The organism is Bradyrhizobium valentinum (assembly GCF_001440405.1).
Classification (GTDB): domain Bacteria; phylum Pseudomonadota; class Alphaproteobacteria; order Rhizobiales; family Xanthobacteraceae; genus Bradyrhizobium; species Bradyrhizobium valentinum.
Genome location: NZ_LLXX01000223.1, coordinates 1 through 44229, shown reverse-complemented (window position 1 = coordinate 44229; position 44229 = coordinate 1). Strand labels below are relative to the sequence as shown.

Genomic DNA, 44229 nt, shown 5'->3' with positions numbered 1-44229 from the left:
TGTCCTTTGTTGATGCCTGGGTGGCCGAATCTCCGGCCATCAACTTTCCAATCCCTGCGGTTGCCAGCGCGCCGCCCAGCGCACCCGCCACCGTCGCCAGCGCCACCACGGCGGCCATCGCCCCGATCCGTCGTTTGCCGGACGATCCTTCCGCCGGCGCAGCCTTCGCATCGGCGCCGGCGCGGTCGCCGGGCGACATGATCATCACATTGCCGGGAAAGCGCGGCGCTTCCGGCTTTACGGCATCGATCTTGGGAGCGTCGGTCTTGGGAGCGTCGATCTTGGGCGCTTCAACCTTTGACGCCTCGACCTTTGGCGCTTCCATCTTGACGGCCTCCACCTTGGGCGCGTCAGGCTTCGGCGAGGTCTCCTCCTGCTCGGGCGCCAGTCTCGCCGCCTCGACCTCAGCCGCGGCCGGCTCGCTCGGTGCCGGCACATCGGGGGCTGCGAGCCCGGAGCCAAGGGCTCCGGTTTCACCGCTGGTGGGCTGGGGTTGCTGATCGCTCACGTTGCATTCTCCAGAATTGATTGACCATTTGGTAACTTTTATTGCTTGCCAAATCGTTACCGGCCGCAGCCTTACCGAAATTTTAGGAACTCATCCGGCCGGATTTTGCCGCCAAAGGCGGGCCACCCGGTCTCCAGCTCCTATGCTGCCTTGCGGCATCCTTGTCGGTTCCGTTTGCGCCGGTCCGTTTCCCGATTAACATGGATCGACCGACCAGCCAGAAAGGCAGGTGGCCGCCATGACCATCGAGAAATGCATCAACGAGTTTGATGTAGATGACGTCATTTTTGAGGAAGGCTCGACCGGGCGGGAACTGTTCGTGGTGCTCGACGGCCAGGTCGAGATCGCCAAGATGAACGGCGCCAGCAAGACGGTGATCGTCACGCTCGGCAAGGGTGAATTCTTCGGTGAGATGGCGGTCATCGACGGCTCGTCCCGCTCGGCGACGGCCATCGCTGCGGCGCCCAAAACCCGCGTGATGCGGATCAATCACGCCCGCTTCGTCTACCTGGTCAGCCAGCAGCCGGCCTTTGCGCTGATGATCATGGATGCGCTCAGCAAGCGCTTGCGGGCCTCCAACACGGTCGCCTTCAAAGCCGCGGCCGGTTCATGAGCGAGCGCAGACCGAGCCCGTTCAAGACGCTGCGCGACAGCGAGGTCTGTACGCTGATCGAGGCGGCTGAGAACGTCTATCAGATACGCTTCAAGAACCGCGGGGCGAACGCCTATCTGGTGCGTGGCAGCTCGCGCACCATCCTGATCGATGTCGGGCTGTCGTCAAACTATCCGCACCTGCTGGCGTCCCTCGACCATATCGGCGTGAAGCCCGACGACATCGACATGGTGGTGCTGAGCCACGAGCATCTCGACCACATCGGCGCTGCCTATCACTTCCACGGCCGCGCCTTCATCGCCGCACATCGCCTGGCCGCCAACAAGATCATGCTGCGCGACGACTTCTCGATGCTGCGCAAGATGTTCAACGAGCCGAACGTGCCGATCAATATCGATCTCTGGCTGGAAGAAGGCAATCTGATCGACCTCGGCAATTTCCGCCTCAACGTGATGTACACGCCCGGCCACACCTCGGCCTGCATCACTTTGTTCGACCAGGACAAGGGATTGTTGTTCGCCTCCGACACGCTGATGCCCGGCGGGGTGATGGGCGGGGTGTTCGGCTCGGGCAGCATCGCCGATTACATCCAGTCGCTGGAGCGGCTGAAGGGCCTGGACTCGAAAATCCTGCTGTCGGGCCACGGCCGGCTATCCGACACACCGCAAGAGGACGTGCGGATCGCGATCCAGCGCTCGCACGGATTGCTGTCGGACACGGCGCAATTGTTCGACGCGCTCGACGCGCGAGCGAACTTCGAGCCGATCATGCAGTCGGTGCGCGACCTCAACAAGCTCGACGACTGACCCCCGTCATTGCGAGGAACAAAGCGACGAAGCAATCCATCTATCCGGTATGCAGCACGATGGATTGCTTCGCTTCGCTCGCAATGACGTGGAAAGAGAAAGCCCATTGATAGAAGCTGCGGGCGGATTCACGCCCATTTGACAAATGACATGGCGGCCTGTTCAACGGTTCCCAACAACACTGCAAAAAACATCGGGAGAGACAACACCATGAAGTTCTACGATTCGGTTGGACCGAACCCGCGCATTGTCCGCATGTTCATGGCGGAAAAGGGCATCGAGATGCCGAAGCAGGCGGTCGATCTGCGCAAGGGCGAGAACCGCGAGGCCGAGCATCTGAAGCGCAATCCGCATGGGCAGATGCCGACCCTCGAACTCGACAACGGCAACTACCTCTCCGAGATCACCGCGATCTGCGAATATCTCGAAGAGAAGCATCCGAACCCTCCGATGATCGGAGCGACGCCGGAAGAGCGCGCCGAATGCCGGATGTGGACGCGCCGTGTCGATCTCAACATCTGCGAGCATATGGGGAACGGTTTCCGCTTTGGCGAAGGGCTGAAGTTTTTCGAGAAGCGAATTCCGTGCGCGCCCGAGGCCTCGCCCGGCCTCAAAATGATCGCCGCCAATCGGCTGCAATGGCTCAACGGCCAGATGGCTGACGGCCGCGACTATCTGTGCGGCAAGCGCTTCACGCTGGCGGACATCCTGCTCTATGGCTGGCTCGATTTCGGCGGCCAGGTCGGCCAGCCGCTCGATCCCGCCAACACCAACATCGTTGCGTGGGTGGCTCGGGTAGCCGAGCGACCGTCGGCGAAGGCGTGAACCCCTACAGTCTGGTTGTAGAACCGGCGACAAGAGATGAGTGCGCCTGCGGGGGCTACGGGATGGTAGATGTCCTGTAGCGCAACTGGATCGCGCGGAGGTGACGTCACGAGTCGCACAATATCGACAAGTACAGCTCGCCGGTCGATCAAGAAAAAGGCCGGCGGGCGTTACGCCGCCGACCTTGTCTTGCAACTGCCGGCTCGTGGGTCCGGTTCCGTTGCTTTGCATTGCGGTTGCTAGAACTATTTTTGATCAGTAGCACCCAGTATCGGCTGACGCCATTGCGCGCAGGTATTGTAGAGCTGTACCGAGGTAGGCTCACACCATGGAAACGGATGAGCCGACCCATCCTTTGGTTTAGGGTGGTGGCGAGCTAGATCACCACTGGCGTATCCGGCAGTTCATTCGACCCGTCGCCGCGCCTCGGAAAATGAGCGGCCAATTCGCGCGACACAGCCTCGACGCCCTTGATCACACCACGCTCGAAATTTCCTGCCCTGAAATCGATCTCCATCTCCTTGCAGATTTTTTCCCAGCCCTCTGCGCCGACCTTGGCGTTGATGCCGCGGTCGGCGACGATCTCGACGTCGCGGTCGGCGAGCAGGAGATAGATCAGCACGCCGTTATTGTGCTCGGTATCCCAGACACGGAGCTGGGAAAAGACATCCAGCGCCCGCTCCCGCGCCGGCTGGTTATGAAACAGCGGGGCGCCGTCGAGCGCGCCTTCGACCACGAAGCGAAGCTGTCCCGAGTGCGCGGTCTCGCCCGCCTTGATGGCGCGCTCGATCCGCACCAACGCGTCCGGCGGGAATGCGACGCGGCGCCGCCAGTGGTGCTGCAGAAGATGTCTGGTAATGCGTCGGATGCTCATGTCTACCAGCTCCCCGAGGCGCCGCCGCCGCCAAAGTTGCCGCCGCCACCGCTGAACCCGCCACTATCGCTACCCCTGGAGCCGCTGCCACCCGACCAGGACCCGCCGCTGCCGCCCATGACCCATCCGCCATTGTCCCGGTCGTATCGGCGGCGCCCCACGCTTGGGCCGGTCGAGCCCAGATTCTGGAAGAGGAAGGTGACGACGAAAGCGATAAAGCCAACCAGCATTGCGGCCGCGAGCGATCCTGCGACAAACCAGGCGACAACGCCAACGATGCCGCCGGTCGCCAGCGCGCCGATCAATCGGCCAAGAAAACTGCGCAGCGCCGCCGCGAGGATGATCAGCCCAAAGATGACAAACGGATTGCCCGGGTTGAGGTAATTGAGGAGTTCAGACGTCTCCCAATGCGGCGGCGCCGGCTCCGGCAGCTTCTCGCCCTCGGCGACCCGGACCATTCGGTTGACGCCCGCCGAGACGCCACCGGCGAAATCGCCGGCTTTGAATTTGGGCGTGATGTCTTCGTCGATGATGCGCTTGGTGGTGACGTCGGTGAGCGCGCCCTCGAGGCCGTAACCAACCTCGATCCGCAAGCGGCGATCGTTCTTGGCGATGACGAGCAGCGCGCCGTCGTCGACCTTCTTGCGTCCGATCTTCCAGGCTTCCGCGACCCGGAGCGAAAATTGATCGATCACCTCGCCGTCCGTCGTCGGCACGATCAGCACCGCGATCTGGCTGCCCTTGCGCGTCTCCAGATCCTTCAGCGTCTGCATCAGCGAGGCGATGTCGCTGGCCGCGAGCGTGCCGGTCTGATCGACCACCCGCCCGCTCAAGGCCGGCACCGCGACGAGCGCCAGCGCCGAACAAGCCCAGCACAGCAGCAGCGCAAGAATGGAGGCTCTTGCAGCGTTCATCGCAGGTCGTCTGTTCACCCCGCTACTTCGCGGGCGCCGGCGTCGGGTTGAAATCCACCTTCGGCGCGGTCGAGATCGCCTTCTCGTTCTCGACCGTGAAGGCCGGCTTCTCCTTGTAGCCGAACGCCATCGCCGTCAGATTGTTCGGGAAGGTGCGGATGCCGACGTTATAGTCCTGCACCGCGTTGATGTAGCGGTTTCGCGCCACGGTGATGCGGTTCTCGGTGCCTTCAAGCTGCGCCATCAGGTCGCGAAACAGCGCGTCCGATTTGAGCTGCGGATAGTTTTCAGTCACGACCAACAGCCGCGACAGCGCGCTCGTGAGTTCGCTCTGCGCAGCCTGGAATTTCTGGAACGCGGCGGGATCGTTCAACACTTCCGGTGTCGCCTGGACGCTGCCGACCTTGGCGCGCGCGTTGGTAACCCCGAGCAGCACGTCCTTTTCCTGCTGCGCAAAGCCCTTCACGGAATTGACGAGGTTGGGCACCAGATCGGCGCGGCGCTGGTATTGGTTGACGACTTCCGACCAGCCCGACTTGACTTGCTCGTCGGTGGTCTGAATCGCGTTGTAGCCGCAATTGGTCAGGCTTAGTGTCGCCAGCGCCGCCAGAACGGTCCATAATCTGCGCATCGAACTCTCCCAAAGAGAGCTAAACGCCAGCCTGTCAGATTGGTTGCGTCAGGTATGCAAGGCGTAAGCCGTCTCAGGCCCATTTCGCAGCCGACGGCCCTTGCCTATCGTTCGCCGAAATAACAACATGGCCGGATAATAATAGAGGGAGGGCGCATGACCGCGTTCGAGACCATCGTCGTGGAGCGGCCGGAGCCGCGCATTGCGCGGATCGTGATGAACCGGCCCGAGGCGCGCAACGCGCAGAACCTGCAGATGACCTATGATCTCAATGCCGCCTTCGACCAGGCGGTGCAGGACGATGCGGTCAAGGTCATCATCCTTGCCGGCAACGGCCCGCATTTTTCGTCAGGACATGACCTGCGCCCCGGGGCCAAGAATACCGCCGGCGTAGATTTTCCGCCGGTTGGAAATTGGGGCGGGTTCGCCGAACCCAACGCCCACGGCCGCTTTGCGCGCGAGCAGGAAATCTATCTGCAGATCACACGGCGCTGGCGCAATCTGGCAAAACCTACGATCGCGGAAGTGCACGGCAAGTGCATCGCCGGCGGTCTGATGCTGGCCTGGGCCTGCGATCTCATCGTCGCAAGCCATGATGCGGAGTTCTGTGATCCCGTCGTCACCATGGGCGTCTGCGGCGTCGAATGGTTCGTGCATCCTTGGGAATTGGGCCCGCGCAAGGCCAAGGAATTGCTGTTCACATCAGACGTCTGGAGCGCGGAGGAAGCGCACCGGCTTGGCATGGTCAATCACGTGGTGCCGCGCGAGGAACTATCCTCGTACGTGATGAAGCTCGCTGAAAGGATCGCAGCGAAACCTTCGTTCGCGCTGAAACTGACAAAGGAAGCCGTCAATCGCTCGGTCGACGTGATGGGACAACCCGCGGCGATCGAGCAGGCGTTCGCGCTGCATCAGCTCTGCCACGCGCATAACCTGCAGGAATTCGGAATGATCGTGGATCCCGCAGGCCTGCACCCTTCCGTCCGGAAACCGGCACAAGCAAAATAGAACGAGCAAAGTAGATCAGATGGACCTTACCCTAAGTGACGAGCAGCGGTTGCTGCGCGAAAGTGCCGACCGCTTCGTCAGCGAGACCTATACCGCCGATCACCGCCGCAAGGTCGCCAACGATCCGCTCGGCTTCAGCGCCGATATCTGGAAGCAGTTCGCCGATCTCGGCTGGCTGGCGCTGCCGATCGCCGAGGCTCATGGCGGGCTGGGCGGCGGCGCGGTCGAGGTCGGAATCCTGATGGAAGCATTCGGGCGCGGCCTCGTCTCCGAGCCGTATCTTTCCACAGTCGTGATCGGCGTGTCACTGATATCGGAATGCGGCACGGAAGCGCAGAAGCGGGCACTGCTGCCTGATATCGCCGACGGCTCGCTGTACCTGGCATTCGCGCATTCCGAACGTCAGGCGCGCTTTGATCTCGCCGACATCAGGACCACGGCGAAGAAGACTTCTGACGGTTGGCAGCTCGACGGACACAAGACTGCCGTGCTTGACGGCAACGCCGCCAACCAGATCATCGTTTCGGCCCGTGTCGATGACGGCTCCGGCAAACCGGGCAAGCTCTGCCTGTTCCTGATGCCCAAAGGCGCGCGCGGCCTCGCCTTGCGCGACTTTCCGCGGCTTGGCGGCGGCCGGGCCTGCAATCTCGAGCTGAGCGGCGTGCAGCTTCTTGCCGACGCCCTGCTCGGCAACGGCAACGACGCGCTGCCGGCGATCGAAGCCGTGATCGATCGCGCGATGGCCGCGCTCAGCGCGGAGGCCGTCGGTATCATGCAGACCCTGCTCGACCAGACACTGGAATACACCAAGATTCGAAAGCAGTTCGGGCGGCCGCTATCCGCCAATCAGGTGATCCGCCATCGCCTCGCCGACATGGCGATGCAATGCGACGAGGCGCGCTCGATGGCGCTACGCGCTGCCTTGATGGCCGACGCCGAACCCATCGCGCGCAGTCGCGCCGCCTCGGGCGCAAAAGCCAAGATCGGCAAATGCGCGCGCTTCGTCGCCGAACAGTCGGTCCAGCTTCACGGCGCGATGGGTGTTACCGAAGAGCTCGACATCGGTTCCTATTTCAAGCGGCTGCTCGCCTTCGATACGCTGTTCGGCGGCAGCGCCCATCATTATCGCCGCCACGCCGCCCTCGGCGGTCGCGCCGTTCAGGCCTGATAGGAGCGCATCATGGATCTTGCTTTCAACGCCGAGGAACGCGCCTTCGAGAAGGAGGTCCGCGAATTCATCGCGGCAAATCTCACGCCGGAAATGAAGCGCGCCACCGCGCTGACGCCGTCGGTATTCTCCGATCCTGACATTGGGATGGCCTGGCAGCGCGCGTTGCACAGGAAGGGTTGGGGCGCGCCGGGCTGGCCGGTGGAATATGGCGGGCCGGACTGGACCCCGGCGCAGCGCTGGATCTTTGAGACCGAATGCGCCCGCGCCGGTGTGCCGAACGTGAACGTGATGGGCGTCAAGATGGTCGGTCCCGTCATCATCGGCTTCGGCTCGCCGGAGCAAAAGAATTTTTACCTGCCGCGGATCCTCTCCGGCGAGGACTACTGGTGCCAGGGCTATTCCGAACCGGGCTCCGGCTCCGACCTTGCCTCGCTGAAAACCCGCGCGGTGCGCGACGGCGACGACTACATCATCAACGGCACCAAGATCTGGACCACGCACGCCCATCACGCCAACCGGATGTTCGCGCTGGTGCGCACCAACGAGACCGAGCGGCAGCAGGACGGCATTTCGTTCATCCTGATCGACATGAAGAGCCCGGGCATCACGACGCGCCCGATCCTCACCATCGGCGGCGACCACGAGGTCAACCAGGTGTTCTTCGACGATGTGCGAGTGCCCGTCGCCAACCGCGTCGGCGAGGAAGGCAAGGGCTGGACCTACGGCAAATACCTGCTCGAATTCGAGCGCGGTTCCGGCATCGCCTCGGCCAAATTGCGCGACGCGCTGAAGACGGTCTCTAGCCTTGCCGAATCCGACTTAACCGGCCGCGCGATCGACGATCCCGATATCGCAATGCGGATGTCCGAAATCGAAGTGGACATCGATGCGTTAGAGATGACCGAGCTGCGCGTGCTCTCCGCGCTGCAGACCGGACAAAATCCCGGGGCGGTGTCGTCGCTCTTGAAATTGCGCGTCAGCGAAATCCGCCAGGCGGTGACGCGGCTCGGTGTCGACGTGATCGGCAATGACGGCCTTTATGTCGAGCCAATGCGGCCGTTGTACCGGCTCAACGAGGCGCCGGGAATCCCGGAAGAGATGCTCCCCGTCGTGCCGGAATATCTCAACGGCCGGGCCTACACGATCTTCGGCGGCTCGTCGGAGATCCAGCGCGATATCGTCGCGAAGATGGTGTTGGGGCTGTAGGGCCATACTCGGATGACGCGCAGTAGCTTCTTCTTACTACCCCCTGTAGGGGAGATAGCGACTGTTGAGGGCTGAGAACGAGCCTAATGCAGTCCCGTTGGTCCGGGTCGCCCCGGCGCACACTCTTTCAAAGAGCCACCTTTCAACAAGCGGCAGTCCCAGTAAGTTTCGACCATCAGGCCCGCGATAACCAACGCGAGGACTGCCAAGAGAAGGACGGCGAGGCGGCTATTCCTCATGAGGGCGCTTACTCCTCCGCCGCCTTCGCATCCCTTATCGCCTGCCAGACCTTGGCCGGCGTCAGTGGCGTGTTGAGCTGCTTGATGCCGAGTTCGCTCAAGGCGTCCATCACACCGTTGGTGACGCAAGGTGGGCCGCCGATGGCACCGGATTCGCCGCAGCCCTTGGCGCCCAACGGATTGGTGCGGCAGGGCGCGGAATCATCCAGCGTCACGCCGATCGGCGGGATGTCGTCGGCGCGCGGCACGCAGTAATCCTGATAGCTCGCAGTCAATAGCTGCCCTTCCTCGCTGTAAGCTACGCCCTCATAGAGCGCCTGCCCGATGCCTTGGGCAACGCCGCCATGCACCTGGCCGGTGACCAGCATTGGATTGACGGCGATGCCGACGTCATCGACCGTGGTGTAGCGCACCACCTTGCTGACGCCGGTTTCAGGATCGATTTCGACTTCACAGATATGCGTGCCGTTCGGCCAGCTCGGGCCGTCGACCTCGCCTTCAGAGTCAACGGAAAGCCGCGCGCCATCTTCCTTCTTCGCGATTTCGAACAGGCTGATGCGCTTGTCGGTGCCGACCACCGTCAGCCAGCCGTCGCGATACTCGATATCCTCGATGGACGTCTCCAGCACGTTCGAGGCCTTCGCGCGCGCCTTCTGGATCATGTCGTTGGTCGAGACCGCGACCGCCGTGCCGCCGACGAACAGCGAGCGTGAGCCGACGCTGCCGAAACCGGTGGCGAGATCGGTGTCGCCCTGCACGACGTCGATCTTGTCCATGGGAATGCCGAGCGTATCCGCCACCATCTGGGTGTAGGTGGTCTGCAGCCCCTGCCCCATCGCCATGGTGCCGGAATGCAGGATGATGCGGCCCTCCGCGGTCGCGTGCAGGCTAACCTTTTCGGTATGCGCGCGCCCGCCGGTCCATTCGATGTAGCTGGTGAGGCCGCGGCCATACAGCAGGCCCTTCTTCTTCGCCGCCTTCTTGCGCGCGGCAAAGCCGTCCCAATCCGAAAGCTCCGAAGCGCGCGACAGCATGTGCGCGAAGGCGCCGGAATCGTACACCTGGCCGACCGCGTTGGTGTAGGGCAGTTGCGCGGGCTTGATGTAATTCACCTTGCGGATCGTGCGCGGATCCATTCCGATCTGCCGCGCGGCGGCATCCATCAGCCGCTCGACGATGAACACAGCCTCAGGCCGCCCCGCCCCGCGATAGGCGCCGACCGGCGCTGTGTTGGTCATCACCGACTTCACCTCGAAGTGCACCAGCGGCAGGTCGTAGACGCCGGTCTGCACGAACGGGCCGAGCACCAGCGGAATGATGTTCGCGGTCCCCGACGAGTACGCTCCGGTGCCGCCGATCGAGCGCACGCGATAGGCGAGCACGCGACCTTTGGTGTCGAGCGCGAATTCGCCGGTAGAGGTGAGATCGCGGCCATGGGTGCCGCCGACGAACTCGTCGGTGCGGTCGCCGCGCCAGCGGATCTTGTTGTTCAGCTTGGTCGCGGCGTAGGCAACGATGCCGTCTTCGGGATAGAGACTTGTCTTCTGGCCAAAGCCGCCGCCAATATCGCCGACCAGCACGCGCACGCTGTCCTTCGGCCGCTTCAGAATGGATTCCGCGAGCAGATCACGGGTCGAGCCGGGGGTTTGCGACTGCACGTGCAGGATCAGCCGGCCGGTCTTCTTCTCGATCTCGGCAATCGCCGAACGTGGCTCCATCGCCGAGGGCACAAGCCGCTGGCTGACCAGATCGAGCGAGACCGTGTGCGCAGCCTTGGCAAAGGCTTCCTCGACCTTGACGGCGTCGCCATAGCTCATGGCGGCCACGATGTTGTCGGGCGCCTCGGGCCACACTACCGGTGCGCCGGGCTTCACCGCTTCGACGGGATCGACCACCGAGGGCAACACCTCGTAGTCGATTTCGATCGCCTCGGCCGCCGTTTGCGCCAGCACCCGCGACGTTGCCACCACGGCGGCCACGGCCTCGCCGGCATACCGGACGATTTCATGGGCGAGCAGGCGCCGCGGCGGCACCGTCATCGGTGAGCCATCCGGCCGCTTGAAGATCGCGAGCGTGGGAATGGAGCCGACATCGTCCTTGATCAGGTCTGCGCCGGTGTAGACCGCCTGGACGCCGGGCATCCCGGCCGCCGCTGCGGTGTCGATCGAGACGATCTTGGCGTGGGCATGCGGCGAGCGCAGCACGTAAAGCCACAGCGCGCCCTCCTCGGCCTTGTCGTCGATGAACTGTCCCTTGCCGGTGAGCAGTCTCTGGTCTTCCAAACGCTTGACCGGCTGGCCCGCACCAAAACGCATATTGCCGGGAAGAATGTTCATCAGTTTGTCCTTCGAGCTTCTTGTCGGATTGGGCGGGGTTTTAGCGGTTTTTCCGCCCGAGACAACTCATTCAATTCCCTGCGATAAATGCGTGCAATAAACGCGCCAGCGCACCGGGTGCGGCCGCTGCAAAACGGGTACGATCTGCCGTCAAAAGGAGGATCAGCTACGGCCGATGTCCACGATGTCGATATCGATATCGCGCGTCTGCGACCCGCGTTTCAGGCTGATGCGGATGCTCTTGCCGGCGCCGATCTGCTCGATCTGGTCGGTCAGGTCGGAAAGCCGGTGCACCGGTTTGCCGTCGGCCTGGACAATGACATCGCCGAGCGCGCCCGAGTTGAAATCGACGCCGCGGATGCCGGCGCGCTCGGCCGGGCTTCCGGGCGCGGTGCGCACGATGATCACACCTTCAATGCCGAGCCTTGTCGAAACGGCCTCGCTGGCGGCGACAATGCCGATGCCGGGCGTCGGCACGCGACCGCTTTTGATGAGTTCGGGGACCACGCGATTGACGATGTCGACGGGGATCGCAAAGCCGATGCCGGCGCTGGAGCCGGAAGGCGAGATGATCGCCGTATTGACGCCGATCAACCGTCCCGCCGAATCCAACAGCGGCCCGCCCGAATTGCCGGGATTGATCGCGGTGTCGGTCTGGATCACGTTGGCGATTTCGCGGCCGCTGCTGGTCGGCAGCCGGCGCTTGAGCGCGCTGATGATGCCGCTGGTCAGCGATTGATCGAGCCCGAAGGGATTGCCGATCGCAAACGCCGATTGACCGACCTTGAGTTCGCTTGAACTGCCCAGCGCCACCGGCGACGGCAACTGACGGGTATTCCTGATCCGCAACACCGCGAGGTCATAATTGGGCGCGACGCCGACGACTTCGGCCTGCGCCACCGCGCCAGAGGCGAAGCGAACCGCGACCTCGCGGCCATTTTGCACGACGTGATTGTTCGTGACGACATGGCCGTTATTGTCCCAGACAAAACCGGTCCCCGAGGCTGCCGCGCCGGCTTCCGCGCCTTCGTCCTCAGCGAATGGACTGGCGGCGGCGGATCGCGCGGCGACCTGCACGACCGACGGTGACACGCGCTCGAACAGTTCGATGTTGGCCCGTTCGCCCTCGGACAGCGGTCCGCGCTGGTCGACGGTCCGCGCAACCGTGTTGGTCCAGGGGCTGTAGCGGATATTGGAGACGGTCAGCGCCACCAAGACGCCTGCGACAATGGCTGCAAGAAGCACAAAGCGACGGTTCATCGATCACTCATCTGGCAATGCCGCTCGCGTGCGAACGGCAATGGGAAGCAACGGGCTGTTCATCCATTAGAAATATCAGCACATCAAACGCCCACAACGGCCGAAAGTTTCCGGTTTTCAGAGACTTGCTGGCGCGCTGAAATCGGCCTTCCCGCAATGATTTAGGTAGCGCGATTTATCCCGCAAGCCGCGTCCATTGAAACCAAACCTTCCCGTTCCCATTGTCATGGAGGCGCAATTCATGCTCGCCGCAGGTCCCTTTGGATCAGGCGAATGCCCCGATCCAGCTTCCCGTGAGGGTGTGCGCCCGGAGTTCAATTATGAACAAGACGCGTTTCAACGTCGGATACGCGATCGCCGCGATCCTTGCCGTCTTCGTGATCCAGTATTTCATCTCGACGGCGAGCCAGATCGCCATCATTCCATACAGCGAATATCAGCAATTGCTGAAGCAGGGGAAGGTCGCGACCGTCGGCATCTCCGACCGCACGGTGCAGGGCACCTTGAAGGAGCCGCTGTCCGGCGGACAAAAGCAGTTCGTCACCACGCGCGTCGACCAGGAAACCGCGCAAGAACTCGAGAAATATAACGTAAAATTCACCGGCCAGATCGAGAGCACTTTTCTCCGCGACCTCTTGTCATGGGTCATGCCGGTGCTGCTGTTCTTCGGCCTGTGGTGGTACATCGGCAAACGCGCCGCGGAAGGTGGCGGCCTTGGCGGTGGCCTGATGGCGATCGGCAAGAGCAAAGCCAAGATCTATGTCGAGGCCGATACCGGCGTGAACTTTTCCGACGTTGCCGGCGTGGACGAAGCCAAGGACGAACTGCGCGAGGTCGTCGACTTCCTGAAAAGTCCGACTGATTACGGCCGGCTCGGCGGACGCATGCCCAAGGGCGTGTTGCTGGTCGGTCCGCCGGGTACCGGCAAGACCCTGCTGGCCAAGGCCGTCGCCGGTGAAGCCAAGGTGCCATTCTTCTCGATATCCGGTTCGGAGTTCGTCGAAATGTTCGTCGGTGTCGGCGCTGCGCGGGTACGCGACCTGTTTCAGCAGGCGCACCAGAAAGCTCCGGCGATCATCTTTATCGACGAACTCGACGCGCTGGGCCGCGCCCGCGGCATCGGGCCCTTTGCAGGCGGGCACGACGAAAAGGAGCAGACGCTCAACCAGTTGTTGGTCGAACTCGACGGCTTCGATTCGCGCTCGGGCCTCGTCATTCTCGCCGCGACCAACCGGCCGGAAATCCTCGATCCGGCGCTGCTGCGCGCGGGCCGCTTCGATCGCCAGGTGCTGGTCGACCGCCCCGACAAGAAAGGCCGAGTGGAAATTATCAAGGTGCATATGAAAAAAGTGCAGCTTGATCCAGGCGTCGATGTCGAGGCGGTGGCCGCGCTCACGCCGGGATTCACCGGTGCGGATCTCGCCAATCTTGTCAACGAAGCCGCGTTGCTCGCAACACGCCGCGGCGCCAGCGCGGTCGCGATGACCGACTTCAACAATGCCGTCGAGCGCATGGTAGCGGGATTGGAAAAGCGAAACCGGCTTCTCAATCCGAAGGAGCGCGAAATCGTCGCCTATCATGAAATGGGACATGCCTTGATCGCGCTGTCGCTGCCCGGCGTCGACACCGTGCACAAGGTATCGATCATTCCCAGGGGCGTCGGCGCGCTCGGCTACACCATCCAGCGTCCGATCGAAGACCGTTTCCTGATGACCAAAGAGGAGCTGGAAAACAAGATGGCGGTACTGCTTGGCGGACGCGCGGCGGAATGGATAGTGTTCAATCATCTGTCCACCGGCGCCGCCGACGACCTGCGCCGCGTCACCGACATCGCGCGCAGCATGGTGACGCGCTACGGCATGTCGGAAAAACTCGGCAGCGTCGCCTATGAGCGCGACCCCGGCAATTTCCTCGCGGGCGCCGACCGGCCCTACCCGGTGCGCGAGCGCGAATATGCCGACGAGACCGCCGCTGCCGTCGACGAAGAGGTCCGCGCCATCGTCGACGGTGTATTCGAACGCGCGCAGGGCATCTTGAAAGCCCGCCGCGCAATATTGGATCGGGCGGCGAAAAAGCTGCTACAGAAAGAGACCCTGGAGCAGAGCGATCTCGAGGCGTTGATACGCGAGACGCCGAAAGAGGCGCTGCGGGCCGTTTAAGGCTTATGCGATATCGCGCAGCGCCGCCTCGACGACTTTGCGCTGCTCGACCGTCAGCGCCGCCTGCGGCGGGACCGGGTCGCCGACCGCGTAACCCTGAATGGCGAGCCCGGCCTTGATGCAGGCGGCGAGGTTGAAGCGCGCAAAGGCTTCATTGATTTGCCACAGCTTGCGTTGCAGTACCATCGCGTCATCCCAGCGCGCCGCCCTGCAGAGATTGTAGAGCTCGACGCTTTGCCGCGGGATGATGCAGGCAGGGCCCGCCATCCACCCCAATCCACCGATCAGCATCACCGCCGTCGGAATATGGGCGGAGGCGGAGAAGACTTTGATGCTGTCGCCGCAACGGTTCATGATCGACAACAGCCGGCCGGTATTGGCGGAGGCATCCTTGATGTAGCCGATGCGCGGATGGGTCGCGAGCCGCGCGATTACGTCGAGCGTCAGATCGGATCGCTGGAATTGCGGATTGGTGTAGATCACGACGGGAATGTCGACGGCGTCGGCAATGGCGCGGAAATAGGATTCGACCTGTGCATCGGCGACCGGGAAATACGCCTCCATGATCGCGAGAATGCCGTCGGCGCCGCGCTTTTGATACGCTCTTGCCTGCGCCACCGCGTCCGCCGTCGACGTCGAGGCAACACCGGCAACCACCGGCACGCGTCCGTCAGCGGCCTCGATTGTGGCCTGCACCACGGTCGCGCGCTGCGCCTGGTTGAGATAGGCGAACTCGCCGGTTGATCCCAGCGGCGTCAACCCATGCACGCCCGCCTTGACGAGGTCGTCGCACAACCGGCCCAGCACCTCGGTGCGAATTTCGCCGGAAGCATCGACCGGTGACACCAGATAGGGAAAGACGCCGTGGAAATCGGCCATGGAGGGAAAATGCCTCAAGCGGAAAGTCGTTACTGCCATGGCTATCCGGAATGCCGGTGCAAGGCAACGCTTCGCAAACATCACGCCGGGTTTGCCTTTACTTGCGTGCCTTGATGCAGGTATCGATCGCGGCAGCGCACCGCTCCCGATACGACAATCATCACCGCGAGCATTGGCCGAAATGGCGCGCCAAGGATGCTGCCTCAATCAGCTTCACACGCGCTTCTATGCCAGCCGCTACTACGTGATGGTCATGCCGCCGCGTCACCAATCGTGAAACAGGCGTGAGCGGCCCGCAGAATGACCAAAAGATGTCCACAGATGTCCACAGGTTCTAACGATTTAACTCACGATTATTTCACGACTTTCTTTCCAATCTCGCCGCATCGATCAGCATCGATCTAGCGAGAGCAGTTCTGATGGTTGTGCAGAAGGTCGCCGACGCATCCTCGTTCCGAACTTCAGAACTCGATACGCGCGACTCTGCTTACGCCGCAACAACGCCGGGCTTTCGTCACTTCCTCGGCACGCCGGCTCCTTCGCAGCGCTTCCGCGCCTTCGGCGTCGATCCGCTCGGTTCGCCGTCGCACCATGCAAAGCTCCGCGGGCTGATGCATCGCCTGTCGCGGCGAATGGATGCTGCAATCAAATGGCCGCCACACCAGGTTCGATCGGCGGAACACTGGGAAAATCCCTTTATCCCCTCGGGCTACACCTATCTGCTGCAGTTCATTGCGCACGACCTCGTGCATTCGGCGATCCCGCTTTCGGTCGCGGGCGGGCTCGGCGGAGGAACCGCGAACGCACGCCGCACGCCGCTTCGGCTGGAGACGCTGTACGGCAGCGGTCCTGTCGGATCGCCGCACATCTACGCGCTCGATGCGCCGAATGACGACCGCCGTACCAAGCTGCGGCTCGGGCGAATGCGCTGGAAAGAGAACGAGCCGGCGGCCGGCTGCCCATTCCGCGACATCGCGCGGACCCCGGCCGAGAACGTGACAGGTATCGACCGCAGCATTGCAGGTGTCCGTGTTGCCCTCACCGAGGCGCTGGTCGCCGATCCGCGCAATGACGACCATGCCGTGATGTCACAGCTCACCGCGCTGTTCGCGCTGCTGCACAATGGGCTCATCGATATCATTCGCCGCCATGAAGGCAACGCGGGACCAAACGGTCAGTTCGGCGCCGCCTACAAGCGCTTCCTGTGCGCCCGCGAGTCGCTGATCGCGATCTATCACAATATCCTGCGCAAGGACCTGATGCGGCGGGTGATCCATCCGGCGATCTACGCCGTCTATGACGGACCGAGCCCCGATTTCATCGATCGCCCCCATTCCGCGACAGGCTTTCCGGCCGGCGACTGGGAAATTCCGTTCGAGTTCTCGCACGGCGCATTCCGCTTCGGTCACGCCATGGTACGACCCGAATACCAGATCAATGACCTGTCTCTCCACGACCTCAACAACACGCTCGAAAAAAGCTCGGTAAACGACCCCGCAAATATGCCGCTCGACGAGACGTGGATGGTGCAATGGTCGCGTTTTTTCGAGATCAACGGGTCGACGCCGAATTTCAGCCGCCGCATTGGACCACATCTCAGCGACGGGCTGGGCAATGACCAGATCTTTCCGGCGTTCGACGAAACGGGACGGGTCGGCCTGCTCTATCGCGACCTGCTCGGCGCCGGCCTCGCCGGCATGTGGTCGGTTGACGCGCTGATTGCCGAGATCGGCAGCAGACGACCGCGTTTCGTCGCCATGTCGCGCCTGCTTGCCGACCGCGACTATCGTGCCGATCAACTTCGCAAATGGCTGGCGGCCGCGCCCGCGTATGGCGCGTTGACGGCCGAGGACATCGAAACCCTTTCGAACGAGCCGCCGCTGCCCTTCTTCATCCTGTTCGAAGCGATGCGGCAACCGCAGGCGGAGGGCCTGCACCTCGGCCCGCTCGGCTCAATCATCGTCTCGGAAGTCGTTTTTGGCGCGCTCGCCGGCGACCCGCGTTGCGCGGACGGCGGCTCCCTTGCCGGGCAACTGGCGGCAATTTCCCGCGAATTTTATCCGGCAAACGTACTTCAGAATATTCCCGATATCTCAAGCATGGCGCAGCTCGTGGAATTCACCACCGAAATTGCCGAGTTGCAGCATGCCGTGCCTGCATTTTTGTGAGGCGGAATCCTCCGCTTCACGCAACCCGGAGAGTGAAGCTATGGCAATCGAAAGAATGCAAGTAACCAACCATGAGCGCTGGGGCAACCTGGTAAAGACCTGGTCCACCGGCAAGAACTATCTCGACGACGACAACGAATACCCGATCCCAACCACCGTCGACGAATTCAAGGAGCAACTCGCCAAGGCGCAGGTGTTCATGACGGTTCCGGAGCGCTTCAAGAAGGTAAAGTTCGTCGAACAGGAGATGGACACGATCGTGGTGCGCCTGCCGCCCGCCGTGATGATCGCGGATTCCGAAGAAAGCCTCAAAAAGCCGGGCGCGACCTATCCGCTTCCGCCGTTCTACAAGCGCCTGTTCAACGGCCTGGATCCGGTAATTCCGGAGAGCGACAAGTTCCGCGTCCATGCCGAACGTGTCGGCGACTACACCATCAGCTACTGTGCCTGATGATCTAGCTCCGCGTTAGGTGAGTGATGCCATCGACAGGAAGCCCTCCGCCACGCAAGCTCTGGCGCAGGGCTTCCCACCGCTCCCTCACGCTGATTGGATGCGCTTGCATGACCCAGCGCGCCGCCGCCTCGTCCGTCGGCGTCGACGATCCGACCCAGAATGAACGCAGACCGTTGACGAAGCGCTGGATTTCCTGCTGCGCCTGCATGCGCTCCCCAAGCTGGAACAGCGCAGCCGCGCGCCATGCCGGCAGGACCTTGTTGATGCCCTGCGCGCGATCGCACGCCTCGATGGTGCCTTCATAGTCTCCACAAAAGAACCGCACAGTGCCGTGATACGCCCATTCGAGATAGGACGGCGCAGGTGAGAGCGCGAGCGACCGCTCGGCGCGAGCGCGGGCATCCTCGATCGATCCGCAAATCGCCGAGTAGTGAGCGCTGGACAGCAGCGTCCATGGGTCATTGTCGTTGAGCTCACATGCCAGCTCCATGTGCGGCGCGGCTTCCGCCTCACGGAGTGCCATCACGTAGGACCAGCCGCAGCACAGATGCGCCCTGGAATCGACAGGGTCGAGTTGAACAGCGGTCTTCGCCAGTTCCAGGGTGGCCTTGGCCTTGTCGAGATCGCGAAAGATCCCGGGATGCACCAGGTGCTCGATGTTGTTCATCTGCACGAGGCTGCTGTAGCAGGGCGAGAAGCCCGGATTGTCGCGGATCGCATCGCGGAAGATGGTGACCGCCCGCCGCCAGCTTTCGGGATCGAATTTCGACATGAGATTCTGCCCGCGCAGCCAGCGGTCGTGCAGCTCGAGCGACACGTCGGGCTCGCCCGCCAGCCGCATCAGCCGCTCGGTCGACAATTGAACGTTCAGCGCGGTCGCGATCCGGCGGATGATACGCTGCTGCGTTTCGAACCAGTTGCCGAGGCCGAGCCGGAAGCTCTCGCTCCAGACGTAGATTCCGGTGGTATCGTCCCGCAGCACCATCACGATATTGATTTCGGCGCCCGCCTGGTAAGCGGTGGTTTCGATGCAGTATTGCGGCGCCGTGTCCGGCGCGGGAAGCACGACTGCCGCGGGGGGACGATCGACCACGCTCCATTCGCGGAAGCGCACGAGACAGGCGGCGAGATGCTGGGAGAATCCCTGCACCAGATGGCTGTGGTCCTCATCGACGCCGTGCATCGCAAAGGGTCGCAGCACCAGGCGCGTCTTGGCAGGCGCATTGGCCGGTGGCGACATCGGGGCCACCGGCTGAAGAACGGGCCCCCTGACCATCCTGACGGCGAATTCGTCATTCGCTGCCGAGGCCGCCCGATCGGCGGGCGCGCGCTCCAGAATGCCGAGCTTGATGTTCGCGACGAGCTCTTCGGTGGCCGATGACGGCTCCATGGCGTAGTCGCGATCCAAAAGATCCCATAGCGCCTTGTAGATGCGCAACGCACCGGCGACATCGCCTTCTTCCGCATGCGCCCGCATCAGATAGCGGCAGGCATATTCATGGGTCGGATCAAGATTGACGATCGCGGCCGCGATCCTCTTTTTGGCGTCCGTGGCAACGCTTGCGGAGGTCAAACCTTCGTCGAGATTTCGCATCAACCGTTCGTGGATGGTCTGCCGCTTGGCCAGCACCCAGACCCGGAACGACGGGTCGAGATCGTCCATTCCTTCGAGCAACCGCCCGTCGAGCTGCGGCGTATCGAGCAGCAGCGGGTGAACGCGTCCGCCTTCGGCGAGTTTAATCACGCTTTCGATGTCAACTTCGATTCGTCCGACGTCGATGCCGATCGTCAGCCGTTCCGCGACGAAGCCGTCATATCCGGCCTCCTCGAGCATCGATCGCAATTCGCGAACGACCTGGCGCAGCGAGGCGCGCGCCTTTTCCTCGTCCGATCGGCTCCAGAGCAAGCCGACCAGTCGCTCGCGGCTCTCCTGCTTCGAGTCCAATAACGCCAGATAACTCAGAACCGCGCCGGCCTTGCGGGTTCGCAGTTCGATCGGCCGGCCGTTGAACCGCACGCCGAGCCGCCCGACCAGCGATACCGACAGGCGCGGGGCGCTTTCGGGCGCCACCGTGGCCTTGTCTGCTGTCATGGCGTTTGCGCTGACCGGCATGCAACGGTTTCCGGAACCGGTTGGTTAATTCCCGCCAGTCTATATCAAAGAGACACCCCCGGTATAGGTTGCGCCGCCGCCGGTTCGCGCAATCGCATCCTGCAGCCTGGCCGTGACGATTTCGGATGGCTCGAGTTGCAGGCCCGGGGCAATCACGCGAACCACCGGAACGGCGAAGCGCTGGCGCGTGAGATCGAGGCAGAACGTCTCGATTCCCAATTGTTCCAAACGCTGTACGATCAATCTAAATATGACGCTCGCTTCAGTTGCGTGAAGGGGCAGATGGGCCGCGTACTCCGCGACCGGCTGCAGCAGTCTGCACTGATCGGCATCGATCGCCGCGCGCTGCACGTGGATGCGATCCTGTGCGTTGAGCGCGTCATCGCCGCGCTCGCGGCGTTTGGTGGCGACGACGGCGTCGGCCAGTTCGAGCTGACACATTTCCAGAATCGCGGAGCGGACCGCGGCCTCGAGCGCCGGCCGCGCGGCGAGGCCGAAGGCAAAACCGGAACCGTCCGCGCGGCAGGAGGCGGCCGCGACGCAGGGCACGCCGATATCCGTCGTGATATCCAGTAGCCATGTCCGTCGCGGCACCGAAGCGCCGTGCCGGAGCTGCCGCAACAAGGCTTCCGCCGCGATGCCGGCTTCATGTTGCACCGGAATCGATCGGGCCAACTGACCGCCCCGCCACCACAGGCCGGCCGCATCGCGCTCGATCAATTCCAACAGGCCGTGCAATGCTGCGGCGTCCCGTGACGGACCGGCGGCCGATCCGATGCTCAGGGGGGATGGCGGCGCGAAGTCGCGTTGCGCCGGCGGACGCCGCAGGCAGATGTCCGCCGGAAGCCACACCTCGCCGCCGTCGGCCAGTCTCGTCGCGCGACACCAGGAAAGCGCTCGCTCCGGTTGTACGCGGCGTTCCGAAAGGGCGGCGACCAGCTCAAGCGCCTTCGGACCGAGTTTTTCGGCCCAGTCGTCGACGCCGGGTTTGAGCAACAGGTCTGTTCCGGTCTGCAATTGAGAGAGATACTCGATCCCCTCGCCGATGCAGCCCTGAAACGCGTGCTGCAACGTCAGACCGACGCCGGAAACGCCGACCATCGGGCTTCCGTCATGCAAGGGATCGGCAAGCGCTGGATCGAATTGCGCACCAAAGCTGATCAGGCTGGGCGCATCGGGTGAGGCCAGTTCGAACACCCGCGCAAACCGGGACGCAGCGATAAGCAAATGGGCGCGATTCGCGGTCTCCGAATCAATCCGGTTGCCGGATTCCGAGGCATATTCCAGCGCCTGCAGGATACGTCTGGCATCGTGATCGCCGGCCGCGTCCACTTCGTTGCCAAGAAGCAACGATGCCGCGCGTGCAAACAATTCTTGCATCGAATTTTCGGTGCCGCTCACGGTGACCTCACGACTCTGCGCGCAGACTCCGGTCGTGAGGCCAGCCCGCCCTCACCCTGGAGGAACTTATGCTCGCGAAAGCCCTAGTCATAGCCATGGCAGCAGACATTGCTCGATCAGATTATGCCAAGCCGACCTTGATTCGTAGCCGCAGCCGCGAGTGGCTGATCGCTTGCCGCTGGGGACCGGAGGGCGAATTTCTTTCGATTGCGACGGCCGGCCCGATCACGGAGCCTCTCGCACTGGTTGCACCGCAGGCGATTGCGCCGATCCACAGCCTGGTCGGCGTGCTGGTCTCGGAATCGGAAACGCAATCCACCAGCACGTTCCTGTTGGTCCGCCAATTGCCCGGTGCGATCGAGCTTGCCGGCACGTTTTTCCCAGCCGATGGATATGTGTTGCTGCAGGATCATGGCGATATCCATCTCGTCTGCAAAGCGCGTTACTCGCACAGTTGCGGCTGGCTCGACGGCAAGGAGATCCGCAAGGATATCCCCGATCCTGCACCCTATTCGGCTGAAGCAATGTCCTGGCATATCGAAGCGACGCGCCGTGACTGGATCGGCGAATTCATTCCCGGCACCAGGCCTCCGGAGCGGCTTGCGATTCGCGCGACCGGCTGACGCCTGCGAGGGGATTACCGCGGGCAAACGGGGGCGGCATGAGATTGCGGCTCGCCTTCCTGCGGAAGACCATCCTCGCCACCGAAACCTCGCCGCTTATCACGGTCGAAAGTATCCAGCCGCGCGACCGTGGCCTTCGCCGCTGGAGCTCGATCGGCGATGCTTTGAACGAGCTTCGCGATGCTAAGCCGCACACGCGGATCGGTCGTACGCGCATAGGCCTTGAGAGCGCGCAAGGCGTCCGGCTCGGCGAGCAAGCGAACCAGCGAATTCAAGCCGGGAGATTCAGCCCCGGAAGCTTCGAACAACTCGCCAACTGAAACGCCCAGCACGGAAGCAATTCGCGACAGCCGGCCGGCGCCGATCCGGTCGGCGCCCCGCTCGTATTTCTGTACCTGTTGGAAGGTAACACCGATCCGTTCCGCGAGCATGGCTTGGCTTATGCCGCGGTTGACCCGAAACATGCGGATCCTGGCGCCCACCATCGCATCGAGCGGGTCAGATTTCCTCGTCGCCATGGGTCGGCTCCCAACTGTTCAAGCTGGGAAACCCTAGCACAACCTCAGGGAGCTGCAGACGCTAATTTGCGATCCCCGGGAGCAATTTTACCCGCTGCTCGTCGCTAACATGCTCAATCGTCAACCGACCTTTCGTGTCGATCGCCGCTTTCATGGCCGGCGGGTGACCGGTTTCGAGAAAATGCTGCAGGACGGCACGGCTCTCATCCGAGAGCGCAAACAGCCCGCGCATCAATTCAAAGAACCCCGGCTCTTCCGCTACATAGAGCAATTCTCGCAGCTCCGCGCCGGTATAGTTCCCCAATGCCGTTACAAGCCATTCGGTTTGGTCATTCGGATCGCTCTCAGGCACGCGATTCAGATAGTAGACAACCGATTCCGCACTCATTTCCATCCCCCGGTAACCGCGATAGCTCACAGGCCCCCCGTTGCGGACGGCTTGCTGGCAGCTAACTCCCGATCCTAACACTGCGGGGGCCTTCGTGATTTCAGCGTGATCGCAAGCGCGACGGCGTCCGAAATTCAGCTCCGCAGCCGCCAGTGGTCAGGAGTGTGCCGAACTGGCGCAGCCGGGCGCAGTCTGGCGCAATATTCTTCCGTCGCCGGTAGGCGAACCCCGCGGCTTCTGCTGCCGGCTCACCGCTGAGGTCAGAAGGCCTTCGCGATGGCGCGCTGGGCGTCCTGCTGAATCGTCTTGAGATGGTTCTGGTCCCGGAAGCTCTCGGCGTAGATCTTGTAGACGTCTTCGGTGCCGGACGGCCGCGCGGCAAACCATCCCGCCTCGGACTCGACCTTGATGCCGCCGAAGGACTGATCGTTGCCCGGCGCCCGGATCCGGATCGCGCTGACCGGTTCACCGGCAAGCTGGCGCATATCGAGTTGCTCCGGCCCGAGCGCCTTTAGTGCGCTCTTCTGTTTCGGCGTTGCCGGTACGTCGATTCGCTCGTAATAGGGCACGCCGAGTTCGGCGGTCAGGCCGGCAAACAACTGACTTGGATCGCGGCCGGTGCGGCCGAGGATTTCGGCGGCGAGCAGCCCCATCACGACGCCGTCCTTGTCGGTCGTCCACACCGAGCCGTCGCGCTTGAGGAACGATGCGCCGGCGCTTTCCTCGCCGGCGAAGCCGAACGCACCGGTGCCGAGGCCTTCGACGAACCATTTGAAGCCGACCGGGGTTTCCACCAGCTTGCGATTCAACTTCCTTGCGACGCGATCGATGATCGAACTGGAGACAATGGTCTTGCCGATCGCGGCCTCCCTGCTCCATTGCGGCCGATGCTCGAACAGATAGGCGATCGCAGCCGCGAGAAAATGATTTGGATTCATCAGGCCACCCGTGCGCGTCACGATGCCGTGCCGATCGGCGTCGGTATCGTTGGCAAAGGCGACATCGAACCTGTCGCGCATCGCAATCAGGCTTGCCATCGCAAATGGCGAGGAACAATCCATCCGGATTTTTCCATCCCAGTCCGCCGTCATGAAACGGAACGTCGGGTCGACGGCAGCGTTCACAACAGTCGCGCTGATTCCGTAGTGCTCGATCAGCGGCTGCCAGTAGTGAACGGCGGCGCCGCCCAGTGGATCGATCCCGATTTTCACGCCCGATGATTTGATCAGCGCCATGTCCACGGCATTGCCGAGATCGGCGACATAGGGACGGATGTAGTCGTACAGATGTGTCGAGGGTGCCTTGCGGGCGCGCTCGTACGGCATTCGCGCCACGCCCTTCATGTCCGCTTCGATATAGGCGTTGGCGGCCTTTTCGACCTTTCCCGTTACATCGGTATCGGCGGGGCCGCCATGCGGCGGGTTGTATTTGTACCCGCCATCCTCCGGCGGATTGTGCGAAGGTGAGATGACGACGCCATCGGCGAGCCCGCTCGTTCGGCCCTTGTTGTAGCTCAAGATCGCATGCGAGATGACGGGCGTCGGCGTATAGCCGCTGCGCTCGTCGATCATGATCTCGACGCCGTTCGCGGCAAATACTTCCACCGCGCTCGCCAACGCCGGCTCGGCGAGCGCGTGCGTATCGATGCCGAGGAACAGCGGGCCGGTGAGCCCGGTTTCGCGGCGGTGATCGCAGATCGCCTGCGTCGTCGCCAGGATATGATTTTCGTTGAACGAATTCTTCAGCGACGTCCCGCGATGACCCGAGGTTCCGAAGGCAACGCGCTGGGTGGAATCGGACGGATCCGGTTTCGACGCAAAATAAGCCGTTACCAATTGCGGCACGTTGACGAGGGAGGCGGGGTCGACCGGCTTGCCGGCAGCGGGATTGGGGGCAGTCACATGACCTCACGGAATGGGTGATTTGGCCGCACTATACTTAGAAGCGATGGCGTGAGCAAAATTGAGCATTACGCCTGCAACGCAAGGCGATGCGGCCGCTTCTAGTAAACGCCGCGCTGGTGAGCCGGTTTCCTGTCGCCATGCGCGAAATACGGATTTAAATTCCGCCTCGGCCCATGCGAACCTGAATGGGAGCGCGCGGACGTGTTTGTTCTGCGGACGGCTATGTGATTTGGAGTGAAATCTAGTTTGAACAACGACCGCTTCGCGGAGACGCGAGCCTGTGCCTGAAGAACGCCAGGATCTCGTCGCGTGCCGCGATCGTCGGCTGGCCGGCCTCATCGATCAGGTGCGCGGTGACAACGCTATGCGGGGTCGTGACGTGGCGCTCGAAGAACGGCGCAAGATCGGTATTCGCCGCGCTGTCTGGAAGCACCCGTCCGATGAAACGATCACCGAGCGCTTCCGCATAGGCTGCGAAGCGTTGCGCCATGCAGAACTTGTCGCCCTCGAAGCGATAGGCCAATACCGTCAAATCTTCCCGCTCGAGCCGTTCGCGGACGCACCTGACTTCGTCGGGCGCGATTTCAATGCCTGCCGGATTGTTCAGCGGCAGCGACGGCTGCGACAGCACCGGCGCCAGCACCGATCGCTCAAGCATCATGGTCAGCGCAAAGTTTCCCGTAAAACACATCCCGATGGCGCCGACGCCGGGACCGCCGCACTCGCCATGTGCAAATCTCGCCAGCGACCGGAGCCACTTTGTCACCGGACTGGATTCGTTTGAAGCAAGCGCGCGAAACTCGGCGCTCACGCAGGCGCGCTGAAAGACAGCGGCGCCCTCCTCCGCGCCCGGAACGGCGCCATCCCGCCCGAACAGCGACGGCATATAGACGGTGAAGCCGGCGTCGCGCACCCAGCGCGCAAACCGCGCGACATGCGGGCTGATGCCCGGCATCTCCGTCATCACGATGACGGCGGGCCCTGTGCCGGCCACGTAGACGACCTTGGTAGTGCCGTCGAGCGCGATGTCGCGACGCATAAAATCATCGAGCGGATCGTCCTGCTTCATGGACCGTTTCGGCATCGGCGCTATTCCTCCCGGGCGGCATTTTTCACGGGCATCGTTGCGATTTAACGGTCGGTCGGCTAGTGTCAAAAATGACATTTATCGGGCATTTTTTGACATGACCAAAATCGCTATTGTCGAGATCGAGGGATGCATGGCATCGAGCGCGGCCATCACCCACGACGTCATCGCAACCGCCAACCGGATCAGCGCTGCAAAGCGCGCTCCTCCGCCATTCAAGGTTACGACGGTGCGTTTCGGATCCCGCCGAAGCGACGCCAATCTGCGCGGGATCGAACTCCTCATCGTCCCCGGCCTTGGAACGGCATCGGCAGACGAACTGGATAGAAAGTTGAAGAGCCCAGCGTGCCGGCGCGCAGGCGACATGCTCACCCGCGCGTTCAGCAACGGTGCCATGCTCGCCGCGTCCTGCGCGAGCACCTTCCTGTTGGCAGAGACGGGCCTGCTAGACGGCCGGCGGGCGACCACGACATGGTGGCTCGCGCCGCTGTTTCGGCAGCGCTATCCGAGAGTCGAACTACTGACAGAGCAGATGGTCGTCGCCGATTGGCCGATCGCAACCGCTGGCGCGGCGATGGCGCAAATGGACCTGATGCTTGCGGTCGTCGGCCGGTTCGCCGGACCAGGCTTGGCGAAAGCCTGCGCCAACTATCTCCTGCTGGATGAGCGGCGCTCCCAGGCGCCATTCATGGCGATCACATATCTGGCGGGCCAGGACCCCAGGATGGCCAAGGCCGAGAAATGGGTGCGCGACAACATCGCGCGTGACTTTGCGATCGAGGAGCTCGCCGAAGCCGTCGCACTGGCGCCACGGACATTTGCCCGGCGCATTGCTGCGACCTGCGGCGTCTCACCGATTCAGTTCGTGCAGAGGATCAGGCTGGAGACCGCGCGATTCCTGCTCGAAACCACGCGCCTGTCGGTTGACGAGATCGCGCGACGCGTAGGATATGCGGAGCCTTCCACGCTGCGCCGGCTGATCCGGCGCGACACGAAACATTCGCCCGGACATTTCCGTCCCGCGGCTTGAGTGTTTCCGTTGTTAGCGATGCCTTAGACGGATCGGACCCCACTCACTTCACCCAGCCTCGATGCACTCTTGCATGATCCGGTCGATCTCGGCGATCGAGAGAACCCCGATCTCGGCAATGAACACGATCCGTGCCCGCGGCACTTCGGGCGCGAGCGCCCCGCCGGGTGCCAACGTCGCGCGCCCGCCGGCGAGCTGAAACACCATCAACCGTCCGGGCTGCTCCACCGTCTCGAACAAGCCCTTCGCCCGGGCGAGCTTCGGCGCGAGCCGACCGATCGCTTGCTGCAACCGGGGAAGCGACACCGGCCGTTCCGACGTCCAGCTCAGCGTCTCGAACCGGTCAGCCGCCGGCCGTTGCGGCCTTATCTCGCGCGGCGCCGGCACGCGGTCCACGTCCGCGGGGAACAGCAGCGCTGCGGGGACTTCGCCATGCAGAGCATCGACCACCACCGCGGCCGGACGCAGCGCCCGGACAGCGTCGCGGAGCTGTGCGCGACCGGCCGCGTTCACCAGGTCCACCTTGCTGAACGCCACCACATCGGCCGTCCGGAGCTGCGAGCGCAGCAACGCGTCGTTCAACGTCTCTGCCGTTGTCGTCGCGTCCACCACGCACAGCACCGTTTCCAGCGGCGCCTCCCGCCAGATCAGGGGATCCATCAGGTTGCGCACAATATCCGAGGGATCGGCGATCCCGCTGGTTTCGATCACGATGAATTCGGGCCGCGGATCGCGTCGCAGCAGGGCGGCGAGCGTGCGCAGCAGATCGCCTTCCAGCGAGCAACAGATGCAGCCATTGCTCAGGCTGACCACCCCATCGCTGGCGCCCGCGATCAGCTCCGCATCGATGTTGATCGCGCCGAAATCGTTGACCACGGCAGCGATCCGCCGCCCCTCCGCATGCGCCAGCAGGTGGTTCACGACCGTGGTCTTGCCCGCGCCGAGGAAGCCGGTCACCAGCAGGATCGGGACTGGCACAATCGGCCCCCTACATCAGACTTGAACGACGGGCCGGCGCACCGGCCGGCCGGGCCTCGCCGCCACATCCAGCACGCCATCTGATATCAGCGCCTGGCCGCTGACCACCAGATGCCGTACGCCCTCTGACGGACGGTTCATCGCCGAGAAAGTTGCCCGGTCGGTCAGCGCCTCGAAATCGAACACGACAATGTCGGCATCCGCGCCCGGCTGCAGCTTTCCCTTGGCGCGCATGGCGGGCGTGCTGCGGGAAAGGATCTCCGCCGGGATCAGGGCGCATTTGCGGACGCCTTCCAGCAGCGATACCGCCTTGCGCTCACGGACCCACTCGCGGATGAAACGGGTGAAGCAACCCGCCGAACGCGGATGCGAGGTGGCGTCATCAGGCAGGGGCCAGGCGTCGCCGGAGTAAACGCTGCCGTCCGACAGCGTCCAGGGCATCGCGTCGGACGCAATCGCGCCGCCGGGATACAGCACCGAGATGTCCAGGAGGTCGCGGTGATGCGGATTGTTCTCTGTATCCAGGATATGCCACAGCACCAGCGTGGAGGGCTCCTCCGCCTGTGCCGCCAATAGCTCCTTTCGGTCGCGGAAGCGCCGCCCGTCGGTCACCCGCTGCACGGAATCATAGCCAGTGCCATTGCGCGCCTCGAACTCGGGGTCGCTGAAGAACGCCGCCGCCAGCACCGTCGAACCGGTGCCGTAGGGATAGGCTTCCACCGTGATCGGCAGGCCCTGCGCCTGCGCCTTGGCCACCAGCGCGGCGCAACGCTCCACGTCCGTCTTGCTGGAAGAGTTGAAGTGGCAGATGTGCATGTGCGCGCCGGTGGCGCCGGCATAGCCGATCAAGCGGATATAGGCCTCGGCGGCGCTTTCCGGGTCGATCCGGGACATGTAGGCGACGTGGGTGAAGGTCGCCACATCATGGGCCGCCGCCAGTTGGCACACCGCGGTCAGCTCCTGCACCCCGGCGCCCGGGGCATAGGCGTTGAGGATGCCGATGCCGATGCCGCCCTCGTTCAGTCCGTTTGCAAGGCGGTCGAGGATGCCGGCCACCTCGGCGTCGCTGGCCACGTTGTCGATCCAGCGGCGATCGCGCATGGCATTGCCGAACGCCTCCAGTGAGCTTTCCGCGTTGGAGCCGGTCATCGCGCCGATGCGCGCGAAGGCCCAGTTGGCAGCGGCTCCGTAGTTCAGCACGCGTCCATGAGTGGCCTGGCGCCGATACCAGGATGCGACCGGCAATACTCCCGCCTCGAGGTCGAGCGTCGTCGTCACCCCGTCGAACGCCTGCATGCGGTCGGCAGGGATCGACTGGCCGTGGGCGTGCAGGTCGATGAAGCCGGGAGCCACCACCAGCCCGGTCGCGTCGATCACCCGTTCGGCGCTCCCAAGCCCGGTGCCGACAGCAGAGATCTGGCCATCCAGCACCGCCACATCGCCAATGGCGTCCATCCCGCTTGCCGGATCCACCACCCGGCCGCCACTGATCACCAAGCCATCCATATCGCCACTCCTCAACGCAAGAACTTCAGGTCCGGCAAGGCTGGCAGCAGCTCCGCAGGCACGTAGACCGAACCGTCTCGACTCCAATAGAGGCAGATTTTCGGACCGACGACCACCTCCGCCGACGCTGACGCATTATGCGCCGAGCCTTCCACACTGCGCCCGGCTGATCCGGCGCGATACGAAACATTCGCCGCGCCGTTTCCGTCCGGCGGCGTGAGTTGCTCGGATGTCTTGTGCAGGCATCAATGGCGAACCAGCTAAAGACGCCCGTTGAGTGTACGCGCCGAAGCGCTGCGCTCCAGCGTCCCATACTTTCGAACGCGGCCTGACTGTCGTAACTACCGAACAATCGTGCCCCCTGCGGGACCAGTAGGAATCTTCCGGTCGAGGTGTCATAGACATGCTCGGTCACCTGCGCCGTGATCCTGGCCGGGCAGATCGGATTGGATGTCTGTGAGGGGCCACGGCCTGGAATTACAAGCCCTCGCTCTTGCATGATGGTTGTGGCTGATGCGTCGCGTTTACCTTGTTCTCGGCTTTATCTTCATCGCCCTCGGTTTTGTCGGCGCATTCTTGCCGGTGCTCCCGACGACGCCATTCCTCATTCTCGCCACGACCTGCTTCGCACGATCGTCTCCGCGGCTCGAAAACTGGCTTCTCTCCCATCCTCGCTTCGGGCCGACGCTGCGTGCGTGGCGGGAGCGCGGCGCGATTCCTCTGAGAGCCAAACTGCTGGCCCTTGCTGGCATAAGCGCCGGATTCCTGCTGTTCTGGATCGGAAGCGCGCCGGGCCCGATCCTGATGGCAAGCGTCGGCACACTCATGCTTGTGGGTCTGGTCTACGTCTTCACCAGACCGTCGGCTTGACGGCACCGTGCATCGTGCTGCTCGGCCATCGGAAGCACGAAGGCAGCCAGTGAACCAGGATGGAACCCTTCGGAACCGTTCGCGCAGGACGGCTGGCCTTGGAAAAATCGAGAGGCCATCGTGCTTGCCGATCCGCCGGACTTCCGCGAGGATGTCGAAAGCATTGGTCGGCAAACGAACCCGGAACTGGTCCTGGAGACGATGAGAGGCGGATGAAGACATCCACCTCACCGCACAGAGTCCCGACCACGAAGCTTTATGTCTTCCCGGCACCAGCTCGCTCTTGCACGAGGTGACACCATGCCCTCACCTGTTTCGCAAACCTTGATCGACGCTGCGAACACCTACGAGGCGCTGTTCGTTCCGGCACTCTTTCAGCAATGGGCGCCGATGGTGGCAGATGCCGCCAAAATCGAAAGCGGCGATCGCGTTCTGGACATTGCTTGCGGCACCGGAGTTCTGGCGCGCGAGGCGGCAAGGCGGACCGGGCGATCCGATCGGGTCGCCGCGCTCGATCCAAACGCAGGAATGCTGGCGGTGGCGCGAAGCCTCGCGCCCGGCATCGACTGGCAGGATGGAGCGGCTGAGGCGCTGCCGTTTCCGGACCGCTCGTTTGATGTCGTTGTGTGTCAATTCGGCCTGATGTTCTTTTCGGATCGCGACAAGGCCGTCCGGGAGATGCTGCGCGTGATGGTCCCTGGCGGCAGGTGCGCGGTCGCAGTTTGGGATGCCATCGAGAACGCCCCCGCATTCGCTGCCCTCGTGGGCCTGCTGGACCACGTCGCCGGGAGGCCCGCCGGTGATGCGCTTCGCGCGCCGTTTGCGCTCGGCGAGAGGCAGGTGCTCGCCACGTTGTTCAAGGGCGCCGGGGCCAACTCGATAAATCTTACGACGTGTAAAGGCGCGGCGCGGTTCTCCAACATGCGCGAGTTTGTAGAGGCGGAACTCAGGGGATGGCTACCCGTCATGGGAGTTGTGCTGCCGGAGCCGCAGATCGATCGGATCCTGGCGGAGGCGGAAACAATCCTCGCTCGCTATGTCACTGCCGATGGACTTGCGTTCGACATATCGGCGCATCTCGCAACCTGCAGACGACCTTAGGTCGCGAAGGATCGCGATACTGCTTCGGCACCAGGAGAAATCCCGAAGGAGCGGATCATGTCAGTCCAACTCAAGCCTCGTACAAGCGACGTAAACGGCAGGCTTTGCCGACTCGATCGGCCGACGCCCCACTACTTCTTTTTTGGTGTCAGCCAGTCTTCGTCTTCCAGACCCGGCGCTCGCTTCTGCTGTTCCAGGATTTTCTTATGCTCCTCGGGGATGACCTGACTGCGGGATGCCTCGTTCAGCGTCTGCGGGAACCAGGTCGCAATGCCGGGGAAGGCGATCATCAGCCCAACGCAGATCACCTGCAGGATCATGAACTGGAACATGCCGGCGTAAATCGTCGCGAGACTCCAGCCCTTGACCACCTGCTTGAGATAGTACGCTGACATGGCGACCGGCGGCGACAGGAAGGCGGTCTGCAGCACCACCGCAACCAATGCTGCGAACCATATGAGGTCGATGCCCATGCCCTTCACAACGGGGTAGAAGATCGGCAGGAACACCAGGATGATGGCTGGCCACTCAAACGGCCAACCCAGCAGGAAAATGAGCAACAGCACGACAATCAACATCAGGCTGGGCGGCAACTGGAGGCCGAGCATCGTCTCGGTGATCCAGTTCGCCGAGCCGAGGCGGGCGAACACCGCACCGAAAATGTTCGACGTGACCGCCAGTAGCAGGACCATGCTCGACGTCGCCATCGTCGAGATCAGCGCACGTTGCAGTCCGCCGAGCGAGAACCTGCGATATGCGATGGACAGGATCAGTGCGCCGACGCTGCCGATGCCGGCGGCCTCCGTCGGCGTCGCAAGTCCCCCGATGATCGAGCCGAGCGTCGCCGTGATGAGCCCGAGCAGGGGCAGCGTGCCGATGATCACCTCGCGCGCAATGTACCCCGCCGAGTAGATCCGCTCGTCCATTGGCACCGGCGGCCCGAGCTTGGGGTTCAGGAAGGCGCGGCCCATCAGATAGGCGATGTACATGCCGGCCAGCAGGAAGCCCGGCCCGAAGGCTGCAGCATAGAGATCGGCGACCGACACGCCGAGCACCGGCCCCATCACGATCAGCATCACCGACGGCGGAATGAGGATGCCGAGCGTGCCGCCTGCAGTGATGGTGCCCGCTGAAAGCTTGGCGTCATAACCCGCCTTCGTCATGATCGGCGAGGCCATGATGCCCAGAACGGTAACGGCTGCGCCGACGATGCCCGTTGCCATCGCGAATACGGTCGAGGTCAGGATGACGACGAGGAAGAGTGCGCCGCGCACCGGCGCAAGCAGCATCCGGAACGCCGTGAAAAGGCGCTCCATGAGCCCCGCCTGCTCGGTGATGAAGCCCATGAAGATGAACAGCGGCACGGCGGCCAGGAGCTCCTCCTTCATCAGGCCGATGGCCTGGAAGTAGGCGAGATCGAACACCGTCGCGCCCATGCCCACATAGCCGAACGCAAAGGCGAGAAACAGCAACGTGAACGAGATCGGCACGCCGATGAAGATCGCCCCAAGGAGCACCAGGAGCATGATGAGGCCGATGAGCGCTTCTGCGGTCATATCTCGACCTTCTCCTTGTGCTCGAGCTCGACGCCGGTGCGCACCATGTAGATGCTCTTGATCAACTCGGACACGCCCTGGATCAGCAGCAACAGGCAGGCGAGCGGCACGACGAACTTGAACGGCCACAGTACCGGCCGCCACGGCGTCTGATCCGACATTTCGTTGATCTGCCAGGAGTAATGAAACTCGTTCCAGCTAATAAGAAGCAGCATGATCAGGCTCGGGAAGAAGAAGACGATGTAGGAGATCGTGTCGATCAAGCCCTTCCTGCGGATGGAGAACTTGTCCCAGAAGAAATCGGTACGGATGTGAGCGCCCTTGTGCAGCGCGTAAGCGGCGCCTAGCATGAACAGCGAGCCGTAGAGCATGTAGGTTGCGTCGTAGGCCCAAATGGTCGGCGCGTTGAACAGGTAGCGCGCTGTAACCTCGTAGGCGACGGCCAGAACCAGCGGCACCGCCAGCCACGAAATGACCGTGCCGGTCCGATCCGTGAAGCCGTCGATGATCCGGATTATGGCCAGCAGCGCCGGCGACTGCCTGTCTGTTACCTCAGCCATCCCTCCCCCTATCGCCGACCGTTCGCGCCTTGCGGCGCGATGCGGGTCGGCCGCGTGCGAATGGAGGGCGGCCGAACCGGCCGCCCTCGGACGACGCCCTATTTCTCGACGGGGAAGTAGTAGTTCGCCATGAAGGAGTATGGCGGGAAATAGGACCGCTTGTACGGCACCACAGCGCTGGCATAGGCCTTCTGCGAGTCGTGCACCTTCTTGAAGAACGGGTTCCTGGCGCCCTCGGCCGCCGCGATCTCGTCCCACTTCTTGATGAAGGTCAGCAGGATCTCGGTCGGCGTGCGCAGGATCTGTACGCCGTGCTTCTGTTGCATCTCAGTCAACGCATCGGCGTTCTGGCGCTGCCACTTGGTCCACCAGACGAGGAATGTCTCGTTGGCCGCCGACTTGATGATCTCCTGGTGCTGCGGGCTGAGCTCTTTCCACACATCGCCGTTGATCACGATTTCGCCGACCGTCACGTTCTCGTGCAGGCCGGGCGAATAGTGGTACTTCCAGACGTTGTGGAAGCCGAGCTGCATGTCCTCGATGCCGCCGACCCATTCCGCACAATCGATCACGCCGCGCTGTGCGGAGGGAATGATCTCGCCGCCCGGCATGTTGACCACCGTGAAGCCGAGCGCTTGCCACACTTCGCCGGCCATGCCGGTCTGGCGGCATTTCATGCCCTTCATGTCCTCGACCGTCTGGATCGGCTTCTTGAACCAGCCGAAAGCCTGCGGCCCTGCAGGCAGGATGGGGAATACGACGACGTTGAGCTTGAGCTCCTTCTGATAGAACTCGTTGTACAGATCGAGGCCGCCGCCGTGATAGAACCAGCCCATCACGTCCATGTAGTCCATGCCGAACGTTCCGCCGGGACCCCCAGTGAACAGGATCGCGGTCTTGTTCTTGCCGGTCCAGTAGCCGGCCCAAGCATGCGCGCCGTCGAGCACCTTCTTGTGGGTCGCGTCCAGCACCTCGAAGGCCGGCACGACCTGGCCGGCGGGCATCGCCTCGATCTTCAACGTGCCGGCCGATAGCTTGTTCACCCGCTCGGCGAAGTAGGTGAAGTTATCATAGAGCGTGAGCGATGCCGGCCATGTGGCCTGCATCTTCAGCACCTTCGTCTGTGCCATGACAGCAGTAGTGGATCCGATAAACGCCGATACCATCAGGGCAGCAGCGATTGATCCCAGAAACAAGCGTTTCATGAGTCCTCTCCTCCCTTTGACGACGGGACCTTGGCGATCGTTTTCTTCGTTTTTTCTTGCCGCGCTTGGTCTCGAAACCAAGTCTGCCACCATCTCGCCAAATTGTCATCTTGCTTTCTGGCCACAGCAGGCGCCGACAGGCTGCTCGCTGCGTGGCGCGATTTTGGCGCGGGTCGCGCGCCGACGGATTTGCCGCTGCTTGTTGCACCGCGGCGATCTTCCTGCCGACGTCGGCACGCGGAGCGTGTGGCAAAAAGCTCGGCCTGCTCCATCCCCGGCATCGGAGCTGCTCCCGAATTGCCGACACAGCTCCTTTCCGTTCGGGCCTAAATTATTGGCCCGTGGAGCGTCGGTTCATTTCCTCCAGAAGCTCGCGCATTGCATCGAACTGCGTACCGAAGCCCTTCCAATCTCCGGACTTCAATCGCTCCACTGCTTGATTGTAGCGATCAAGCGCCTCCCGTGCCTGACTTGCCGGCGGGCCTGTTGCGGGCCTCTCCTCCATCGTGGTTGAAACTGCCGTAGTGCCGGGCTCCATGAACAGCGCTGACAAGGCCTCGGCGAGCGTCTCCTTCATCACCACATGTTCGCCGTAGGCCGCGATCACGCGTTTCAGCTCCGGCAGGTGTCCGTGCTCCGCTCGCAGATAGAGCGGCGTTACATAAAGGATCGAGTTCTCGATCGGGATCACAAGCAAGTTCGCACCGCGTATCACCCGCGATCCCATCTGATTCCACAGAGTGATTTGTTGCGATATCTCGGTACTCTGATTGATCCGCGCTTCGATCTGGAATGGTCCATAGACGAGCTTCTCCTTGGGAAACTCGTAGACGATTAGCTTGCCGTAGTCGGGCGCGTCGCAGCGCGCGGCGAGCCACGCGATCATGTTGTCGCGGCGGCTGGGCACCATCGGAAGCATGAGGAAGAACTCAGCCTGCGGCTCGCCGGGCAGCCGCATGATGATGTAGTAAGGCGCCATCATTGCGGTGCCGCCGCCACCCGGCTGGCGCGGGAACTGCCATAGATCCTCGCGGTTATAGAAAACGTCGGCCGCCTCCATGTGGTAAGTCTGATAGAGCCGCGCCTGGATCAGGAACAGATCCTCCGGATAGCGAATGTGCTTCTGCAAGTCTGACGGCATGGCCGCGAACGGCTTGAACAAGCTCGGAAAGATGCGCTGGAAGGTTGCGGCGATCGGGTCGGCGGTATCCATCAGATAAAAGTCGACGGTTCCGTTATAGGCATCGATGATAACCTTCACTGAATTGCGAATGTAGTTGAGGCGCAGCCCTTGCGCTGGCTGTGCATAGGGGAAATAGGAACTCATCGTATAGGCGTCCTGCATCCAGAACATCCGCCCATCACTGATGACCAGATAAGGATCGTGATCGAGCCTGAGGAAGGGAGCGATCGTTCCTACCCGTTGCTGGATATTGCGGCGGATCATGATCCGGCTGTCGGCGGTGATGTAGTTTGAGAGCACCAGGTTCGGGTCGTTGAAGTAATAAGCAAACAGGCCTCTCCACACCATCGCTCCGATCGGAACGCCACCGGTGCCATCATAGGCCGCGTAGACATTGTCCTTTCCCTTTGGATAGTCGAACTCGGGTGTGCTCCCTTTGACAATGACGTAGCTGTCGTGCTCCTCGCCGTAGTAGATGCGCGGTTCATGGATCTGGGGGCCTCCGTCGGCAACAGGAGGTATGTCGCGCAAATAAAGGAATGGCAGCCCTTCGGCGCTCTTGCGAGTGACCGGGCTCATCACCGCGCCGGTGCCGTGGGTAAACAGCACATGGCGGTTGACCCATGTCTGGGCATTCGGCGGCAGCAAGGAGGGCCGCAGCTCGCGGGCCGAGATCATTACGCTTTGGTAGGAGCCATCGAGCCAATAGCGGTCAACGTCAAGATGATGGAATTTGTAGTAGGTGCGGATCTCCTGCAGTTGCGCGTAGGTATCCGACAAGGGCTGCCAGTCCCACAGCCTGATATTCTCGATTGTCGCCTTGTTGGCGTCGAGCGTCTTGAATGTAAGCTTCTGTTCGGCAGCAAACGGCTTGGCTGCGATCTGATCGAGATTGTATGCCTGCCGGGTGAGCGCGATGTTGCGCTCAATGTAGGGCTTCTCCAGCTCCAACTCGCTTGGTTTGACAAAGAACTGCCGGAACAGCACGGGAGCTATGCCGGACAGCACCAAAGAGCCGATGACGACAAGCATGACCGCGGCGGCAGGGAGCCGGTAGGTCCTCACCCGGAGGTTGGCCAACGCAGCAACCGCCGCGCTGATCGACAGAGCGATCATTAGCCACAGGCCCGGCAGCCCCACATACACATCAGTGTAGCTGGCGCCGACGACGACGCCGTTGTCGCCATAGAGCAGCAGATAACGGTCGAGGACGTACGACCAGGCCTTCACGGCGAACAGGAGAGCAAGCAACGCCGAGCCGTGAGCAATCGCAGTCGGCGACATTGATCGGTGCTGCACGTCGTATTCGATGTCGCCATGCACCCAGTAGATCGCTGCGGCGAAAAGCGCGCTCAGAACGAGCGTGAGCAGCATCCAGTTTTTGACGAGGATATAGGCCGGCAGCACGAAGAGATAGAAACCGATGTCCTTGTTGAAGAGCGGATCGTCTGCGCCGTAGGGAACGTGATAGAAAAACTGCAGGATGGCGCCCCAATTGCCCACTTCTGCCGCAGCAACCAGCAGAGCGAGAAAGCCAGCGCCGCCCGCGATGACCCGGTACCATGGCAGCCGGTCGCGCACGACCGCGAACAGGTCGGGCGGCGGCACGTTGCCCGCAAGATTCGACACAAAGGCCGCGACGGATTGCGGCGGCTGGCGCCTGGCAAAGCGCACCGCGAGCCATCCATTCAACCAAAGAACCAGCGCAGTTGCGGTCCAGACTGCAAAAAGAACGACGGCTTTGGCGCCGATTGTCGTCCAAAAAACCTGCGGATAACCGATCGCGGAAAACCACAGCCAGTCAACCAGCAAGTCGCTCGTGAGCCAGAGCAGGATCAGGCAAATCCCGACGAAGACGGCCGCAATGATGGCCCCGACCACGGCGCTTTGCCTTGGCACCTTCCGTTCGGGTCCGGTAATCCCGATCGTCATGGCTTAATGATAGCAGAAATGAAGGACGCTTGCCGCTTAATTCATGATGGGATTGCGCGTCACAGCGGAAATCACCGGCGAAGGCAGTTGAGCATCTTCACCGCGCCTCGTGGCGTCCAGGCCCGGTCGTCACGACTGCAAATCACATCAAGCGCAAAACTTCACTCATCCAATTTCTTGCTCAATTCAGGATTGAGCTTGTTCCGATCGACCGACTGATAGAACGTGATGGGTCTGCATTTTCCCTCGAAATCCGCGAGGACAATGGCCGTCCACGGACCCGTGTTCTCGCCCGAACCGTCACGGAGGTCCGGCATGACCTTGCGAGCAGCGATCACATACCAAGCGCGACCAGCCGCTGCCGCCTTCGCAGCCGCCGCGAACTCATCCAATATTCCGCGCAGATTTTTGCGCATTTCTTCTTCGCTGTCGCCGCGCAGGTATTTTCGAGACGACTTTCCCGCCTCGCCGTACTCATGATGAATGTTCAACTGCAACCGGGCATCATCCACTTCGATCTTGGTGACCCGTATCGCGGCTCCGCCTTCGCGAAGATAGTCTCGCACCCGGACGTCGCAGGCCAAAAATCTGTCCGTGGGTGGCTGAGCGACGCTGGCTGCAGGGGGGACCGCGGTCTTCTTTTTTCGAGGAGCAGCATCCGCAGGCATCGTGGCGATGCCGGCGCTGAGAAGCGCCACGGCAAGCACGACTGGAAGAGGGGCATTCATGAGTGCACTGCCAATGCGGTGCTTCTAAAACGCACTGGCCGCGGCGTTAGTTCCGGGGCTAGGGAACTTTTTGCTCAGTACAGCCTTGTTTAGTGTTCTAGAAAAACGGGACCTTACGGAGGCGGCTTTTCGACCGTCGACAGGTCATGGATTCGATTCTCATCAAGATCTTCGCGACGGCGCTTGCCTTCAGCCAGGTCACTACCCGGCCGGATGGGGTCAAGACGGAGTTCGATGCGGTGCGCGACCGTTTCGAGGTGGCGCAGCTTTTGAATGCCGGCTGCGCCCACATGCGCAAGGCTTTCGACATCGAGGACATCAACCTGGACGATCTGATTGCCACTGCCATGGATGACAAGGAGGCGTTGAGCAGCGAGATCAAAGCGCTCAAAGGACTGAATCTGGCCGACCTCCAGATGGCCTACAGGCAGTTCTGCAAAGTCGAAAAAGCGGAAGGATCTCCGGTCGATCTTGGTCAGGTCATCGCTTTCTACAACAGCGCGGTCAAGGATCTGCCTGACGCCGCGCAGCTTAAGCACCTCAGTCTTCCTGGCATGAGCGTAGTCCTCGACAACAAGAGCGAGCGCCTTGCTGAGATTTACGCGCCGAACAATCGCCGCATCTGGGTCAAGCTTGCGGATATCCCGGAAGCGGTGCGCAACGCATTCATCGCCGCCGAGGACAAGCGTTTCTTCCAACACGCCGGCATTGACGAGCGCGGACTGGTCCGCGCCTTCATCGGCAACTTCACGCAGCCGAGCCGGCCGCAGGGCGGCTCGACCATTACGCAGCAGGTCGTCAAGAACCTGCTGGTGGGCAACGACATCACTTACGAAAGAAAACTGCGCGAAATGATCGTTGCCTCGCGGATGGAGCGCGTCCTGACCAAGGCGGAGATCCTCGAGCTCTATCTCAACTCGATCTATCTCGGTCGCGGAGCCTGGGGCATCGAGATGGCGGCGCGCAGCTATTTCGGTAAATCAGCCAAAGCGCTCTCCGCAGTCGAGGGCGCGCTGCTCGCCGGGCTCGCCAAGGGACCGAACTACTTCAATCCCGACCACCTCCCTGAGCGCGCGCGCGAGCGCCTTGCCTACGTGCTGGGTCGCATGCAGGACGATGCCATGATCGACGCCGCCGCGGCGCAAGCAGTATTGCCGCGGCTTGCCGAGTACCGGCCGACGCGACGGGACTTCGCCTTTCACTTCGTCGATCACATCGCCCGCGAGGCAAAGGTGGTCGCGGGCCTCGATACGCTCACCAAATCCTCCTACACGGTGCGCTCGACCGTCAACTCGGCCCTGCAGCGCGTTGTCGAAGCGACATTGCAGGAGGGCCTCGCGCGGTACGAGTTGAACACCAATCGTTACAAATTTGAGGGACCCGAGGCGAACATTTCCGATGCTGTCCGTCTCAGAGCGGCTGACCTGAGGGGCACGGAACCGGCCTGGCTCGCGGCGTTGAAGGCGACGCGGCTACCTCTCTATGACGTTCACTGGGAATCGGCGGTCGTGCTGGAGAATACGCGTGGCAAAAGCGGCCATGCGATCAACGTCGGCCTGACCGACGGAAGCATCCTGCCGCTGAACACCTGGAGCGCTGCGATCAGGCGCAGTCTCAAGCCGTACGACGTGGTCTACGTGCAGGTGCGCAAAGCCAGTGGTAAGCAAGCGGCGCGTGCTGATCTGCGCATTCGACCGACCGTGCAGGGAGCGGCGCTCGTGCTCGAGAACGAAACCGGCCGCATTCTCGCGATGGCGGGCGGCTTTTCGTATCCGGCAAGCCAGCTCAACCGCGTCGTGCAGAGCCCGCGGCAACCCGGCTCCACCTTGAAGCCGCTGACCTACCTCGCCGCCCTTCGGAAGGGATTGCAGCCCAACACGCTGGTGATGGACGAACCTATTACGCTGGCACCGATCGGGGCGACTGGCTCCGCGCGCCAGCGCGGTTTCTGGTCGCCGAAGAACTACGAGGGCGGCGCTTCGGGCGCCATTACACTGCGGCGTGCGCTGGAAAACTCCCGGAATCTCGCCACCGCGCAACTGCTTGCGACCGGTCTCGACGACAGCGCCGAGCGAGGTCTCGACCGGGTTTGCGAGGTCGCGATGGAAGCGCAGCTCTACAAGGAATGCATGCGCTACTACCCGTTCGTGCTCGGTGCCCAAACTGTGCGGCTCATCGACCTTGCGGCGTTCTATGCAGCGATCGCCAACGAAGGCGCACGGCCCCAGCCCCATGCGATCGAAACGATCGAACAGGACGGCCGCCCAATCTACCGGCACGACCCGCATGCGGTGTCCTGGATCGGCTTCGCCGACCGGGCATCGTTTTACCAGCTGAAATCAATGCTGCAGGGCGTGCTCGCGCGCGGAACCGGGCGCGGGGTGAAGCATCTCTCGCCCTATGCCGGCGGCAAGACTGGTACCACTGATGATTCGGCCGATGCCTGGTTCGTCGGTTTCACAAATGACGTCACGATCGCCATCTGGGTCGGCTACGACAATGGCGACGGCGGGCGCCGCACCCTTGGGCGCGGCCAGACCGGCGGGAAAGTGGCGCTGCCGATGTTCGAGCCGATCGTGCAGGCAGCCTGGGAGCTGCACGCTCCCAAGACGGCGTTGAACGGCCCTTCGCGCGAAGCCATGCGTCAGCTCGTTGCTCTGTCGATCGATCCCCATACCGGCGATCCTGCACCGGCCGGCTCCGGGCGCGCGTTCACCGAGTACTTAAAGAGGGATCCGTCGGGCAGAATCGATGATACGCAATTTCGGATCGTCTCGCGTGCAGAACGCTACGCCCATCGTGGCGGTTATGACGAAGACGACGGGCCATTCCAGCAGTGGTCCCACGATAACCGTCTTTACGGCGATAACCGGCCGCCCTTTCCGTTCCCCAACTGGCGTCTTGGTCCGCGCGAATATCCCTCCTGGCGCGGATATCCCGATGACGAGGACCGCCTCCCGCGACCGCCGCTCCGAGTCGATCCCGATTATTTCTGGCGGCGGCTAAATTGAGCATTGACGCCATGAGACGCCACCATGCCGCTGTCCTCATCGCCGCCTGCGTGGCCACTTGCACGGGCGCGGCCGCGCAGGAATTCCAGGTGGAGGACGTGCCCGCAGCCACCAGCGTTCCGATCGCACAGATCAAACCGCGCACGGTCATCTTCGCCGACCAGCGCAACGACAAGCTCGCCGATTCCTCGACCGGGCTCATGCCTTTCGACGATTGGGCCCGCTCGCGTCCGGTTCAGCGGCGCTTCCTCTCGCTCTTCCCGAGCTTCGTTGAACCCACGCTCAACCAACAAACCAAGCTGAAGCTCTCGGTCTACCAGGCGGAGGCGCGGTTTCGACTTCCAAGACCGGCAGCGGCATTGGATCTGTCAAGATATGCAAATGTCGCGTTCCTCGAGCAGATCGATCCGGCAGTCAAGCACCGGCCGATCACGGCGGGCGATGCTGTTCCCGACAAGGACACCGGCGCCGCGCTCAACCGTCCGCCGGATCGCCGCTGGTGCGAGGACGCCAAGGCGATCTGCGTGCAGTCCCGCTACATGTTCGAGGGGAAAATTCCGGCGGGCATTCAGCTTGCCAACAAGCTGCGCGAGGAGAGCAAAAAGCCCATTCCGGATTTCATCGAGTTCCAGAGTGAGATCATGTTGGTCGCGCAGCCGCACCTTGCCGAGCTGCCAAGCCTGACAGGGCTCGACTCCACGGTCACCGGCGGGCTCGAGCAGAACATCTTTTGGGTGAACCAGGTCATCCAGTTCGGCAAGCTGCTTGCGGTTCTGCAACAGCATCCGACCGAGCGGGAAGCCGCCATCGCGACGGTTTACATCGTGATTGCGGTCAGGAACGACGTGCTGAACAAGCAAAGGGAGCACAGCAAAACACCCATCCTGCGCAACCTCGTGCCAGCGCAACTGCTCATGGGCAACAGCTCCTTCAACAGCGGCGATTCGCTGAGCGCCGGCCTGCCGAAATACGCCAGAAGCCGCATCAAGGCGATCGCCGAAATGATGGAGCGGGAATGAGCGGAGCGTGTGCGGACAACTGCGGGTGAGGTTGGAGAACTCCGCTTCGAAGGTGCGCGCCCCCAAAATATCGAAAACAACCCCATGCAAAGTAGCATGCGGCCCGCCGGCATGAATGCTTCGACAAGGCAACTTGACACGTCGGGCAAATCAGGGGCATTCCTTCATCATTCCGCAATCTTGTAAGTCCACGTCGCCCTGCAATCGCGGGCTCGTCGGTGCGATCGCGGCTGAAAATCCTCACCCACAATTGAAATGACAGGGATCGCCGCGGCGAGCGATCGCCTGCGCGTGGCCGAACCGCGCGCTTGCCGCGCGTGCCAGGGAGTATCGACATGAACACCGCTCCAGACCTTGCTATGTCAACGGCGATTGCCGCGACTGACCAGACCAAAGCTGCCGCAGCCCCGCGGATAAAGCTCCTGTCGCACGGATTCTCCATCGACCATCCAGACCCTGAAATCGGCGAACAGCTCATGGCGAACGCGCTCGGGGCAGCCGACCGCGAATCGATGGATGGCATCCTCCGGCAATTGGTCAGGGCCAGCGTGAGCGGCGGGAGTCCCGACGAGGTCAACGTCTCTTTCATGATTTCGATGGTGAAGAGCATTCGCCCCCGGGATTCCGTCGAGGCCATGCTGGTGGCGCAGATGGTTTCCGTTCATGTGATGGCGATGCGATGCGCCCATCACCTTGCGAATGCGGAAGACCTCGCCCGGCACGACAGCGCCGCGCGCGCATTGGGCAGGCTCACCCGTACGTTTCCCACTCAGATCGAGGCGCTCAACCGCTACCGGAGCCATGGCGAGCCCGCCATCACCGTGCAGAACGTGTCGGTGGGAGATGGCGGCAAGGCCATCGTCGGCAACGTCACGCAGCATGCGAGCGTGATCGTTTCGGACAAGAGACCGGCATCCGCAGCGCGGAAGGCGCGGAAGGCCGCAGGCTCCAAGCGAGGGACCGATTCCGCTGATGCCAGGCGGGAAGCAGAGGCATGAGCGATCACATCAGAAATACCGGCCCGATGCTGGCGAGCCCACGTTGTGGCGCCAAAACCTGTTCCGGCGGCGCGTGCCGCTCACCGGCGGTGCACGGCAAAAAGCGCTGCCGCATGCACGGCGGTGCACCGGGATCCGGCGCGCCAAGGGCAAACCAGAACGCGCGCAAGCACGGCCTGTTCACCAGGGATGCGATCGCCGAGCGAAGGCAGATTCAGGCGTTGCTGGGTGAAGCGCGGAAGGTGTTGGAAGAGATGAAGTGATTGTTTTTCGCAGAAGGGTGCGCCACGCGTTGGCGAGCTTGCCCTTCTCTTGCACCGACAGCATTCGATTTCTAGCTAGCCATACCTGCCGTTCAAGCATTGGGGATTTCGGTGATAGTGCACTCAACAACCTCTGTGGTTTTATGCACTGGACTGCACCCCTCAAGTGAGACACGATAATCTCGGTGACAGTGCGGTTGCCAC

The 44229-nt window shown here is 62.5% G+C and carries 37 protein-coding genes and 2 pseudogenes; 18 read left to right on the top strand and 21 right to left on the bottom strand.

Annotated elements, in window-relative coordinates; all coding sequences use genetic code 11:
- Nucleotides 1-508: pseudogene (locus tag CP49_RS46525) on the bottom strand (hypothetical protein); the annotation flags it as partial.
- Between the two features lie 238 nt (nt 509-746).
- On the opposite strand from CP49_RS46525, the gene CP49_RS38620 reads away from it, so the two are divergent.
- The 3 genes from CP49_RS38620 (at nt 747) to CP49_RS38610 (ending at nt 2752) form a co-directional block, all read left to right on the top strand.
- On the top strand, nt 747-1121 hold the full coding sequence (locus tag CP49_RS38620; RefSeq protein WP_057855328.1) for a Crp/Fnr family transcriptional regulator: 375 nt from the start codon (nt 747-749) through the stop codon (nt 1119-1121).
- Nucleotides 1118-1927, top strand: a complete 810-nt coding sequence (locus tag CP49_RS38615) for an MBL fold metallo-hydrolase (RefSeq protein WP_057855327.1) — start codon at nt 1118-1120, stop codon at nt 1925-1927. The genes CP49_RS38620 and CP49_RS38615 overlap by 4 nt, the downstream gene beginning before the upstream one ends.
- 210 nt (nt 1928-2137) lie before the next feature.
- The gene (locus CP49_RS38610; protein WP_057855326.1) at nt 2138-2752 is read left to right on the top strand and encodes a glutathione S-transferase family protein; all 615 of its coding nucleotides are present in this window, start codon (nt 2138-2140) and stop codon (nt 2750-2752) included.
- A 376-nt stretch (nt 2753-3128) separates the two neighbouring features.
- On the opposite strand, the gene CP49_RS38605 is transcribed toward CP49_RS38610, so the two are convergent.
- From CP49_RS38605 to CP49_RS38595, 3 genes are read right to left on the bottom strand one after another with little or no spacing between them, the layout of a single operon-like run.
- Nucleotides 3129-3626 (bottom strand): TPM domain-containing protein, encoded by a 498-nt coding sequence (locus CP49_RS38605; RefSeq protein WP_057855325.1) that lies wholly within the window; start codon nt 3624-3626, stop codon nt 3129-3131.
- A 2-nt stretch (nt 3627-3628) separates the two neighbouring features.
- Nucleotides 3629-4540, bottom strand: coding sequence for a TPM domain-containing protein (locus tag CP49_RS38600; RefSeq protein ID WP_057855324.1), 912 nt, complete (start codon nt 4538-4540; stop codon nt 3629-3631).
- Between the two features lie 22 nt (nt 4541-4562).
- Nucleotides 4563-5171, bottom strand: coding sequence for a LemA family protein (locus tag CP49_RS38595; RefSeq protein ID WP_057855323.1), 609 nt, complete (start codon nt 5169-5171; stop codon nt 4563-4565).
- 156 nt (nt 5172-5327) lie between these two features.
- Here CP49_RS38595 and CP49_RS38590 point away from each other — a divergent pair, with 156 nt between their 5' ends.
- The 3 genes from CP49_RS38590 to CP49_RS38580 are packed head-to-tail and all read left to right on the top strand — an operon-like array spanning nt 5328 to nt 8556.
- Complete coding sequence (locus tag CP49_RS38590) at nt 5328-6179, top strand: enoyl-CoA hydratase (protein ID WP_057855322.1); 852 nt, start codon at nt 5328-5330, stop codon at nt 6177-6179.
- 19 nt (nt 6180-6198) lie between these two features.
- A complete protein-coding gene (locus CP49_RS38585) occupies nt 6199-7347 on the top strand; it encodes an acyl-CoA dehydrogenase family protein (RefSeq protein ID WP_057855321.1) in 1149 nt (382 codons plus the stop codon).
- 12 nt (nt 7348-7359) lie between these two features.
- Nucleotides 7360-8556: an acyl-CoA dehydrogenase family protein gene (locus CP49_RS38580; RefSeq protein WP_057855320.1), complete on the top strand. Its 1197-nt coding sequence runs from the start codon at nt 7360-7362 to the stop codon at nt 8554-8556.
- Between the two features lie 247 nt (nt 8557-8803).
- On the opposite strand, the gene CP49_RS38575 is transcribed toward CP49_RS38580, so the two are convergent.
- Nucleotides 8804-11131 carry a xanthine dehydrogenase family protein molybdopterin-binding subunit gene (locus CP49_RS38575; protein ID WP_057855319.1) on the bottom strand — a complete coding sequence of 776 codons (2328 nt, stop codon included), beginning with the start codon at nt 11129-11131 and terminating at the stop codon, nt 8804-8806.
- A gap of 162 nt (nt 11132-11293) precedes the next feature.
- Nucleotides 11294-12391, bottom strand: coding sequence for a S1C family serine protease (locus CP49_RS38570; RefSeq protein WP_057855318.1), 1098 nt, complete (start codon nt 12389-12391; stop codon nt 11294-11296).
- A gap of 320 nt (nt 12392-12711) precedes the next feature.
- Between CP49_RS38570 and ftsH the strand changes: the two genes are divergently transcribed.
- Nucleotides 12712-14550 (top strand): ATP-dependent zinc metalloprotease FtsH, encoded by a 1839-nt coding sequence (gene ftsH, locus CP49_RS38565; RefSeq protein ID WP_057855317.1) that lies wholly within the window; start codon nt 12712-12714, stop codon nt 14548-14550.
- Nucleotides 14551-14553: 3 nt separating this feature from the next.
- Here ftsH and CP49_RS38560 read toward each other — a convergent pair whose 3' ends face one another.
- Entirely contained in the window at nt 14554-15429 is an 876-nt protein-coding gene (locus CP49_RS38560; protein WP_057855316.1) for a dihydrodipicolinate synthase family protein, read from the bottom strand.
- Here CP49_RS38560 and CP49_RS45575 point away from each other — a divergent pair.
- From CP49_RS45575 to CP49_RS38550, 3 genes are all read left to right on the top strand, one after another.
- Entirely contained in the window at nt 15428-15706 is a 279-nt protein-coding gene (locus tag CP49_RS45575; RefSeq protein WP_156438883.1) for a hypothetical protein, read from the top strand. The genes CP49_RS38560 and CP49_RS45575 overlap by 2 nt on opposite strands.
- Before the next feature lie 142 nt (nt 15707-15848).
- A complete protein-coding gene (locus CP49_RS38555; RefSeq protein WP_057855315.1) occupies nt 15849-17597 on the top strand; it encodes a peroxidase family protein in 1749 nt (582 codons plus the stop codon).
- A 40-nt stretch (nt 17598-17637) separates the two neighbouring features.
- On the top strand, nt 17638-18048 hold the full coding sequence (locus tag CP49_RS38550) for a hypothetical protein (RefSeq protein WP_057855314.1): 411 nt from the start codon (nt 17638-17640) through the stop codon (nt 18046-18048).
- Between the two features lie 4 nt (nt 18049-18052).
- Here CP49_RS38550 and CP49_RS38545 read toward each other — a convergent pair whose 3' ends face one another.
- Nucleotides 18053-20164, bottom strand: a complete 2112-nt coding sequence (locus CP49_RS38545; protein WP_057855313.1) for a BTAD domain-containing putative transcriptional regulator — start codon at nt 20162-20164, stop codon at nt 18053-18055.
- Between the two features lie 39 nt (nt 20165-20203).
- Nucleotides 20204-21565, bottom strand: a complete 1362-nt coding sequence (locus CP49_RS38540) for a YcaO-like family protein (RefSeq protein ID WP_156439669.1) — start codon at nt 21563-21565, stop codon at nt 20204-20206.
- 68 nt (nt 21566-21633) lie between these two features.
- On the opposite strand from CP49_RS38540, the gene CP49_RS38535 reads away from it, so the two are divergent.
- Nucleotides 21634-22188, top strand: coding sequence for a hypothetical protein (locus tag CP49_RS38535; RefSeq protein WP_156438882.1), 555 nt, complete (start codon nt 21634-21636; stop codon nt 22186-22188).
- A 14-nt stretch (nt 22189-22202) separates the two neighbouring features.
- Here CP49_RS38535 and CP49_RS38530 read toward each other — a convergent pair whose 3' ends face one another.
- The 4 genes from CP49_RS38530 to CP49_RS38515 all read right to left on the bottom strand — a co-directional run bounded on the left by CP49_RS38530 (nt 22203) and on the right by CP49_RS38515 (nt 26082).
- Nucleotides 22203-22706, bottom strand: a complete 504-nt coding sequence (locus CP49_RS38530) for a helix-turn-helix domain-containing protein (RefSeq protein WP_082646463.1) — start codon at nt 22704-22706, stop codon at nt 22203-22205.
- Nucleotides 22707-22767: 61 nt separating this feature from the next.
- A complete protein-coding gene (locus CP49_RS38525) occupies nt 22768-23094 on the bottom strand; it encodes a hypothetical protein (protein ID WP_057855309.1) in 327 nt (108 codons plus the stop codon).
- 260 nt (nt 23095-23354) lie between these two features.
- Nucleotides 23355-24995, bottom strand: a complete 1641-nt coding sequence (gene pgm / locus CP49_RS38520; protein ID WP_057855308.1) for a phosphoglucomutase (alpha-D-glucose-1,6-bisphosphate-dependent) — start codon at nt 24993-24995, stop codon at nt 23355-23357.
- Nucleotides 24996-25239: 244 nt separating this feature from the next.
- Nucleotides 25240-26082 (bottom strand): dienelactone hydrolase family protein, encoded by an 843-nt coding sequence (locus CP49_RS38515; protein WP_057855307.1) that lies wholly within the window; start codon nt 26080-26082, stop codon nt 25240-25242.
- A gap of 100 nt (nt 26083-26182) precedes the next feature.
- On the opposite strand from CP49_RS38515, the gene CP49_RS38510 reads away from it, so the two are divergent.
- Nucleotides 26183-27115: a GlxA family transcriptional regulator gene (locus CP49_RS38510; protein WP_057855306.1), complete on the top strand. Its 933-nt coding sequence runs from the start codon at nt 26183-26185 to the stop codon at nt 27113-27115.
- A 48-nt stretch (nt 27116-27163) separates the two neighbouring features.
- On the opposite strand, the gene CP49_RS38505 is transcribed toward CP49_RS38510, so the two are convergent.
- From CP49_RS38505 to CP49_RS49555, 3 genes and pseudogenes are all read right to left on the bottom strand, one after another.
- On the bottom strand, nt 27164-28093 hold the full coding sequence (locus tag CP49_RS38505; protein WP_057855305.1) for a CobW family GTP-binding protein: 930 nt from the start codon (nt 28091-28093) through the stop codon (nt 27164-27166).
- Nucleotides 28094-28108: 15 nt separating this feature from the next.
- The gene (locus CP49_RS38500; protein WP_057855304.1) at nt 28109-29599 is read right to left on the bottom strand and encodes an amidohydrolase family protein; all 1491 of its coding nucleotides are present in this window, start codon (nt 29597-29599) and stop codon (nt 28109-28111) included.
- A gap of 319 nt (nt 29600-29918) precedes the next feature.
- A pseudogene (locus CP49_RS49555) lies at nt 29919-30086 on the bottom strand (TrbI/VirB10 family protein); the annotation flags it as partial.
- A gap of 26 nt (nt 30087-30112) precedes the next feature.
- Here CP49_RS49555 and CP49_RS38495 point away from each other — a divergent pair.
- Together CP49_RS38495 and CP49_RS38490 are read left to right on the top strand one after the other, a co-directional pair.
- On the top strand, nt 30113-30469 hold the full coding sequence (locus CP49_RS38495; protein WP_057855368.1) for a YbaN family protein: 357 nt from the start codon (nt 30113-30115) through the stop codon (nt 30467-30469).
- Nucleotides 30470-30769: 300 nt separating this feature from the next.
- On the top strand, nt 30770-31570 hold the full coding sequence (locus CP49_RS38490; RefSeq protein ID WP_063791842.1) for a methyltransferase domain-containing protein: 801 nt from the start codon (nt 30770-30772) through the stop codon (nt 31568-31570).
- A 131-nt stretch (nt 31571-31701) separates the two neighbouring features.
- Here the strand turns inward: CP49_RS38490 and CP49_RS38485 are convergent, their stop codons facing one another.
- The 5 genes from CP49_RS38485 to CP49_RS38465 form a co-directional block, all read right to left on the bottom strand.
- Nucleotides 31702-33126, bottom strand: coding sequence for a TRAP transporter large permease (locus tag CP49_RS38485; RefSeq protein WP_063791841.1), 1425 nt, complete (start codon nt 33124-33126; stop codon nt 31702-31704).
- On the bottom strand, nt 33123-33686 hold the full coding sequence (locus CP49_RS38480) for a TRAP transporter small permease subunit (protein ID WP_057855302.1): 564 nt from the start codon (nt 33684-33686) through the stop codon (nt 33123-33125). The genes CP49_RS38485 and CP49_RS38480 overlap by 4 nt, the downstream gene beginning before the upstream one ends.
- Before the next feature lie 98 nt (nt 33687-33784).
- On the bottom strand, nt 33785-34891 hold the full coding sequence (locus CP49_RS38475) for a TRAP transporter substrate-binding protein (RefSeq protein ID WP_057855301.1): 1107 nt from the start codon (nt 34889-34891) through the stop codon (nt 33785-33787).
- A gap of 331 nt (nt 34892-35222) precedes the next feature.
- Nucleotides 35223-38006 (bottom strand): UPF0182 family membrane protein, encoded by a 2784-nt coding sequence (locus CP49_RS38470; protein ID WP_057855300.1) that lies wholly within the window; start codon nt 38004-38006, stop codon nt 35223-35225.
- Between the two features lie 161 nt (nt 38007-38167).
- Complete coding sequence (locus CP49_RS38465) at nt 38168-38734, bottom strand: hypothetical protein (RefSeq protein WP_057855299.1); 567 nt, start codon at nt 38732-38734, stop codon at nt 38168-38170.
- 146 nt (nt 38735-38880) lie between these two features.
- Here CP49_RS38465 and CP49_RS38460 point away from each other — a divergent pair, with 146 nt between their 5' ends.
- From CP49_RS38460 to CP49_RS38445, 4 genes are all read left to right on the top strand, one after another.
- Nucleotides 38881-41745, top strand: coding sequence for a penicillin-binding protein 1A (locus CP49_RS38460; RefSeq protein WP_057855298.1), 2865 nt, complete (start codon nt 38881-38883; stop codon nt 41743-41745).
- A gap of 11 nt (nt 41746-41756) precedes the next feature.
- Nucleotides 41757-42764 carry a hypothetical protein gene (locus CP49_RS38455; protein WP_057855297.1) on the top strand — a complete coding sequence of 336 codons (1008 nt, stop codon included), beginning with the start codon at nt 41757-41759 and terminating at the stop codon, nt 42762-42764.
- Nucleotides 42765-43099: 335 nt separating this feature from the next.
- Nucleotides 43100-43762, top strand: coding sequence for a hypothetical protein (locus tag CP49_RS38450; protein WP_057855296.1), 663 nt, complete (start codon nt 43100-43102; stop codon nt 43760-43762).
- Nucleotides 43759-44025 carry an HGGxSTG domain-containing protein gene (locus CP49_RS38445; RefSeq protein ID WP_057855295.1) on the top strand — a complete coding sequence of 89 codons (267 nt, stop codon included), beginning with the start codon at nt 43759-43761 and terminating at the stop codon, nt 44023-44025. Before CP49_RS38450 ends, CP49_RS38445 begins: the two co-directional genes overlap by 4 nt.
- Nucleotides 44026-44229: the final 204 nt, after the last annotated feature.

Bases quoted from the DNA above. Each gene is read 5' to 3' on its own strand.
- CP49_RS38620 (WP_057855328.1), top strand. From the start codon at position 747: ATGACCATCGAGAAATGCATCAACGAGTTTGATGTAGATGACGTCATT.
- CP49_RS38615 (WP_057855327.1), top strand. From the start codon at position 1,118: ATGAGCGAGCGCAGACCGAGCCCGTTCAAGACGCTGCGCGACAGCGAG.
- CP49_RS38610 (WP_057855326.1), top strand. From the start codon at position 2,138: ATGAAGTTCTACGATTCGGTTGGACCGAACCCGCGCATTGTCCGCATG.
- CP49_RS38605 (WP_057855325.1), bottom strand. From the start codon at position 3,626: ATGAGCATCCGACGCATTACCAGACATCTTCTGCAGCACCACTGGCGG.
- CP49_RS38600 (WP_057855324.1), bottom strand. From the start codon at position 4,540: ATGAACGCTGCAAGAGCCTCCATTCTTGCGCTGCTGCTGTGCTGGGCT.
- CP49_RS38595 (WP_057855323.1), bottom strand. From the start codon at position 5,171: ATGCGCAGATTATGGACCGTTCTGGCGGCGCTGGCGACACTAAGCCTG.
- CP49_RS38590 (WP_057855322.1), top strand. From the start codon at position 5,328: ATGACCGCGTTCGAGACCATCGTCGTGGAGCGGCCGGAGCCGCGCATT.
- CP49_RS38585 (WP_057855321.1), top strand. From the start codon at position 6,199: ATGGACCTTACCCTAAGTGACGAGCAGCGGTTGCTGCGCGAAAGTGCC.
- CP49_RS38580 (WP_057855320.1), top strand. From the start codon at position 7,360: ATGGATCTTGCTTTCAACGCCGAGGAACGCGCCTTCGAGAAGGAGGTC.
- CP49_RS38575 (WP_057855319.1), bottom strand. From the start codon at position 11,131: ATGAACATTCTTCCCGGCAATATGCGTTTTGGTGCGGGCCAGCCGGTC.
- CP49_RS38570 (WP_057855318.1), bottom strand. From the start codon at position 12,391: ATGAACCGTCGCTTTGTGCTTCTTGCAGCCATTGTCGCAGGCGTCTTG.
- ftsH (WP_057855317.1), top strand. From the start codon at position 12,712: ATGAACAAGACGCGTTTCAACGTCGGATACGCGATCGCCGCGATCCTT.
- CP49_RS45575 (WP_156438883.1), top strand. From the start codon at position 15,428: ATGGAGGGAAAATGCCTCAAGCGGAAAGTCGTTACTGCCATGGCTATC.
- CP49_RS38560 (WP_057855316.1), bottom strand. From the start codon at position 15,429: ATGGCCGATTTCCACGGCGTCTTTCCCTATCTGGTGTCACCGGTCGAT.
- CP49_RS38555 (WP_057855315.1), top strand. From the start codon at position 15,849: ATGGTTGTGCAGAAGGTCGCCGACGCATCCTCGTTCCGAACTTCAGAA.
- CP49_RS38550 (WP_057855314.1), top strand. From the start codon at position 17,638: ATGGCAATCGAAAGAATGCAAGTAACCAACCATGAGCGCTGGGGCAAC.
- CP49_RS38545 (WP_057855313.1), bottom strand. From the start codon at position 20,164: ATGCCGGTCAGCGCAAACGCCATGACAGCAGACAAGGCCACGGTGGCG.
- CP49_RS38535 (WP_156438882.1), top strand. From the start codon at position 21,634: ATGCTCGCGAAAGCCCTAGTCATAGCCATGGCAGCAGACATTGCTCGA.
- CP49_RS38530 (WP_082646463.1), bottom strand. From the start codon at position 22,706: ATGGCGACGAGGAAATCTGACCCGCTCGATGCGATGGTGGGCGCCAGG.
- CP49_RS38525 (WP_057855309.1), bottom strand. From the start codon at position 23,094: ATGAGTGCGGAATCGGTTGTCTACTATCTGAATCGCGTGCCTGAGAGC.
- CP49_RS38515 (WP_057855307.1), bottom strand. From the start codon at position 26,082: ATGCCGAAACGGTCCATGAAGCAGGACGATCCGCTCGATGATTTTATG.
- CP49_RS38510 (WP_057855306.1), top strand. From the start codon at position 26,183: ATGACCAAAATCGCTATTGTCGAGATCGAGGGATGCATGGCATCGAGC.
- CP49_RS38500 (WP_057855304.1), bottom strand. From the start codon at position 29,599: ATGGATGGCTTGGTGATCAGTGGCGGCCGGGTGGTGGATCCGGCAAGC.
- CP49_RS38495 (WP_057855368.1), top strand. From the start codon at position 30,113: ATGCGTCGCGTTTACCTTGTTCTCGGCTTTATCTTCATCGCCCTCGGT.
- CP49_RS38490 (WP_063791842.1), top strand. From the start codon at position 30,770: ATGCCCTCACCTGTTTCGCAAACCTTGATCGACGCTGCGAACACCTAC.
- CP49_RS38485 (WP_063791841.1), bottom strand. From the start codon at position 33,126: ATGACCGCAGAAGCGCTCATCGGCCTCATCATGCTCCTGGTGCTCCTT.
- CP49_RS38480 (WP_057855302.1), bottom strand. From the start codon at position 33,686: ATGGCTGAGGTAACAGACAGGCAGTCGCCGGCGCTGCTGGCCATAATC.
- CP49_RS38475 (WP_057855301.1), bottom strand. From the start codon at position 34,891: ATGAAACGCTTGTTTCTGGGATCAATCGCTGCTGCCCTGATGGTATCG.
- CP49_RS38470 (WP_057855300.1), bottom strand. From the start codon at position 38,006: ATGACGATCGGGATTACCGGACCCGAACGGAAGGTGCCAAGGCAAAGC.
- CP49_RS38465 (WP_057855299.1), bottom strand. From the start codon at position 38,734: ATGAATGCCCCTCTTCCAGTCGTGCTTGCCGTGGCGCTTCTCAGCGCC.
- CP49_RS38460 (WP_057855298.1), top strand. From the start codon at position 38,881: ATGGATTCGATTCTCATCAAGATCTTCGCGACGGCGCTTGCCTTCAGC.
- CP49_RS38455 (WP_057855297.1), top strand. From the start codon at position 41,757: ATGAGACGCCACCATGCCGCTGTCCTCATCGCCGCCTGCGTGGCCACT.
- CP49_RS38450 (WP_057855296.1), top strand. From the start codon at position 43,100: ATGAACACCGCTCCAGACCTTGCTATGTCAACGGCGATTGCCGCGACT.
- CP49_RS38445 (WP_057855295.1), top strand. From the start codon at position 43,759: ATGAGCGATCACATCAGAAATACCGGCCCGATGCTGGCGAGCCCACGT.